Consider the following 57671-nt stretch of genomic DNA (forward strand, 5'->3'; position numbering starts at 1 on the left):
CCTCGTAGGAACCGGCGGGGAAGAATTTCTTGATCGTCTCGTCGGACATGCCGACGGCGAGCCCTGCGGCAGCGGCCGATACTGGCGCCGGTGCGGCAGCAGGCGCTGCGGCGGGAGCGGGTGCTGCCTTCGCCTGAGGGCCAGCGGCGATCGCCGCCTTCACATCGCGCTCGATGATGCGGCCATGTGGACCCGTGCCCTTGATGGCGGTGAGATCGAGACCGCCCTCCTTGGCGAGACGGCGGGCGAGCGGCGAAGAAAAGACTCGTGCTCCGCCTGTCGCCACCACGGGGGCCGGTGCCGGAGCGGATGCGACCGGTATGGCGGCAGGCGCGCTCGCGGGGGCAGTTGCCGCGGCAGGAGTCGGAGCCGCCGCCGGAGCTGCGGTGCCAGCGGAAGCGATGGCGCTGACGTCCTCGCCATCTTCGGCGATGATGGCGATCGGCGTATTGACCGCCACCTGCTCCGTGCCATCGGGAATGATGATCTTGGCGAGAACGCCTTCATCGACTGCTTCGACTTCCATCGTCGCCTTGTCGGTTTCGATCTCGGCGATCACATCGCCGGATTTGATCTTATCGCCTTCCTTTTTCAGCCATTTGGCGAGCTTGCCCTGCTCCATGGTCGGCGAAAGCGCGGGCATGAGAACATTGATGGACATGGGATCCCCTTTGCACCGCTGACTTACCGATAGCAGACGGCTTTGGCCGCCTGGATCACTTCGCCGACATTCGGCAAGGCGAGTTTTTCGAGATTGGCCGCATAGGGCATCGGCACATCCTTGCCGGTGACGCGAATGACCGGCGCATCGAGATAGTCGAAGGCATGGGTCATGATCTGGGCCATGATTTCGGCGGTGACACCGGATTGCGGCCAGCCCTCCTCGACGGCGACGCAGCGACCCGTCTTCTGAACCGAGGCGACGAGGGTCGCCGTATCCATCGGCCGGATGGTGCGCAAATCGATCACCTCGGCGTCGAGCCCTTCCTTGGCGAGTTCCTCGGCGGCCTTCAGCGCATAGGTCATGCCGATGCCAAAGGAGACGATGGTCACGTCCTTGCCCGGCCGCGCAACGCGCGCCTTGCCGATCGGGATCGTGAAATCATCGAGTTTCGGCACTTCGAAATGGTGGCCGTAGAGGATTTCATTCTCGAGGAAGATCACCGGGTTGGGATCACGGATAGCGCTTTTCAGAAGGCCTTTCGCATCCGCGGCCGAATAGGGCATGACCACCTTGAGACCGGGGATCTGCGAGTACCAGGCGGCATAATCCTGGCTGTGCTGGGCGGCAACGCGCGCCGCCGCGCCATTGGGTCCGCGGAAGACGATGGGACAGCCCATCTGACCACCAGACATGTAAAGGGTTTTCGCCGCCGAATTGATGATCTGGTCGATCGCCTGCATGGCGAAATTGAAGGTCATGAATTCGACGATCGGCTTCAGTCCGGCAAGCGCCGCGCCGACCGCGAGGCCAGTGAAACCATGTTCAGTGATTGGCGCGTCGACGACGCGCTTGGGGCCAAATTCCTGAAGCAGGTTCTGGGTGATCTTGTAGGCGCCCTGATATTCCGCGACTTCCTCGCCGATGATGAAGACATCCGCGTCGCGCCGCATTTCCTCCGCCATCGCCGCATTCAGCGCCTCGCGGACGGTGATCGTCTCCATCACGGTCCCGGCGGGAATTTCCGGTGCCGCCGGAGCCGCAACGGCTGCCGGCGTCGTTGCTGGAGCGGTCGGGCTAGATTCGGTGATCGTCTGGGCAGCCGGAGCCGCTTCTGCTGCAGGGGCTGCAGCTGGGGCCGGAGCCGCGGCAGCCGCCGAAACATCCTCGCCGTCGCTGGCGATTACCGCGATCGGCGTGTTGACCGCGACATGTTCGGTACCATCGGGAATGATGATCTTGGCGAGAATGCCTTCATCGACGGCCTCGACCTCCATCGTCGCCTTGTCGGTCTCGATCTCGGCCAGGACATCCCCGGATTTCACCGGATCACCTTCCTTTTTCAGCCATTTCGCAAGCTTGCCTTCCTCCATGGTCGGCGAAAGCGCGGGCATGAGGATATTCGTCGCCATTGCAGATCCCTGAAACCACGATCCTGCGCGGCGAGGAGAAGAGCCAGCTATTGGCATTCTTCTCCCGCGACGCCGTAGACATGCCCAATCATTCGATTTTCAGATGGAAAAGATCTGAAAGAACCGGACCCTTTTCGCGGCAGGGCACTCATCCGCGTGGGGGTGAAATGCAGGACGCTTCCGACCGAGAGGAGAACTTAACCCTCGATCACGACATCGGTCCACAAATCCGCGGGATCGGGCTCGGGATCCTGCGTCGCGAAATCCGCGGCTTCGGCGACGATCGCCCGCACTTCCGCGTCGATGGCTTTCAATTCATCCTCGGTGGCGATATTGCCGCCGAGAAGCCTCGCCTTGACCTGTTCGATCGGGTCATGCTCCTCGCGCATTTTCTGCACTTCTTCCTTGCTGCGGTATTTCGCAGGGTCGGACATCGAATGGCCGCGATAACGGTAGGTCTGCATTTCAAGGATCATCGGGCCGTTACCGCCACGGCACCATTCCACCGCATGTTCGGTGGCGGCGCGGACAGCACGCACATCCATGCCGTCGACCTGTTCGCCGGGAATGTTGAAGGACTGGCCACGCTTCGAAAAATCAGTCAGCGCCGAGGAGCGCACAACCGATGTACCCATGGCGTAGCGGTTGTTTTCGATGACATAAACAACCGGGAGCTTCCAAAGCTCTGCCATGTTGAAACTTTCATAAACCTGGCCCTGGTTCGCCGCGCCGTCACCGAAATAGGTGAAGGAGACATTATCGTTGCCGCGATAATGATTGGCGAAGGCGAGACCGGTCCCGAGCGGCACCTGGGCGCCAACGATGCCATGGCCGCCATAAAAATGTTTCTCGCGGGAGAACATATGCATGGAGCCACCTTTGCCTTTTGAAAGGCCGTGGCGGCGTCCTGTCAATTCGGCCATCACCGCTTTCGGGTCGAGGCCGCAGGCCAGCATATGAGCGTGATCGCGATAAGAGGTGATGGTCTGATCGCCTTCCTTGGCAGCCATCATGATACCGGTCACGACGGCTTCCTGACCGATATAAAGGTGACAGAAACCACCGATAAGGCCCATGCCATACATCTGGCCGGCCTTCTCTTCAAAACGGCGCAAGAGCAGCATGGTCCGGTAGGCGGAGCGTTCCTCCTCCGGCGTAAATTCTGGATTGTTGGAGGTCGAGCGCGGTTTACCGGTGGGTTTCACGCTTTTGGTCGGGGGGGCAGCGGCCATGACTGAGCCTCGATGAAGCGGCGGGATCGCCTGTGGAAAGGCGTGCACTGAAGAACTGGAGAAAGAATATCCCAGCCGCCTGACGAAATCGAGTCCGTCAATGGATGTTTTGCATCCGACTAAAGTATTGAACTCAGCCTAACTTTAGGCTGTGAACCACAATCAGGTTATTTTTTGAATCAACTTAATTTAGGTTATTTTTGCTCCGTCGCACGATGTCTCGGCACCCGAATACCAAACGAAATCACTGCTCTGGCACCTATCTTGGAATCCCCCAGAATCACGGCCGTCACGATCACTGCTCCTGTGGTAGGATCACCAACAGATCATTGGCGCCGATACGTCCCAGCCGGGTCCGGCTTTCTTCATCGAGCAGGTCGCGATCGACAGCGCTGTTGTGCATCAGTCCGATCCTGTGTTGCCATTGCTGCCGCTCGGTTTTCAGTTCGGCAAGCTGAGCGTCGAGAAGCGCGATCTGGCGCTCATAATCATCGTGGGCCTTGAGGCCGCGCTCACCATTGAGCGCATGCCATAGGAAATAAGAGCTCAGCGCCGCTGATGCGGCATAGAGGATGAGCGGAAAGAGGATGGCGCGCCTGCGCTTGCGAATGACCATGGGCGCAGCATGCGGCCGGCATAGTTAGAGATGGGTTAAGCAACTGAATGCATTTGATCGCGGCCCTTTGCTCCGATGAAAACTCGCATCGGAGCCCTCCCGACGCGAGGCATACCGAATGGAGACTGGCGAGCCTGTCTCGTCAGCTTCAGGCAAGGGAGATCAGCGACTATACGCAGGTCAGGTCATGACAATGGCTTGGCGAGTGCTAAAGTCACTTGCCGGCAGTCATAATCATCGCAAGCAGCTATTAACCGTTACGGGGCATGATGCGCCGTCCCTGCGGCCGGTATTCGCTTGCCAGGCTTGATCCATAGCGCCCTTGGCGCGGAGCATTGCGGCTGGTTCCGGGTTGCCCCAAAGACAGGCTCCGCCAGAGGAAACCCTCCAGAGAGAAGATTTGATGCCCTTCCGTCTTCCTTGCCTGCCCGTTCTTGTGCTTGCGCTCATTAGTCTCTCTGCGGTCATCGTTTCTGCGCAGGAGGACCAAATTGATCTGGCCGTACCACCAGCGATCCAGGCCGGGGTGGACCCAGAAACGGCACCTCTGGAGGTTCAGCAAGAGCAGGCCCCACTTTTGACTGTCTCGCGGCCGCGTACACAGCCGAAAGCCCAGCCCTCCCCGGAAGATCTGTTTTTGGCAAAAGATCCACAGCCGACATTTTCTCCGGATACTGCTGATCTGACCGCTGACGCCGCGCGCGCCTATCTTGCCATTGTCGAGGCTGGCGGCTGGCCGCAGGTGCCGGCCGACGCCAAGCTCACACCCGGAACCACCGCGCCCGCTGTCCAATTGTTGCGGCATCGGCTCGCGATTTCCGGCGATCTCGATGCAGCCGCGACCGAAAGCACGCTCTATGACGCCGATGTCGAAGCGGCCGTGAAGCATTTTCAGGAAAGGCACGGTTTCGAACAGACAGGTGCCATCGGTCCCCAGACATTGCGCGCACTCAATGTCAGCGCCATCATACGCTACAATCAGCTCGTCGCTTCCGCCGAACGCGCGCGCGCCATGAAATTCCCATTCGGCCGGCGTTATGTCGCAGTCAATATTCCGTCGGCAACGGCGGAAGCAGTCGAAAATGGCGCCGTCGTTCAGCGTTATCTTGCGGTCGTCGGGCAGATCGACAAACCTTCACCTGTTCTTGCGACAAAAATCACCGAGATCAATATCAATCCGACTTGGACGGTCCCGGCCTCGATCGTGAAAAACGAGATCATACCGCATATGCGCAAGGACCCAACCTACCTTGCGAGAAATCGCATTCATATTCTCGATCAGGCAGGGGCAGAAATCGATCCCGCCACGATCGACTGGAACGGTGAATCGGCAGTCGCCTTGACATTGCGGCAGGATTCGGGAGCCGACAATTCTCTCGGCACGCTCAGGATCGATATGCCGAACAAGGATGCCGTTTACATGCATGACACGCCATCAAAACGGGCGTTCGGATCGACATTCCGTTTCCTGTCGCATGGATGTGTGCGGATATCTCGCGTCAACACACTCGCTGCGTGGTTGCTCGAGGATAATATCGGATCGTCAGACCGCCCGGTCTGGACACCGCCCATGATCGAGGCGGCAATTACAATCGGTAAACAGGTGAATATCAAGCTCGAGAAACCGGTCCCCGTCGCCTGGGTCTATCTCACAGGCTATGCAACATCCGATCATGTCATTCATTTTCGGAATGACATCTATAATCGTGATATCGCCGAGGACGCTTCGGTGTCTGTGCCGGACAATCAGCATTTGAGCGTGTCGACCATGAACACACGCAATGAGATGCGCCTTTCCGGTTCCCGCGTGTCAGTACCGACAATGGTGGAATGACCCCTGCTCGCAAGAAGAAGTGGGCGTCCGTACAATCGATGATGGCAGAAAATCCCAGAAGATTGCACATCTATTTGCTGCTTAGCTCGTGGTGACGTTAGCAATCCGATCATAGGGCGAGAACGCATGTTCAAGAATGGCAGCCTGCGAGGAACTCTAGACAGTTTGAGATATTGATCACCGAAAGCAGATCTGTAGCGTGTTTGTCATATATTGTGGCACATAGCCTGTGACAGGGATCGCCCCTTACCCGCCAATACACGTAAATGTTCCTGGTTATCCGTCATTCATGCAATTTCTTTGCATTTCGTTTCAGGTGAAGGATGGACTAATGACCGATAAAACAATTCGGGAAGTCACGTTCCAGCTTTTGCGCGATCTCGATATAACAACCGTATTTGGCAATCCGGGATCTACAGAGGAGACATTCCTTAAGGAATTTCCAAGCGATTTCAGATATATTCAGACACTTCATGAAGCCTCCGCCGTCGGTGCAGCGGATGGCTATGCACAGATCATGCGGCGGCCTGCCCTGATCAACGTGCATACGTCGGCGGGCGTTAGCAACGCCATGAGCAATATTCTGACGGCGGCGCAGAACAAGACGCCGTTGATTCTGACGGCCGGGAATCAGACGCGTGAAATGCTGCTTATGGAGCCCTGGCTTACCAACGTGGAGCCGGCGCTTCTGCCCAGGCCCTGGGTGAAATGGGCTTATGAGCCGGTTCGGGCGGAAGATGTGCCGGCGGCCTTCATGCGCGCCTATGCCATTGCAATCCAGCCTCCGGCAGGCCCTGTTTTTCTCTCGATCCCGCTTGACGATTGGGACAAGCCGGCCCTTGGACCGGCTGTTGCACGCTCGCTCGCCTCCCGCATCGGCCCTGATCCGGTCCGCATCGCGGAATTCGCTGATGTGCTCTCCAATGCGCGGAAACCAGCGCTTGTGTTCGGTTCTTCGATTGCCCGCTCCGGTGGCTGGCACCAAGCCATCGCATTGGCGGAAAAACTTCAGGCCGATGTGTGGGCGGCACCGGCTACGGAGCGACCTTCATTCCCTGAAACGCATCCGCTCTATGTCGGCAGCCTTCCTTTCGCCAAGGGACCGCTCTCCGCGAAGCTTGAAGGATATGACGTCGCCATTGTGATTGGAGCGCCGGTCTTCCGCTATTATCCTTATGTGCCGGGTGATTACCTGCCGCGTGGTCTTCGTCTGCTGCATGTCACTGACGATCCGTCTGAATCGGGCCGCGCGCCGGTCGGGGACAGCCTGCTGTCAGATGCCGTTTACGCTATCGAGGCATTGACGCATCTCGTAGCCCCTCGATCCAGAGCATCGTCTACACCTGTGAAGCAAGAGCATCCTATCGACTCCAACTCCAGTGCCAGTCCCGCTAAGCCAGATGAGAAGGTAACGGTACAGCGGCTGTTCCACACGCTACGTGCGGCGACACCTGCAAACACTATTCTTGTCGAGGAATCTCCCTCCAACCTCGGTGCGTTACAAGCCGCATGGCCGGTGGATCAGGAAGATTCGTTTTTCACTTTTGCGAGTGGCAGCCTCGGCTGGAATCTCCCGGCAGCGGTCGGCATCGCTTTGGCAGAACGGGATCTCGGGCGTAATCGCCCGGTGCTCGCTGTTATTGGCGACGGATCCTTTCAATATTCGATTCAGGGTCTCTGGACGGCCGCGCAACACAAGCTACCCATCCTTTACGTCGTACCGCGGAACGGAGAATACGCGATCCTGAAATCCTTTGCCGAGATGGAGAAGACGCCCGGTGTGCCGGGACTCGATATTCCCGGTCTTGATATCGTTTCGCTGGCCAAGGGCTACGGCTGCGCCGCGTCGCGCGCGGAAACTCTCGACGAGGTGCGGCAAGTCTGTGCTGAAGCCTTCGACCGCTCCGGACCTACTGTGCTCGAAGTGCCAATCGTCGCGACCATTCCGCCGCTTTTGTAGGGCTGGATGGATAGCGCCCTCGTTCCAGAGGAATAATGGCCCAGGAGTTATCACGCCAACCCCGCCTGCATCTCTCAGACTTTAGGAATCTGCGGTCCAGCGCTCAATTTCATCCAGGACCGAGTTTATGACTTGGCGTTATGACTTGGCGGATAGGCGTGTGTAGCTGAAGAGAGCGGCGGCCATGTTCCCATGGCCGCCGGATGTCATCGATCAGACCAATAACCTTCAACCGAGAGCTTTCAAGGCAGCGCGGCCGGCATAGAGCGCCTGGCTGCCGAGTTCTTCCTCGATACGGATCAACTGGTTATATTTCGCCAACCGGTCTGAGCGGGCGAGCGAGCCGGTCTTGATCTGTCCGCAATTGGTCGCGACGGCGAGATCCGCGATGGTCGAATCCTCGGTTTCGCCGGAACGGTGCGACATCACGGCCGTATAGCCCGCGCGCTGTGCCATATCGACGGCAGCGAGGGTTTCGGTCAGCGATCCGATCTGGTTCACCTTGACGAGGATCGAATTGGCGACCCCCTTGGCAATGCCCTGCGACAAGCGCCCGACGTTGGTGACGAAAAGATCATCGCCGACGAGCTGGGTTTTCTTGCCGATCAGATCGGTCACGATCTTCCAGCCTTCCCAATCATCTTCCGACATGCCGTCCTCGATCGTGACGATCGGGAAGCTTTCGACCAGCTTAGCGAGATAGGCCGCCTGCTCCTCGGGGGTGCGAGTCTTGCCCTCGCCCTCGCCCTCATAAATATATTTGCCGTCCTTGAAGAATTCCGTCGAGGCGCAGTCGAGGCCGAGATAAATATCCTCACCCGGCTTGAAACCGGCTTCGCTGATCGCCTTCACAACAAATTCGAGCGCCGATTCTGCCGTGGGAAGATTCGGCGCGAAACCGCCTTCATCGCCGACATTGGTATTATGTCCGGCCTTTTTCAGCGCGCTCTTTAGGCCGTGGAAAACCTCGGCACCCCAGCGCACGGCTTCCTTGAGGCTCGGCGCACCGACCGGCAGGATCATGAATTCCTGAAAATCAATCGGATTATCGGCATGGGCGCCGCCGTTGATGATGTTCATCATCGGAACCGGCAGGACACGAGCCTGGACACCGCCAACATAGCGGTAAAGCGGCAGGCTAGAGGCCTCGGCGGCTGCCTTGGCCACGGCAAGCGAGACGCCGAGAATGGCGTTGGCGCCAAGACGGCTCTTATTCGGCGTGCCGTCGAGTTCCAGCATGACCTGATCGATATGAACCTGATCCTCGGCATCAAGACCGCTGAGCGCATCGAAAATGTCACGATCGACATTTTCGACGGCCTTCAGCACGCCTTTGCCATTGTACCGGCTCTTGTCGCCATCGCGCAATTCGACGGCCTCATGCGCGCCCGTGGAGGCTCCGGAGGGAACGGCTGCGCGGCCAAGAGAACCGTCCTCGAGGGTGACGTCAACCTCGATGGTCGGATTGCCGCGGCTGTCCAAGATTTCACGAGCAGCGATGTCGACGATAGCGGTCATTGAAACTCCTTGTACCTATGAACGAATGTTGACCAGCCACCGCGATTGGCATCGGGCGGCATATAATTTCAAGGGATAGCCCCGAGTGGATAGTTCTAAGCGGAATAGTTACAAGCGGAGCATCCGAAGTGGAAAGTCCAAAGTCATGCTTGAGCAGATGACGCTAAAAGGTCAAGTCTCCCCGCTTCCTAATAAGTGTGGCGTGGCTGATCCTTTGTGGCCCTACCGCGAGAATGTGGCTTAACGATATTTCTTCAAGCCTGCATGACGGCCGGATCAAGGTCCTGATCGTGATCCCCATCGTGGCAAGGAAGGTGGATCACGGCTCTACCATCCTTCGAGGCAGCTGATCGCCGAAATCCGAAACCTCTCGCTTCGCGTCCCCAGAGATCCCTTCTTGATCATGGCGGCTGGATCGTTACGGCACCGTCCACGGCCAGTTCACACAGGATTACCTTAACTTTTAACGATTAGAACGGCTTGTGTTCTGGAAGCCGTTGGATATGTGCCGCTTTCTGCTCCCGCTCGCCGTATTCCTGAAGTGTGGGCCCCATCGCTTGACCCTCGAAAATGCTGTCGTGCCGAGCATTGGGAGACCATTCCTGTCCGGTTCGCGCAAGCTACTTGCGGCGAAACTCGCGTGTCTCGTCGAGATCACTGTCATTATGCCGACTCTTGCCGCGACGCTGCCGCCGCAAGGCCCACGTCCGGCACCGAAACCAGATTCTGTTTCCGCAACGACCAAACCGCCGCAAACCGCCGCTCTTGAGCGTCCCTATCAAGCACTCATTGCCATGGAAGCGCGAAAGAACGGCCTGCCCCCCGAAATTGCCGATGCCGTCGTCGCCATCGAAAGCCATTATGATCCGAGTATCATCGGCGGCGTTGGCGAAATCGGTTTGATGCAGGTACGGCCGGAGACGGCGGCCATGCTCGGTTTTCGCGGCACGACATTCGAGCTGGCGCGGCCGGAGGTGAATATTCGCTACGGCACGCTCTATCTCGGGCGTGCCTGGCGACTCGCCAATGGCGATCTCTGCCGTGCCTTGATGAAATATCGCGCCGGCCATGGCGAAGAGGTGATGACTGCGCTTTCGCAGACTTATTGTCTGAGAGCCAAGGCCCATCTTGCAGCACGCGGCTCACCTTATGGATCCGGCACCGTTCCCGCCCTGATTTCCTCCGAAACATCGGCCCACGCAAAAATTGCAATGACTCGCTGGCGTCCGGGCAGCATTCGCACGCCGGCTGACAGCCGCTCCTTCTGGGCGGCTCACAATGCGCGCGTGCGCGCGATCAGTGCCCGAATCGAGGCGCGCTGGAAGCGCCTTGCGGCACGCTGAGGAGAAAGAGTCATGCTCATTTCTTCAAGGCCTTTGGCGTGCGGTCTCCAGACCGTGCATTGCGAGCGACCACACGGCTTCGAAGGCTTTATCGATAGCGGGCTGTTCCCAATCCGCCGCATGCGCCGGATGATGAAAACGGATCGTGGCATCGAGCAAGGCGGAAGCAGTATTATGAGGGTCGGCGCATTGAAATGCGCCTTGGCGGACACCGTCATCGAGGATTCTCGCGAGGTGGGCCCGCATCCGATCGTTGTGGCCCTGAAAGGCCAATCCGTCTTCCGCCGCGAGCGCGGTGTAAGTCGCGAAGAGATCGGCATCTTCCCGCGCCTTGCGCCGCAAGACCATCAGCAGAATGTCGAACCAGCGACGCAACCGTTCCGATGCGGGCCCGGGCTCGGCAGCGATGACGGCGAGCGGTCCCGAAAGACGCGAGAGCCAGCGCTCAAGCACAGCCTCAAGCAGAGCATTCTTGTGCGGGAAATGCCGGTAGACGCTGCCATGGCTGATCCTCAGCGAGCGGGCAACATCAATGACTGTCGCTTTGAGCGGGCCGAAGCGGCGCAGTACCTCCTCCGCCGCGTCGAGAATACGCTCGGAGGTCAAGGGGCCGTCATTCAGGAGAGATTTGCGAGGCGCCATGGAGGGGTCCGTAGAGGAAAAGGCCACCAAGTTTACACGGCCGCGATGGGCTTAACCGAGAGGACAGGCAGCATGGGAATGCCGTGCCGAGTCCGAGCTGAAGCCGATTGGTCTCCTTAGCGTATCACGAGTGGTCGGAAAGACGCAGAACAATCTCCAGTCATCGTAGTACCGATATCCAATGTTCGATATCAGAAATCATAATTGCAATATCAAATGACAAAATAAGAAAAATGATATTGCAATACTGATATTTGATGAATGATATCATGATAATAAATTAAAATTTCTCGTATGTGATTGATTTCCTGATATTAAAATCGGAATGTCGAACCGTGCCGCTTGCTGAACTGAAGGAATTTGCGCAGAAACCGGCTTTAGAACCGACTCGGATCTCTGCCCGGCCGGCTGATTGGCATAGCGCCCTTTGGGAGGCTTCCTTGTGGTCCATTTAAACCAAAGGACGACCAGCCAAGCTCATTGCCTTTGGCTTCCGCAATCACTAGGCAGCGGTATTCCGCTGAACCCTACGGATCACGACGGCTGGTGATCCATGAATCTTTGTATGGGATGATCGATCTTGGCTTCAGAGGCTCCCCTTCTCGGACGCGCCGTCGCATTGCCTGCTTCGCCCGAGGAGGCGCGGCTGGAGCGCGTGCCGAATCCGCATCCAGGCACGGCTTACGTCGCCCGTTTCACGGCACCGGAGTTTACCTCGCTGTGTCCCGTGACCGGCCAGCCGGATTTCGCCCATCTCGTGATCGATTATGTGCCGGGCGATTGGCTCGTCGAATCCAAATCGCTGAAGCTCTATCTGGGCGCCTTCCGTAACCATGGCGCTTTTCATGAGGATTGCACGATTCGTATCGGCAAGGATCTCGTAGCCCTGCTCTCCCCGCTCTGGTTCCGGATTGGCGGTTATTGGTATCCGCGCGGGGGCATTCCCATCGACGTTTTCTGGCAGACGGGTGACCTCCCCCAAGGCACCTGGGTGCCCGATCAGGGAGTCGCGCCCTATCGCGGGCGGGGATGAGGCTGAGATAGAGAAGAAAAGCCAGAGAAAAAGGCGGCTATCGGTCTGAAATTAGCGCCGTGAAGACGCGTGGGACCCCGCGATCACGTTCGCAGCCCAGCTCGGCGCTGAACCCTTCGCCAAGGCTATTGGGGATTCCCTAATAGCCCCGGCGGTTCTCGCCAAGGCCAAGACTCACACGAGGCGGCTCTGTTCCATGGCTGCGGCGATGAAGCTCGAAAAGAGCGGATGTGGCGCAAAGGGCCGCGATTTCAGCTCGGGGTGATATTGGACGCCAATGAACCACGGGTGATCGACGAGTTCGATGACTTCAGGCAGCAGCCCATCCGGCGACATTCCCGAGAAGATCAGGCCCTTTTCCGCCAATTGTTCGCGATAGGCCGTATTGACCTCGTAGCGGTGACGGTGCCGTTCGGAAATCAGCGTCGATTCATAAATGGCCGCGATCTTGGAGCCTTCCTGAAGCTGGGCCGGATAGGCGCCAAGCCGCATCGTGCCGCCGAGATCGCCCTCCGCCGCACGCATCTGCAATTCATTATGCCGCATCCATTCAGTCATCAGGCCGACGACCGGTTCCTTGGTCGATCCGAATTCCGTCGAATTGGCTCCCGGAATATGGGCGAGCGAGCGGACCGCCTCGATCACCGCCATCTGCATCCCGAAACAAATGCCGAAATACGGCACTTTACGCTCGCGGGCAAAACGCGCCGCCAGCATCTTGCCTTCGGCTCCACGCTGGCCGAAGCCGCCCGGCACGAGAATGCCGTGCACATGTTCGAGATGGGGAGCAGGATCGGTGCTCTCGAAAATCTCCGATTCGATCCAGTCGAGATTGACCCGCACGCGATTGGCGATACCGCCATGCGCCAAAGCTTCGATCAGCGATTTATAAGCGTCTTTCAGGCCGGTATATTTACCGACGATAGCGATCGTCACTTCGCCTTCGGGATTGTTGATCCGCTCCATGACCGCCTGCCAGCGGCTCATGTCCGGCTTTGGCGCCGGTTCGATGCCAAAGGCCGCCAGCACTTCAAGATCGAGCCCCGCCGCGTGATAGGCGCGCGGAACGTCGTAGATCGAGTCCACGTCGCGCGCCTCGATCACTGCATTCTCGCGGACATTACAGAAAAGCCCAAGCTTGCGCCGTTCCTCGAAGGGAATAGGCCGATCGGTGCGGCACAAAAGAATATGCGGCTGGATGCCGATCGACCGCAATTCCTTGACGGAATGCTGTGTCGGCTTGGTCTTGAGTTCACCGGCGCTCGGGATGAACGGCAGCAGTGTCAGATGAATGTAGATCGCATGGCCACGTGGCAGATCATTGCCGAGCTGACGGATTGCCTCGAAGAATGGCAGACCCTCGATATCGCCGACCGTTCCGCCGATCTCGACGAGAACGAAATCGATGCCCTCATTGCCCTCGAGAATGAATTCCTTGATGGCATTGGTGACATGCGGAACGACCTGCACGGTAGCGCCGAGATAATCGCCGCGCCGCTCCTTGGCGATGATATCGCGATAGATACGGCCTGTCGTGATGTTATCGTCCCGGACCGCCGGACGGCCGGTGAAGCGCTCGTAATGGCCGAGGTCGAGGTCGGTCTCCGCACCATCATCGGTGACAAAGACTTCGCCGTGCTGATAGGGACTCATCGTCCCGGGATCGACATTAAGGTAAGGATCGAGCTTGCGAAGGCGGACCGTATAGCCGCGTGCCTGCAAGAGGGCGCCGAGCGCCGCCGAGGCGAGACCTTTGCCAAGGGACGAAACCACGCCGCCGGTTATGAAAATGTACCGCGCCATGGTTCGACAGCCTTATCCTTTTTCGCGCGAAAAATGGAGTCTTTTCGCAAGCCGTCACACGCCTTTTTTCAAGCCGCGTTTCAATCTTGCGCAAGATCACCATTTCCAGAACGTCTTGAGAACTTCACCCGTTGCCGCAGGACCATGAGTCTTCATGCCCCGGCGGGAGCAGACGGATGCGGTGAAATGCCACTTTACGGAAAATGCCTGATCCCGGGATGGGAAGGTGCTTTCGGTCAGGGTTCCGATGTGGGTGCCGGAGGAGTGATCGGAGCCGGAGCCACCGGCGCGGGCGCTTGTACCCCGCGCTGCTGCTCCATCTGCCGCAATTGATCGAGAAGATTACCCTGCCCGGTTTCCTTCTGGCTTTGCGGTGCGCTTTGTGTAGCAGCCGGAACCGCACCATCGAAAATCGACTTGGGAGCGCGATGCAGATTGGCCAGAATGGTGAGCGCGAGGCTCGTCGCAAAGAACAGGCCGCCGAGAATCGATGTTGCGCGGGTGAGCACATTGGCCTGACCGCGGCCGGTCATGAACCCACCACCGCCGCCGACGCCAAGCGCGCCGCCCTCGGATCGCTGCAGGAGAACCGTAATGACCAAAGCGATCACGACGATCAAATGGATGACGATCAATACTGACTGCATCGATCAAGCGGCTCCACGCGCATTATCCTGATTGGCAAAAACCAATCAGGTGGCTTTGGTGAACGGTTAAAGGGATCTCGCCCTGGTTCGGTAATCAGGCTATCAGCGCAAGAATTTGCGGGGGCTCGGACCAACGACGTGTCTTTGCGAGAATGGCGACGTCATATACCTCTCCCGCGCTTCTGACTAGGGGAGGTTCACAAAAAAGCGCGCTGCCCGGCACAGCTTTCAAGAGCAGTCTCCTGGGAATGCCCGTGCGTGGCGCCGCGCTATTTTTTCGGGTGTAGCAGATGGGAAACAGTAGAAGCGCCGACACCTTATGCTTGGCAGGCACCGTTTGTCCGGCGCGGCTCAACCGGTGGGACAGGCATTCGCGATCGCAAGAAAATCAGCGGCGATCAGACTCGCCCCGCCGACCAATGCGCCATCGACATTGGCGATGGCGAGCAGCTTGCCGGCATTGCCGGGCTTGACCGATCCGCCATAGAGCAGGCGCACGCCCGCGGCCTTGTCTGGCCATCGTTCAGAAAGGTGCGTGCGGATGAACCCGTGCATTTCAGCGACATCCTCTGCGGTCGGCGTCAGGCCAGTGCCGATGGCCCAGACCGGCTCATAGGCGATGACGAGGGAATCGATCTGAGCATCCTGCGGGATCGATCCCTGCAATTGCTGACCGACGACTGCCAGCGCCTGGCCTTGCTTGCGCTGATCCTCCGTTTCTCCCACGCAGAGAATGGGAATGAGCCCGCCCGCCTGCGCCGCTTTCACCTTGTCATGGATCAGTGCGTTCGATTCCCCATGGAAAAGGCGGCGTTCGGAATGGCCGAGAATGACATAGGCTGCACCGGCATCCTTGAGCATGGGCGGCGCAATATCGCCGGTAAAAGCGCCTTTTGATTCCGTGTGACAGTCCTGGCCGCCAAGCCCGACACCGGACCCTTCGCAGAGCACCGCGGCGGCGGCCAGCAAGGTGAAGGGCGGGCAGACGACGACTTCAATCGGGCCAGCGGCCTTGACTGCATCGCGGATCGTTGCAATCTCCTCGAGATCCTTGCGCAAGCCGTTCATTTTCCAATTGCCAGCAACGAGCGGGCGGTGGGTTGTCGTCATGATCGGCCTTTCCTCAAAGTTTCTATGTGTTTGGTACCACGGCAACCGCCGGGTGCAACTGGCCCGTTGCGGGACCTGCCGGCTCTTTCTATAGTGCCGCCGCGCGGTGGAGAACCGGGGACTGGCGCGGGACCGGATGGTCCGGATCCGCTCCATCCAGGAAATCCGCTCATGCAATCCGGCAATAACTCCATGGATTGACGCTGCACGCCAGAACCTCTCCTCGATTGCGGCGGCGTTTTCCTTCCGGAATTCCCATTTCCGTAATGCCTGTGACATCCGATAGGCTGGGCTTGTGCCGTCCTGCCTGCAACAGCGAGACCTTTTAAATGTTGGAAGCGATGCGTGTCGCCACGCGCGGTTGGATCGGCCGTTCTCTCATGACTCTGGTGATGGGCCTCATCATCCTGAGCTTCATGATCTGGGGCATCGGCGATATATTCCGCAATCTCGGCGCCAATACGCTGGCGAAGGTCGGGGATGAGGAAATTTCCACACAAGCCTATCGGGAAGCCTATCTCACCATTCTCCAGCGCCTGCAGAGGCAGGCGCGGCGCACCATCACCAATGATGAGGCGCGCATGTTGGGGCTCGACCGGCAGGTCCTGGCCCGTCTCATCGGTGAAGCGGCGCTGAATCAGGAGGCGGTCCGCCTCGGGCTCGCGGTTTCCGATCAGGAAGTGGCGCGTGTCATCGCCAGCGACGAGATGTTCAAGGGGGCGAACGGAGGCTTCGACCGCCAGCGTTTCGAGCAGCTTCTGCGCGACAACGGCATGACCGAAAAAACCTTCGTGCATGAACAGCATGACCTTTTGTTGCGCCACATGCTCACCGATGCCGTCGTCTCGGGATTGACCGTGCCGAAAATCCTGCTGGAAGCAATCCACATGTTCCAGACCGAGGCGCGCGACGTCGATACGTTCTTTCTCCCAGTCGCCGCCGTCGGAGAAATTCCTGCGCCGACGGATGATGAAATCGGCAAATATTTCGCGGACCGGGCGCAGGCTTATGCCACGCCGGAACACCGTAAGCTGCTCATTCTGGCACTGGATCCTGCAAGCCTCGCAGGCTTGCAGACGATCGCCCCCGAGGACGTCCGCGCACTCTATGAGGCGCAGAAGGAAACGCGCTTCACCGTGCCCGAAACACGGCAGGTTCAGCAGATTTCTTTCCCCGATACTGCCAGCGCTGCGGAGGCGCGAAAGAAACTCGATGCAGGGGCGACATTCGAATCGCTTCTCGCCGACCAGAAGCTGACAGACAAGGATGCCGATCTCGGCATGCTGGCCAGGAAGGATATGGTTGATCAAAAAGTCGCCGATGCCGCTTTTGCTCTTCCGGACGGAGGGATCAGCCAGCCGATCGAAGGGGCTTTCGGGACCAAAATCGTTCGCGTCACCAAAATCGTCCCCGCTTCGGTTCAGCCCTTCGAGACAGTCGAGGCTGATTTGAAGAAGCAACTCGCCACTGATAAGGCCCGCAAGGAAATTGCCAGTCTGCACGACAAGATCGAGGATCTGCATTCCTCGGGCAAGACCTTGGCCGAGGTGGCGGAGGCGACAGGTCTCAAGACGCGTCTGATCGAATCCATCACGGCAACGGGTCAGGACGCGAAAGGCGCGCCCGTCGAGGATCTGCCCGACGCCCCTACCCTGCTGAAGGCCGCCTTCGCCTCGGATGTCGGCGTGGACAATGACACTTTGAGCCTGCCGCAGGGCGGCTACCTGTGGTTCGAGGTTCAGGGTGTCGATAAGGCCAGGCGCCGGACCCTCGAAGAAGCACGGCCGGAAGTGGAATCAGCGTGGCGGAAAGATGAGACGAGTCGCAAGCTCGCCCTTCTCGCTGCCCAGCTCGTCGAGCAGATCAGCGACGGCAAAAGTCTCGCCGATGTGGCGCGCGAGCACGGGGATCTGGAAATCCGCGAGATCAAGGACGTGACCCGCGCCGATGCTCAGGAAACCGCTGCCGCTGCGGGCAAAGGTCTTGCGCCGAATGTTGTCGCACAGATTTTCAATGTGGGCGTGCATGGCGTTGGTTCTGCCGCCGATGGCGACGGCCGTATCGTGTTCCAGGTGAGCGACGCCAAAGTGCCTCCTTTCGATCCGAAGGCGCCGGATCTCGTCGCGATCAGTCGTGAGACCGATCGGGGTCTCCAGGAAGACGTGCTGGCACAATATGTCGCCAGTCTGCAGAAAGACCTCGGCACCAAGGTCAATATGCAGGCCTTGGGCACCGCCACCAATTCATTCTAGTTGCACCGCTGATGTTTGATCCTCCTTTTGAGGCGGCGCGCGCCGCCTATGACGCCGAACGCCCGATTCTGATCTCGACGAGATGCGTCGGCGATCTGGAAACACCCGTTTCAGCATTTCTGAAACTCGCGCAAGGCCGAGCCGGTGGCATATTCCTTCTCGAATCGGTCGAAGGGGGTGCCACCCGCGGGCGCTATTCGATGATCGGGCTCGATCCCGACATCATCTGGCGCGCCTTTGCCGATAGAGCGGAGATCAATCGCGACGCGCTTCGGGACCGGATGGCTTTCGTGCCCTGCCCCGAGCCACCGCTCGACGCCTTGCGCGCCCTGATCGCCGAATCGGCCATTCCCAAAACCGCCGATCTGCCGCCCATGGCGGCGGGCGTGTTCGGCTATCTCGGCTATGACATGGTGCGTCAGATGGAAGAGCTCGATCCGGCAAAACCGGATCCCATCGGCGTGCCGGACGCCATTCTGATTCGCCCGACAATCATGGTCGTTTTCGATTCCGTGCGGGATGAAATCAGCATCGTTACGCCACTCAGGCCACGCGTGGGGATTTCAGCACAGATCGCCTATGAACAGGCGAGCGACCGTATCGAAAGCGTGCTCGCGCGGCTCGAGAACCCGCTGGTTCATCCGACCGAAGCCGACCCCTTGTTGGCTACGCAGCCCCCGGTTTCAAACACGCTTCCGGACCAATATGCGGCCATGGTCGAGCGCGCCAAAGATTACATACGCGCGGGCGATATTTTCCAGGTCGTGCTTTCGCAAAGATTTTCGGCGCCTTTCGTCCTGCCTGCCTTCTCGCTTTATCGCGCCCTGCGGCGGGTCAATCCCGCGCCGTTTCTCTGCTACCTCGATTTCGGCGCCTTCCAGGTCGTCTGTTCCAGCCCGGAAATTCTCGTGCGTCTGCGCGATGGCAAGGTCACGATCCGCCCCATCGCCGGGACGCGTCCGCGTGGCGCGACGCAGGAAGCCGACGAGGCTCTCGCGGCGGAATTGCTCGCTGATGAAAAGGAACGTGCAGAACATCTGATGCTGCTCGACCTCGGCCGTAACGATGTCGGGCGTGTCGCGGAGATCGGTTCGGTGAATGTCACCGAATGTTATGCCATCGAGCGCTATAGCCATGTCATGCACATTGTCTCCAATGTGGAGGGCCGTTTCGCGGCCGGGCACGATGCCATCGACGCACTTTGCGCCGGCTTCCCCGCCGGGACGGTCTCCGGCGCGCCGAAAGTGCGTGCCATGGAAATCATCGACGAGCTCGAAGTCGACAAACGCGGCATCTACGGCGGCTGCATCGGCTATTTCGGCGCCTCGGGCGAAATGGATACATGCATCGTTCTGCGCACATCCATCGTCAAGGATGGCATGATGCATGTGCAGTCGGGGGCCGGCATTGTCTATGATTCCGATCCGGTGTCCGAACAGCGTGAATGCGTCAACAAGGCGGCTGCTTTGTTCAAGGCGGCTGAGGAAGCGGTCCGTTTCGCAACGCGTCCCCGCCGGGGCCAGTGAACGGGCGCGCCACGCGGGAAGCAAGGCGCGGGATCAGCTGGAGAATCAGCCGGGGCCTTGGCCGAAGGGTTAGCCAAAGGGTCAGCAATGAGCAAATCTGCGGCCCCTGCCATTCTTTGGTTCCGTGACGATCTCCGGCTGGCGGATCATGCGGCGCTGACCGCTGCGTTTCGCAGCGGCGCGCCCCTTCTCTGCATCTATATTTCAGATCCGTCACGCGACCGGCCGTCGGCTTCCGATTGGTGGCATGCGAAAAGCGTCGATGCCTTTGCGCAATCGTTGCGGGAAGCAGGTGGAAAGCTCCACCTCTTTCAGGGCGATGCCGCGGAAATCCTGCCGGCGATCATTAGCCGTTCCGGCAGCAGGACCGTCTATTGGCACCGGCGTTACGATCCTGACGGCAAGGATTGCGATATCCTCCTGAAAAAGCGGCTCAAGGGCGAAGGCATCGAGGTTTGCAGCTTTGCCGGAAACCTCCTGCACGAGCCATGGACCATTCGCGGCCGAAACGGCCAGCCGTTTCAAATTTGGAGCGCCTATTGGCGTGCCGCGACACACGACTTCGTTCCACTTCCACCCTTGCCGGTACCAGACGGATTGCGGTTTTCATCTCATGAGACCGAGGGCTGGCCGGGCGCGATTCCGCCATCAGCCCTCGTGGCAGAGATGGGAAAATTGGTCTGGACCGCGAAACTCGAAACCCATCACGCCTGGGGTGAGGCGGCCGCGCACCACATGCTCGACGCATTCCTCGAAAATCATCTTTGCCGCTATGCGGAGGAACGGGATTTCCCGAGCCTCGATGCGACGTCGAAACTCTCACCTTTTCTGCGCGTTGGCGCGATCACGCCCAACCAGATCTGGCACGCCGTCACCTCCGCTTCCCTCCCCGGCGAAAGTCCGGCGAAATTCCTTGCGGAACTGGGCTGGCGCGAGTTTTCTTGGTCGCTTTTGTGGGAGCATCCGGATCTCGGCACGCGCAATCTGCACCCGGAATTTGACGCGATGGCGTGGCAACACGATCATGCCGCGCTGCGGGCCTGGCAACGCGGGCAGACCGGTTATCCTCTCGTCGACGCAGGGATGCGGCAACTCTGGGCGACGGGGCTCATGCATAACCGTATTCGCATGGTCACAGCCTCCTTCCTCGTCAAACATCTGCTGATCGACTGGCGTGAAGGCGAAGGCTGGTTTGCGCATACATTGGCCGATTACGATCCGGCCGCCAATGCCACGAACTGGCAATGGGTTGCGGGTACGGGTGTCGATGCCGCTCCATTTTTCAGGATCATGAATCCCGTACTTCAATCACGGAAATTCGACCCTTCCGGAGACTATATCCGAAAGTGGGTGCCTGAGCTTGCGGATCTCTCCAACAAGCAGATCCATGCCCCTTGGGATGTCTCAAGCGCAAACTCTGGCAAGGCCGCCGTGACCTATCCGCAACCCCTTGTCGATCACGCTTTCGCGCGGCAGCGGGCACTTGCCGCCTGGGATGAGATCAGGCGGAGCAAGGCGGCTGGTGCTGAAAGTTGAGTGACCTCAAAATACGGGGTCGTGCTGGACGATCCGTCTCTGAAACCAGTCGTTGAGAATCGCCTTTTCGTATTGAAAAGGTCCAGCGAGGAACTGGCCTGTCTGATCCAGAAGATTATTCATCGAAAAAAGCGTTTCCTGAGCGTCGATGAAGGGTTGGCCATGGACGGTCAGCGTATAGCGCAAGGTTATGCGTGGCGGCGGCGCCAGGAGGCTCGGCGTCCGCGCCCGATTGCCCGTAAAGGCCCAGGATTCCTGAAACCGCGCCAGTTGAATGTTCAAAATTTCGACGGTCAGATCCTGATCAGCAGGAAGATAGAGGTTGCCCAAGGACTGAATGTATTGATTGAGCTCGCTCATGACGAGGCTTGGCGTGCTGCCCTGGCCGGGATTGTGGAAGGCGCTGTCCGAGTAACGGTCCGGATGATAGAAAATGACCCGCGTTGTGGCATTGGCACCGGAAAACCCAGCCACGAGGCCGCATAAAGCCAATGCGAATGTCAGGAGGCATAAGCGGGACGACCCTTTTGGCAGCACGCCTTGAAACGGAGCATGGAAGGCGAATTTTACCGGATACATGAATCAATACTCCGTCGAGACGGCAAGGCGGGATGAAGTGAGAAAGAAGCGGAAGCGCCGGCATCACGAAACCATAGGGTCGCCGAAGAAAATCGGAGGATGGGCGCAAGAACAGACCGATTTCCTTTGTTCGGTCGATATGACCAGCGAGCGTCCTCTCTCATGCGGTTCTGACCGGATCGTCAAGATCAGGCACTCTATCAAGGTAGTCGACACGGGAACTCTTTGAAAAAGCGCATCCAGACCGATCGATCACCCGGATCCGCATCACGCTAGCGCGAAAAAAGCCTGATTCCGGTTGATCGTATCATGGACTAATGCTCTAAGAATTTCATGGTCAGCGTCCTTCTCATCGATAATTACGACAGTTTTACGTGGAACCTCGTGCACGGCATAGGTGCTCTCGGCGCGCGGGTCGATGTTCATCGCAACGACAAGATCACGCCATCGGAGGTTCTTGCGGCGCGGCCGGACGCGATCGTGCTCTCGCCCGGACCCTGCACACCGCGCGAAGCCGGAATTTGCCTCGATCTGATCAAAACCGCCGGGAGCCAGATCCCGATTTTCGGCGTCTGCCTTGGCCATCAGGCAATCGGTGAGGTTTTTGGTGGCAATGTCGTTCGCGCACCGGAACCCGTCCACGGCAAGCTTGCCGTCATCGATCATCAGGGCCAATCGCTGTTTCGCGGTATCAATGGGCCTTTCAAGGCCGCCCGTTATCATTCCCTCATCGTCGATCGGGAAAGCCTGCCGCAGGATCTTTCCATCACCGCCGAGACCCAGGGCCTGATCATGGGGCTTTCCCATAAAAGCCTGCCTATCCATGGCGTGCAATTTCATCCCGAAAGCATCGCTTCCGAACAAGGAGCGAGGATTTTCGCCAATTTTCTCGATCTCGCCACGGAATGGAACGCCGGCAGGCGGGCCGCCTGACGCAGATTGTTTCTCACATGGATCCCTTCAAACCCTTTCTGGCCAAGCTCGCGACCGGCTCCAGCCTGACACGCGCCGAGGCCGAGGCCGCCTTCGAGCAAATTCTGGCCGGTGAAGTCACGCCGGCGCAATTGGGCGGCTTTCTCATGGCCATGCGCGTGCGCGGAGAGAGCGTCGACGAAATCATCGGCGCCGTCACCGCGATGCGGGCGCGGATGGTGCGCGTCGATGCACCGGCTGATGCAATCGATATTGTCGGCACCGGTGGCGATGGCCACGGGACCTATAATGTCTCGACTTTGGCGAGCCTCATCGTCGCCGCCTGCGGCGTGCCCGTCGCGAAACATGGCAATCGCGCCGCTTCCTCCCGCTCGGGGGCCAGTGATGTCCTCACCGCTCTCGGCGTCAGGACGGGGCTTGATCCGGCGGGAGTCGAAGCCTGCATAAAGCAGGCAGGCATCGGCTTCATGACCGCTCAGGCGCATCACACGGCGATGCGCCATGTTGCAGCGGCCCGCGTGGAACTTGGTACGCGCACAATTTTCAATCTGCTCGGCCCGCTGAGTAATCCGGCCGGTGTCACCCGCCAGCTTCTCGGCGTTTTCTCGCAGAGCTGGCTCGAACCGCTCACGCAGGTGCTGCAGGCGCTGGGAAGCCAGAGGCTCTGGATCGTTCACGGGTCGGATGGGCTCGATGAACTCACCACAACAGGCCCCTCCTTCGTCACTGCATTGGAAGATGGCGTGATCCGTTCCTTCACCATAACGCCGGAGATGGCGGGCCTGCCACAGACGACGCTCTCGGAGCTCAAGGGCGGCGATCCCGAAACCAATGCCGCAGCCTTGCGCGCCGTCCTGCAGGGCAAAAAATGTCCCTATCGCGACATTGCCCTCCTGAATGCAGGCGCCGCGCTGATCATCGCTGGCAAGGCAGCGGATTTGAAGGATGCCGTGCTTCAGGGCACAAAGGCGCTGGAGAGCGGAGCGGCCGCTGCCGTGCTCGAAAATCTCGTTGCTGTTTCGAACAGACAGAGCCACGCTGCCTGATCTTGATTCGGAATTGATTCGATTCTGCCGTCTCTCCCACTTGGCCAATTCCAAGTCATGGGAAAACCGTTGCAGAGTTGTCTTTATCACGTTTTAGTAATCGAACCGCTGCATCGGCATAATGACGCAGCGGAAAGGCAGCAAAACCGGCTCGTTTTCATCGAGACGCCGGTTTTGATGTCCGATCGGTAATCGGCTGCATGGATTTCCAGGCTCATGACCCGTTTTTCAGCTCCCGACCGACGACGTATTCTTTGCGTCTTTCCCCGCTACGTTCCGTCGTTCGGGACGTTCGAATATGCCTATGAATTGACGGACGGGGTCAAAGCCTTCATGCCCCCGCAGGGCCTGCTCGTTGTTGCAGCGGTTCTGCCGGAGAACTGGGAAGTCCGTTTCATCGACGAAAATATGAGCGCTGCGACCGCCGAGGATTTTCGCTGGGCGGATGTGGTCTTCGTCAGTGGCATGCATATTCAAAGGCGCCAGATTGAGGATATCGGCCGCAGAGCCCATGTCTTCAACAAGGTCACGGCGCTTGGCGGCCCTTCAGTCTCGGCTTGCCCGCATTATTATCCGGACTTCGATTATCTACATGTCGGGGAACTCGGCGACGCCACGCAGGAACTCGTCGACATTCTGGCGAAAGATGTGACGCGGCCGCCTGAACAGGTGGTTTTGCGCACTGGAGTGCGGCGCGACCTCGCCGATTTCCCGGTGCCCGCATACGAACTCGCGCCGATCGACAAATATTTTCTCGGCAGCATACAATTTTCAAGCGGCTGTCCGTATACATGTGAATTTTGCGATATTCCAGGTCTCTACGGGCGGGTCGCGCGGCTCAAGTCGAAGGATCAGATCGTCATTGAACTCGATCGATTGCTCGAGGAAGGCGTCGTCGGTTCGGTCTATTTCGTCGATGACAATCTCGTCGCCAACCGCAATGCGCTCAAGGATCTCCTACCGCATTTGATCGACTGGCAGAAGCGCAACGGCTATGCGCTCTCTCTGGCCTGCGAGGCGACGCTTAATATCGCCCGTTCACCCGATATTCTCGCCATGATGCGGGAGGCCGGCTTCGACACGATCTTCTGCGGCATCGAGACACCCGAACCGCAGGCTCTGAAGGCCATTTCAAAGCAACATAATATGGCGGTGCCGATCCTGGAGGCGATCAATACGATCAACAGCTACGGCATGGAGGTCGTGTCCGGCATCATTCTGGGGCTCGATACCGATACTTTGGAGACTGGCGGCAATCTTATCCGCTTTGTGCAGGAATCCCATATTCCACTGCTGACGATCAATCTGCTGCAAGCCCTGCCCGGCACGCCTTTGTGGGAACGGCTCGAAAAGGAAGGCCGTCTCTGCGATAATGCCGAACTTGAATCGAATGTCATTTTCAAGCTGCCTTATGAGTCCGTGCTCACCATGTGGCGGGAATGCATGGACAAGGCCTATCAGCCGAAAGCACTCTTCGACCGCTATCGCTATCAACTCGACCACACTTTTCCCAATAAGATAAGGCGGCCCGCGAGCCGACAGCGTCTGTCGCCGCGCAACATCCGCAAGGGGTTGTATTATCTGACGAAAATCATCTGGAAAGTCGGCCTGCGCAGCGATTACAAAGCCGAATTCTGGCGTTTCGTCCTGTTCTCGCTTTCGCGTGGCCGGGTCGAGCCGATCATCCGCTGCGGTATCGTCGCCCATCATCTCATCGCCTTTGCGAGAGATGCCTGTGCCGGCAAGAACAATGCCTCGCATTATTCGGCAAAGGCGCGGGCGTTGGAACTCGAACAGCAGGTGAGTTCGTAACGGGACGCGCCATAAGGACGAGACTTGCCAATGCATACGGCGGATGGGATTGCTCCCATCCGCCGTGCGGCTCTCATACCGATGAGATTTGAGATCGGGTCTGTTATTGCGGCAGACGGCCGGCGGCAGGAGCGTTATCGAGGGCCTGATGCAAAGTTACAATGAGCATGACTCATTGTAACTTGTCCCCGCGACTGCGGCGCAGCGGCGCTCAAGCCGAACCTCACTGATCGCGATAGATTGGGATCAGTGAGGCTGCGCATGAGCCGCCGAGGTCAAAGCCGCGCGGCAGCCGCTGCTCACCTTGTCCCCCTGGCTCTTGAGACATTCCATGATGCGGCCGCCGCCGGGCGACACATTCGGGCAGAGCGCCTTCACGTCAGCCTGGCAGGCGGAGCGCGCTTGCATCATGGCGGCATTCTGCGCAAAAGCAGGGGCAGACGAAAAAGCAAGGGCCGAGGCAAAAGCCAGGGAAGAGAAGGCAAGTATATGTTTGTTCATCATTTTTCTCCACAATGACAAAGGATGGGTGGACAGGGTGTCGAGCGCCGGCTCTCAAGTGACGGCGGCCCGAACAGCACTCTCACGGCACCGATAAAATCTGGCGCGGAGAGTATGCGGCGCGTCAACGAAACCCATTCCCGCAGGATGATCCAAACCGGATTGACGCTGCGCCGCGCGCCACACACGCCATAGACCAGGGTTTCACCGGCGGGCGCTTCAGCAAAGGTGCCGAACAACCGGTCGAACACGATCAGCACGCCACCGTAATTGCGATCGAGACAGGCGGCATTGGATGCGTGATGTATGCGATGGTGCATCGGTGTGTTGAAGATCCACTCCAATGGACCGAGCCTCACCGGCACATCGGCATGGATGAAAAATTGATATAAAATTCCCACGCCGAACATCATCAAGACTGCGGCTGGCGGAAAACCAATCCAGACGAGAGGCAGCAGGAAAAGGAAGGAGCCGGACAGATTGGCGGCCCAGCCTAGACGCACGGCGGCACTCAGATTGAGCTTCGTCGCCGAATGGTGGACGGCATGATTGGCCCACATGAAGGCGATGCGATGACCCGCCCTATGCTGCCAGTAATAAGCAAATTCACTCAGGAAAAAGAGAAAGACCCAACTCGCGGCATTCATTTCGATGGTGAACAGCCGGAGATGGTGGACAAAGAGAAAGGGCAAGGCGACAAGCCCCACCTCCGCGGTGCGGATCAGAATATGCGTCCATGAGATGGCGAGAGAGGCCAAAGTTTCGGACAGATCATAGACCTGCCGTTTCATCGCACGGGAGACGACATATTCGACGCCCATCAAGAAAATCGCGAGGAGCGCGAACCGTATCGACATGCCGGCCTGGACGAGGAAGATTGCCATAAAGCCTCCAGCTCCAGCGAAACACGCGTCAATATCACTCAGGCCACGGAAGCCTGGGTATCATGAGCACAAGCGAGCGTAGGGGAAATGGGCAGGCGATCGCCTGCCCTTTGATTGAAGCCTGCAATGGGTGCATGTCCGTAGTTACCGGACGCATACATAAAAAATATTCGTATTCTCAAATATTTGTTATTCTAAGCTAATTTTCGTTCAATCGAAAATGCTCTGGATTCTTTAGTGGGATGTTTCCGGATCTGTCCGAAAACACCAGGATCAGCGGGAAACTGAATAGCCGTGCTGAACGGTTCCGCCTCTGGGTCCGGTGTAGGTGCCCGAGCCTGAGCATGTGCCGTTGGCGCAACTCGAAGAGCCTTGGCGGTTCCAGCTGCGTCCGGCCGGTCCTGTTCCACCAGCGCTATGCGAGCAAGAGCCACCCGAGCAGGAGCCGGAACCACCCCAGCTTGTTGTGCCGCGTGCGCCGGTGAAGGAGCCATTGCGGCTGAAGGCATTGGCGGGGTGAAGGGTGGCGAATATGACCGCACCGGCCACAAGGCCAGACAGGAGCGTCTTATACATGCGATTCTCCAATAATATATGCCCGGCAGGACTGCGCTGCCGACAGTCAGGAACATCGCAGTCTTTTGTCTCGCCCGTTTCATGCGGATGTCGCGATTTGTGCGCGATTTGTCATCTTTTGTAACAGGCCCGCCGCCCCTCTTGCTCAAAGACCGCTGTTCGGAAACAATGTTTCCATGAACGCCGATGAAAAACGATTGCTGCTTGTCGAGGATGATCCGGAGATCCGGCGTCTGCTTGCCGATTTCTTTCATCGCGAAAATTTTGCTTTTGATGCCGTCAGCAACGGCAACGAAATGGACGAGGCACTGCGCCGCGCGATGCCGGACCTGATCCTGCTCGATCTCATGCTGCCTGGCGAGGACGGGCTGGCGCTCTGCCGGCGCCTTCGTGCGCTCGGGAACACGCCGGTCATCATCATCACCGCCAAAAGCGACTCGGTGGACCGCATCGTTGGTCTCGAACTCGGTGCCGATGATTATGTCTGCAAGCCATTCGATCCGCGCGAACTGCTTGCGCGCATTCGTGCAGTCCTGCGCCGTGTGGGAACGCCCCTCTCACCGCCGTCGCGGCGTTTTGTATTCGGCGAGTATCAGATCGATATCGATGCCCGCAGCCTGACGGGTCCGGAGGGTGCCGTCGCCTTGACCAGCGCGGAATTCGAATTGCTTGCCTGTTTCGTCCAGCGCCCACGCCGGGTTCTGACGCGTGAGCAATTGCTTGATCTGGTTCACGGCCGCTCCCGAGATCCCTTCGACCGGGCGATCGACATGCTGGTTTCACGGTTGCGCAAGAAACTCGATTCAGTCGAATTGATCGCCACGGTCCGCAACGGCGGATATTTGTTTACCGCTGTTGTAACGTCTGCGCCATGAATGCGTCACGAATGCGTCGTGAGTGCGCCATGATGATTGCGTCATGAAAGCATCACATGGGCGCCGCGAGGAGTTGCGATGAGCCGGCCGCCTCTGTTTCTGCGCCGCCTTTCATTGTCTGCCCGGCTGGGCCTGATCGGCTTCATCGGCATCATCAATCTTTGGCTCATCAGCCTGGCCCTGTTTTACGTCCGGGATGGCCAGAATACGACACTTGCTGTTCTGCCCCCGGAGCGCGTGGCCGTCATTGCCACGCTGATCGACAATGCAGTCACCGAGCAGGAACGCAGCGTTTTGCTGAGTGCCGTGAACGGACCAGCGCTTCATTCATCGATCGAGAGCGAAGCCCGGCTTGACGATGGCAGGCCTCTGGAACCTCAGCTTGCTCAAGCCTATCGGGCGGTTTTGGGCGAAAGAATGCTCGCCGTGGCCAGGCCCCCTCGCCCTTCGCCTTTTGAGCCTTTGAAGCGGCTGAGACAGCGTTTGCTGAATGAATTCGATCTCGTCATCGCCTTGCACGACGGACAAAGATTGGTCCTTGCCGCGCGGGTTCCACCCTCCATTTCGCCTTTCGGCCTGCCCATCGGTCTTCTGAGCGGTCTCATCGCCGCGATCATCGCCTTGATCGTGCTTCTCGGCGTCACGCACGAAACGCGGCCGCTGCGCCAGCTCGCCCGTGCGCTCGACCATATCGATCTTGATGGTACGGCGACCCCAGTCGTCGTGCCGTCCGGCGGCGCGCCGGAAATCCGCTCACTCGCGGACGCCTTTACACGGCTTCAGAAACGGATCTCCGGGCTCTTGCGCGCGCGCATGGCTCTGATCGGCGGCATTTCCCATGATCTGCGCACCTGTGCCACGCGCCTGCGTCTGCGCGTAGAAGCCATTCCTGATCCTCATGAAAAATTGGCCGCCATCGGCGATATCAAGGATATGATCCGCCTGCTCGATGATTCCCTGCTCGCCACCCAGGCTGGTGCGGGGCAATTGCAGGAGGAATGGCTTGATCTTGAAGCGATCACCCTGACAGAAGCCGAGGCCCGCCGCAGGGCCGGTGCGCCGGTGCGAATTCTTCATAGGGAAAGCGCGCCAATTCTCGGCGATTCCCTGGCATTGCGCCGCATCGTCGCCAATCTGGTCGATAATGCGCTGAAATATGGCGCCTGCGCGGATCTTTCGCTGAAAGCCTACAATGGCCTTGTTCGCCTCGTCGTCGAGGATCGCGGTCCGGGTATCGCGCCGGAAGCGCGCGAAGCGGTGATGGAGCCCTTCACCCGGCTCGAGCCATCGCGCTCGCGGCAAGGCGGCGGTGCGGGCCTCGGCCTTGCCATCGCCCGCAATCTCGCCCGCGCCCAGGGTGGCGACATCGAAATCGCCGACCGGCCCGGCGGCGGCGCAAGGGTGTCTCTGATCCTTCCAGTCTTCAACCCGTCGGCCGGATTATGAGGGCCATGAAACCGGAACTTTGATTGTGTCCTGGATTATGCAGGGCAGCACTCACATACACGGAATATATACCACGCATCATTCCGGATGTTCATGCCAATGATCGACGACATTCTTCGCCTTGTTGTGCGTCATGCGCATAAAGGCCTCCGCCATCTCTTCCGGCTTCAGGAACGGCTTCATCGTTTCCTTGAAACGATAGAAGGCGACAGCGAGCAAAACACCCGTCAGCGCATGATTGATGAAATTCTGGAGATCGGCGTCCTCAGGCTTGGCGACGAGCTGGCGGGAAATGAATTCGAACGTATCTTCTTCCTCGGCGACGCAACCCCAGATGCGATTGATCAGCTCAACCTCGAGTCCCGCGAGCTGTTTGACGATCTCGTCCCTGTCCATGACCCAGTCCATCATTTCCGCTATTGATGCTCACCTTAAGCGGAATGCGAGAAAGGAGCCAGCGGGGTCCGGTTGAGCACCTGTGATTGGTCCATGCGTCCAGCCAAAGTGCCCGATCCTGAGTCAGTAACGCCGGATCAGACTCACGAGCTTGCCCTGGATACGTACGCGGTCTGGACCGAAAATCCGCGTCTCATAGGCGGCATTGGCAGGCTCCAGCGCAATCGACGCGCCGCGACGGCGCAGACGTTTGAGCGTCGCTTCCTCATCGTCGATCAGAGCCACGACGATATCACCATTTTCCGCTGTGTCCTGCCGCCGGATGATCACCGTATCGGCATCGAGAATGCCGGCATCGATCATCGAATCGCCGCGCACTTCAAGGGCGTAATGTTCCCCGAGAGGCAGCATATCGGGCGGCAGGCCGATCGTATGGCTGCGATGCTGCAAGGCGCTGATTGGTGTACCGGCCGCGATACGGCCCATGACCGGAATGGAGACGATGGCCGCCTCCTGCCCATCCTCATCGAAATGCGGGGTCATCGGCTTGACCCGGCCGAGATCTCCCTCGATGACGCTGGGAGAGAATTTCTTGGGCTTCACGGGCGCGGAAGGAGCCGAAGCTCCCAAGGGTATTGAGCCATCCGGCAGTTTGAGAACCTCAAGCGCCCGTGCGCGATTGGGAAGGCGCCGGATGAAACCGCGTTCTTCAAGTGCCATGACCAGGCGGTGAATGCCCGATTTGGAGCGAAGATCGAGCGCTTCCTTCATTTCGTCGAAAGAGGGCGGGACCCCGGTTGCCTGGAGGCGCTCATGAATGAAGCGCAGCAATTCACTTTGCTTCTTGGTGAGCATTGTTTGCCCCTTTCATCCCTCGAAAGATCGTGTGGTTCGCAGGTGGAGGCGGCAAACCGCCCTAATGACCGGAATCGCCGTGCGGCTTGCTCCAAACAAACAGTGAACAAACTATATATGTTCGCCCTGTGTTCCGCAAGCTGCATTCCAATCTGGGGGCGTTCTTTCTTGAACGTCAGCGCATCGAGGTGAAGAATTCCTTATGGCGGCAGGAGGAAACGAGATCGATTCTTACCGATCGATACGGATGATCCGGCAGGGCTCGCCAACCTGCGCGGGAACCGCATGAGGCGGACGGATCAGCAGGCAATTGGCATGGGACAGGACGCTCAGCAGGGCGGAATCCTGCGCCGCGAATGGTGTGACCAAGGGCAATCCCGCGCCGTCATAGCGGTAGACGGCGCGCAGGAAATCTTCACGCCCGTCATTTTCTGCGACTGCGGAGGCAAGCACCGCAGGTTCGCTGACCTCTTCCTCGAAAACCACCTGTTCTCCGCCAAGGGCGCGGACCAGCGGCTTCAAAAACAACAGGCCGCAAACCATGGCCGCGACCGGATTACCCGGCAGGCCGAGAATCGCCATATCGCCGGATTGATCATGGAGCCGTCCATGGATCAGCGGCCGTCCGGGCCGCATGGCAATGCGCCAGAAATTCAGCTCCATGCCTTCATCGCTGAGCGCCTTGCGCACGAGATCATGATCGCCGACGGAAACGCCGCCCGATGTCACCAGAGCATGGGCCTTTGCCTGCCGCGCGGCCTCAATGGCGCGCGCCAAATCCTCGAGCTTGTCGCCAGCTATGCCGAGATCGATCGGCAGGCCGCCCGCCTCGCGCACCAGCGCGGCAATGGCATAGGGATTGGACGAGACGATCTGGGATGGCCCAAGCGCCTCCCCTGGCCTCACCAGTTCATCGCCAGTCGCGAGAATCGCGATACGCGGGCGCTCGAACACCGGAACCGTCGCATAATTAGCCGCTGCCGCGAGACCGATATCGGCTGGCGTGAGACGGCGCCCGGCGTTGATGAGGATGTCTCCCGCCGCAAAATCCTGGCCTGCCGGGCGGATATAACGTCCGCGCGGCGGGACTTTTTGCGGGATGATCCAGGCGTCCTCCCGCGTCGCCAATTCCTGGATCAGGATCGTGTCGGCACCTTCCGGGACGGGCGCGCCAGTGAAGATACGCACCGTCTCCATGGGGCCGAGGCGTCCATCGAAGCCGTGACCGGCGGCGCTTTCTCCAATCAGCCTGAGCCTGACCACCGCGCCTTCGCCGCCAGCCAAATCTCCAGTCACATCCTCGGCACGGATCGCATAGCCGTCCATCGCCGAGACATCGAAAGGCGGTTGCGTGCGTCCCGCGACCAGTGGCTGCGCGAGGGTGCGGCCACAGGCCTCCTCAATCGGCACATGTTCCTCGCCATGCGGCCGTGCGACCTGGGCCAGAATGCGCCGCTTCGCTTCGGCGACGGAAAGACCGGTTTTGGGCGCATCACCGGCCGTGCCGGCAGCACCCGATGAGGGGAAAGCCACGTTCATTCCGCGTTTCTTTTCCAGGAGCCGGATTTTCCGCCCTGCTTTTCCAGAAGACCAATGCCTTCGATACGCATGAAACGGTCCACCGCCTTCAACATGTCGTAAAGTGTGAGACAGGCGATGGAAACCGCCGTCAAAGCTTCCATTTCAACGCCGGTCTGTCCCTTGACTTTGGCGAGCGCCGTGACGCGAAAACCCGGAAGGGTGGCGTCCGGTTCGATATCCACGCTCACCTTGGTGAGAAGCAGCGGATGGCAGAGCGGGATCAGTTCATGGGTTTTCTTCGCCGCCATAATGCCGGCGATGCGGGCAGCCGCCATAACATCGCCCTTCTTGGCATTGCCGGAGAGAGCGAGCTCCAGCGTCTCCGGAAGCATGACGACATGGCCTTCGGCAATCGCCGTGCGGTCGGTCTCGGCCTTGGCGGAGACATCGACCATGGCCGCCTCGCCCTGGCTCGAAAGATGGGTCAGGCTGGTCATGAGACGACAGAGGCCCGATCGTTTGCCTCCACGCCCGCCGGTTGGGCGAGCAGCCGGCGTGTCGCCGCCGTCACATCGGCCTCGCGCATCAGGCTTTCGCCGACGAGCACACAGAAGATGCCATGCGCTCTGAGCCGCCAGCAATCCTGCGCGGTGAAAATACCGCTCTCACCGACGATCATGCGATCAGCGGGAATTTTCGCCGCCAGCCTCTCACTGGTTTCGAGCGAGACGGTGAAAGTCCTCAAATCGCGGTTATTGATACCGACCAGCCGGGTTTCTAGCCGCAAAGCGCGCTCTAGTTCAGCCTCGTCATGGACTTCGACAAGACAATCCATGCCGGTCTCGTGCGCCGCATCGCGCAAAGAGCGCGCCAGCGCGTCATCGACGCAAGCCATGATGATCAGGATGCAATCGGCGCCCCAGGCGCGCGCCTCGTAAACCTGATAGGGATCGAACAGGAAATCCTTGCGCAGCACCGGCAGGCGGACCACATTCCGCGCGGCGGTGAGATAGGCTGGCAGTCCCTGGAAGGATGGCGTATCGGTTAAAATCGAAAGGCAGGCCGCACCGCCCGCCTCATAGGCCCGCGCCAGCGCAGGCGGATCGAAATCGGCGCGGATCAGTCCTTTCGAGGGACTGGCTTTTTTGATTTCAGCGATGAGCGCCGTCTCGCCGTTTTGTCGCTTCGCCGCCAGGGCATCGATGAATCCGCGCGGTTTTTCAACCTCTTCGCAGCGGCGGCGCAGAATGTCGAGGCTGACATTTTCTTTCGCTTGCGCGATTTCCTGCCTCTTATAAGCTTCGATCCGCTTTAAAATATCCGCCATATCCATCCGGTCCTTTGTTCCCCGCATTTTAAGGGGAAATCGCCGCCGAAACCAAGTCGGAATGCGGCTGTGGCTTCGTTGCCGAAGCATTTCGGCGCAATTCCTTGGAATGTCCTTCTGTAAGCGAGGAATCGATGTCCAAAAGCGCGATTGCCATTCGTCATCTGGCCTTCGAGGATCTTGGTGCTTTCGAATCGGTGCTGCGTGAAGCAGGCTTTACGCTCGATTACAGGGAAGCGGGTTGTGATCCGCTCGACGGGCCTGAGTTTACCGAGGCCGATCTCCTCTTCGTGCTCGGCGGGCCGATCGGCGCCTATGAGGAGGATATCTATCCTTTTCTGAGCGACGAAATCAGGCTCATCGAAAAACGGCTTGCCGCAGGCCACCCGCTGATGGGAATCTGTCTTGGCGCGCAACTCATGGCGCGGGCGCTAGGGGCGAAGGTGTTTCCCGGACCCGCCAAAGAAATCGGTTTCAAGCCGATCATTCTGACGGAAGCCGGACAGGCATCGCCCTTCACAGCCTTCGCGGGAGAAGAGGTTCTCCACTGGCATGGCGATACATTCGATCTGCCCGAAGGCGCGACGCTGCTTGCCAGTACCGACATTTGCGCCCATCAGGCCTTTGCCTTCGGACCGCAGGCTCTCGGAATCCAGTTTCATCCGGAAGCTGGCGGCGATGGATTCGAACGCTGGCTGATTGGTCATGCCTTTGAACTTGCCAAGGCGGGCGTTGATATCACGGCGCTCCGCGCTCGCAACGAGCAGCTGCGCGATGGCTTGAAGGATCGTGCCCAACGCTTTCTGAAACATTGGCTGGCATCGCCAGAGGTTGGGACCCTCATTCAATCGGGTGGCGTGGCGTCATCGGCCGCCTGATCGGGCATTCCATCCTCTGTCTCCTCACTGTCCTGTTGTTGGTCCGCCGTAGCCTCCGGCCGCGGCCTCGCGGGCTGCCACCATTCTCGTCCACTGCTTTTCAGCGGATTTGCGCGCCAATGCTGCGGCGGCGCTGGAGACCAGGGTCGGTTCTCGTCCGGTGCCCGCGCCGTTCGCAGCACGGGCACGGCGCGATCAAGACGTAGGGTAATCGCGCCGCTCTCTTGCAGGAACGGTCGGTCGATCAGGATTTCCGCGGCGCAGCCTTCAGGAGCCTTAAGCGGCGTGACGAGGATCGCGGCGCGGCGGCAATCTTCCACGAAGGCTTCCCGGTCGAGGACGAGGGCCACGGCGCGCCCGTCGGCAAGCCAGCCGACGCATCCCGATCGATCGCAGGCATCGTTCAGCCGAGCGCCGCGTGCCATGCGGCCATCCGCGTCGGCGCGCAACCATTGTTCCGCGCCGAAATCGCTCGGCCTTGGCCCGAGAATGCCGAGACGGCCATCGGCGCCGCGCAGAGCGAGATAGTCGCCGGTCGGAGGGACAGTGAGATCGAAGCGCGGGCCGGTGAAAGCCCCCGCGAGACCGATGAGAATGAGCGGAATTGCCGTTATCCGCAGCGGCAGGCTGCGCCACAGGACGGCAGAAAGGACACCGAGACTCAGAAAAATGAGCGACCAGGGTGCAAAGGCCGGAAGATGCAGAGTCGCGCCCGGCCAGCTGCCGATGATCTTCGCCAGCCAGAGGATGAAATTGATGCCTGCGCCCACATAATGCCAGACGAAGCCATCGAGCCCCAGTGGATAAAGCAGAGTGCCGAGAAGCGCACCGGGCACGGCGAAAATCTCGATGATCGACAGGGTCAAGGGATTGCCGATCAGGACATAGGGGCTGAGCTCGTGGAATTGATAGGCCATGAAAGAGGCCGTCGCCGAGGTTGCGCAGAAGGTCGCGAAGAGCAAGGCGCCCGGCCCTTGCCGCACAAAGCCCCACGCTGTTTCGTGCGCGATCCGCAGGAAATGGCGTACGCCTGTTACCGAGACGGCCGTTGCCGGGAGCGGTCGATAAGCCTCCGCATTTTCCCTAAGACGTTCCGCCACGCGCGATTCGTAAACGGCGACCAGAGCCGCCACAGCGGCGAAGGAGAGCTGGAAACTCGCCCCGAGAATGGCTTCGGGCTCCACAAAAAGCACGAAGAAACTGGCAAAAGCGAGATTGCGCATGGTCAGCGCCTGCCTGTCGCAGAGAACCGCCGTGAGCATGATGGTGGTCATGACCAGAGCGCGTTCGGTGCCGACGCGCGAACCAGTCGCTATATCGTAGAGGATGGCGGCGAGGATCGCCGCGCCTGCCGCCCATTTCTTGATCGGATAGGTCAAGACCAGTGTGGGGCTCAACGCCAGCAATTGCCGCAAGCCGACGAAGAAAATGCCGGCGACGAGCGTCATCTGCACACCGGAAATCGTGATGATGTGGAATATGCCCGCTTCCCGGATGATCTCCTTGGCGTCCTCGGAGAGGAGATCGCGTTTACCTGTCACCATGGCGGCGGCGATCGCACCGGCATCACCGCCAACGATCGTATTGATCCGCAGGGCAAGTGCATTACGCCCACGATCGAGCGCCATCATCATCCGCTGCTTGAAGTCGGGAGGATCCGGCGCCGCGACGGTCTCAATCCGTCCGAGTACTGAACCGACCGCCCCGATGCGGGCAAAAAAAGCGTCTCGCGCGAAATCATAACCACCCGGAAGGCTCGCGCGCGCGGGTGGCAACAGCCGCGCCTTCATGCGCACATAGGTCCCCGCGCCAAAGGGCGGGGCGCGGCGCGTGGATAGCCGCACCCGAAAGGGCGTTTTGGCCGGATCCATTCCTTCGACCGCGCCGACACGCAAGACGAAACGGGCGCCCCTCTGCCGGTAGTCCATCTGCTCGATCATGCCTTCAACGGTCACGATCGTGGTCCTGGCGATCATTGGCGCCACGACACGGGCGCTGCGCAGGCCGGCGGAAAGCTCGCCGGCGAAGACCGCGCAAAGACCGAGGAAGAGGACGAAGATCAATCGTCTTTCACGGCACACAAAAGCGAGGAGGCCGAAAAGCACGCCCAATGCGGCATTGAGCCAGAGCAATGGCTCACGCGCCGCGCAAAAATAGAGAATAACGCCCGCCCCCATCGCCACCGGCAGCCACAGGAAAAGGCGCCTATCGGCGATCTCAATTTCGAAGGCCCGCGCATAGATCCGCCACACCCCACCGAAGAGGCTGCGGCCTGGCAGCGCGGCAGCTTCCTCTCCCATCCGATCCCCGATGGGCGCCTCGGCGGCTCCGACTGATGTGATCGGGACAGGCGTCGTGGAAACTCGTGCCATTCACGCTCTTCGACAGGCGTTGTCCGGGTTGCGCACGGGGTGTGATATGGATGCCCCCGGCTATTTCTCCGCGGTGGAGCGCCAAGGCGCTTTTCTTTCGACTATTCCATGCTACACGACGCGGCGCGTCCGCGTCAGCCGAAAATGCCCGCGTTATGCATTATATTTTCCGTTCGATACTGCCGTCCACCGTTCGGCCGCTCGCCTGTTTTCCTGGATTTCGCCATGTCCGATGAAGTTGTTACCCGTTTTGCTCCCTCGCCGACCGGCTTTCTGCATATTGGCGGCGCGCGCACGGCTCTCTTCAACTGGTTGTTCGCCCGGCACGCGGGCGGCAGGATGCTGTTGCGGATCGAGGATACGGATCGCGAACGCTCCACCGACGCGGCCATAGCGGCCATTCTCGACGGGCTCTCCTGGCTCGGGCTGCAGTGGGACGGCGATGTCATCTACCAATTCCAGCGCGCCGAAAGGCATCGCGAAGTGGTCTATTCGCTGCTCGAAAAGGGCCATGCCTATCATTGCTACGCGACGCCGCAGGAGCTTGAGGAAATGCGCGAATTGGCGCGCAAGGAGGGCCGGCCACCGCGTTACGACGGGCGTTGGCGCGACCGGCCGGCGAGCGAAGCACCTTCCGACGTCAAACCGGTGGTCCGCCTCAAGGCGCCACGCGATGGGGAAACCGTTCTCGACGACAAGGTGCAAGGCCGTGTGACCTGGGCCAACAAGGACCTCGACGATCTCGTGTTGCTGCGCTCGGACGGGACGCCAACCTACATGCTCGCCGTGGTCGTCGACGATCACGACATGGGGGTGACGCAAATCATCCGTGGAGACGATCATCTGACCAATGCCGCGCGGCAGATGCAGATCTATCAGGCTCTTGGCTGGCAGGTGCCCTCCATGGCCCATATCCCGCTCATTCACGGCGCGGATGGCGCCAAATTGTCGAAGCGGCATGGCGCTCTCGGCGTCGATGCCTATCGCGGCATGGGCTATCTGCCGGAAGCCCTGCGCAATTATCTGGTGCGGCTCGGCTGGAGCCAGGGCGACAAAGAATTCTTTTCGACCGAGGAGATGATCGCCGCTTTCGATCTCGCGAATGTCGGCCGTTCGCCGGCCCGGTTCGATTTCGCCAAGCTCGAAAACATGAACGGACATTATCTGCGCCACGCTGATGATGCCTATCTCGTTGAGACGCTCACAGCCACCCTGCCCCATCTGCCGAACAAACCGGTGCTCCCACTGGAATTTACGCCCGAGCGGAAAGCGCAATTGCTGGCGGCAATGCCCGGGCTTAAGGAACGGGCGAAGACTTTGGTCGAATTGCTGGATGGCGCGCAATTCCTGTTCGCCAAACGCCCTTTGATGCTCGACGCCAAGGCGCAGGCACTGCTCGACGATAAAGCGAGGGAGCATATTGGCGCGCTGCTACCGCTGTTCACCGCCTGCGCCGAATGGAAGGCGGAGCCGCTTGAAGCCATCGTGCGCGGCTATGTTGCCGAGACAGGCGTCAAGCTCGGCCAGGTGGCACAGCCGCTGCGCGCGGCATTGACTGGCCGCGCGACCTCGCCGGGCATTTTCGACGTGCTGGAGGTCCTCGGCCGCGAGGAAGGGCTCGGACGCTTGCTCGATCAGGCGAGCGGGGCTTGATACCGACTGCAGCGCGGCAGTGCCCAGACCGAACCTCATCCATCACAACAGCTTGTAATGGAGACACGGCCATCATGAGCCTTGCCCATGAAATTGCGGCGAGAATCCGTTTGGAAATATTTTCTGAAAAAGCGAATGCCTGCCTAAAGGCGCAATCCTGCGCGCCTTGACAGAGACGGATGAATGGCTAGTGAATTGCGCGCTGCACAAGCCGTGTGGCTCTGGATTCCGGCAATGAATTTGGAATCCGGCCCCGATACATCGAACCAAGAAGGCGGTCTTGATGAGCGCGACGATCGGCTCCTTTAGTCTCGACGACAAGTCCTATAATTTTCCGGTCAAGGCCGGGACCATTGGCCCATCGGTCGTCGATATCGGCAAATTCTATGCGCAAACCGGCGCATTCACTTACGATCCCGGATTCACCTCCACGGCGAGCTGCGAATCCCAGATCACCTACATCGATGGCGATGCGGGCATCCTTCTTTACCGCGGTTATCCGATCGACCAGCTCGCCGAACAGGGCGACTTCCTGGAAACCGCCTATCTGCTGCTCTACGGGGAACTGCCCACCAAGGCGCAGAAGGAAGATTTCGATAAACGCATTACCATGCACACGATGGTGCATGAGCAATTGACCCGCTTCTACAACGGGTTCCGGCGCGATGCGCATCCGATGGCCATTCTCGTTGCCGTCGTTGGCGCGCTGTCCGCCTTCTATCACGACTCGACCGATATTCACGATCCCAAACAGCGCATGATCGCTTCGATGCGCCTGATCGCGAAGATCCCGACGCTGGCGGCGATGGCGTACAAATACACTGTTGGTCAGCCCTTCGTGTATCCGAAAAACGATCTCGGCTATGCCGCGAACTTCCTGCATATGTGCTTCGCGGTGCCTGCGGAAGAATACAAGGTCAATCCCGTCCTCGCCGACGCGCTTGAAAAGATCTTCATTCTCCACGCCGACCACGAACAGAACGCTTCGACCTCGACCGTGCGTCTCGCCGGCTCCTCGGGCGCCAATCCCTTCGCCTGCATCGCCGCCGGCGTTGCCTGCCTCTGGGGTCCCGCTCATGGTGGCGCCAACGAAGCCGCATTGAAGATGCTGGAGGAAATCGGCACCGTCGAGAATATTCCGAAATATATTGCCAAGGCCAAGGACAAGGATGATCCCTTCCGTCTCATGGGCTTTGGTCACCGCGTGTATAAGAATTACGATCCGCGCGCGAAGATCATGCAGAAGACCTGTCACGAAGTGCTGACCAATCTCGGCATCAAGGACGATCCGCTGCTCGACGTCGCGGTCGAACTCGAGAAGATCGCCCTTCACGATGAATATTTCATCGAGAAGAAGCTCTATCCGAACATCGACTTCTATTCCGGTATCACCCTGAAGGCGATGGGCTTCCCGACCTCACTCTTCACGGTTCTGTTCGCACTCGCCCGCACCTCGGGCTGGATCGCGCAATGGAAGGAAATGATCGAGGATCCGGCGCAGAAGATCGGCCGTCCGCGCCAGCTCTACACCGGCTATACGCAGCGCGATTACGTCACGATCGAAAAGCGCTGATTGCGGCAGACACCCTCGTATCTGTCAATCTGTTCATGGGGCTGGCGAACCGGGTTCGCCAGCCTTTTTGTTATGGAATGGGCTTATGGATCGGCATGAATGCCGATCGGTTCGCATTCGCATATTCATTCGAGCGGAAACAAATCGTGCAAAGGCCGTTTCCTTCACCTGTTGGGAGAAGGCGGACATTGGAGCACAAGCGGCTCCCTCTCCTTGGTTTTAGAAGAAGCTGGCCGGTTCATAAGCCACAAGGCGAGGCCAATCAGGATGCCACCGAGGGTTTGAGTGAATGTGAGCGTCGTTCCGAGCGTCAAAAAAGAAAGAATCACGGCAAAGAACGGAGCGAGAAACAGAAAGCCGCTCGCTCGTGTCGCGCCGCCGCGCGCAAGCGCAACGAACCAGAGCCCGAACGAGCCAGTCGAAGCCGGAATCGCCAACCAGAGGAAATAGACCCATTGCGCCGCACTCACATGAGCAGGCCAATGACCGCCACGCGCATAACCAACAGCGAGCACGACGAGTCCGCCAATCCCCATCTGCCAAAAGCTCAAGGTCCACACGCGTACAGGGAGGCGCGCGCGCTTGTTGACGATTGTCGCGCAAGCCCAGCAGAAAGCCGATGAAAGTCCGATGATTTCCCCATGCGAGGCATTCGGGGAAAAAATGGTCATGGGATTGACGCCCAAAGCGAGACCCGCGCCTGTGATGCCGAAAAGGAGGCCGGCGACCCGCGTGGGGTTCAGCGTTTCGCCTAGAAAGACCCTTCCGAGAAGGGCGACCCAGATCGGATTGGTGAACAGGAGAATGGCGGCGGTCGAGGCCGAAATGGATTGCATGGCCAGGAACAACAGGCTCATGACGCCAGCGGTCTGGAGCAGACCGATGAGGATGATGGTGCCCCAAACGCGCGGGTTCGTCTGTGCGGGGAGAATACCGGTGAGGAACCGGCCGTTTTCAAGGAAGGCGAGTGGCAAGGTCGCGGTGGCGGCTACGATAAAACGCCAGCCGACGAGTACCATGGGGTCGAATCCATCCTGCAGCAACAGCTTACCAGCGACGAAGCTCGATCCCATGAGGAAGGTGGCCGTGACAAGGGCAAGAACGAATCCCGCCGAACCATTGGTGCCTTCACCCCCAGCGTCCATTGTGACCTCCCTCTTTTAAACGAATTATTCATAATTTATTGATTTTTATAAATAATATGCATTCTAACCCAGCGCCCGGCTCTATCAGGCGCCCTGTTTCTCTCCACCGTGTCCATGGCCGCCCAATTCTTCTCCGGAAGGTTCCGGCCTATGGCGGGAGCGGAATGCCGCGCCCTTGGCCCGGCTGCCGCAACGGTCCATCGAGCACCAGCGCCGTCTCGAACTTTGCGAAGTATCGAGGAACAACATGCGGCAATCGGGTTGTTCGCAGGCCTTGATCTGTCCGCGCTGAGGGCCGCCGATCAGTTCAATGGCGTCTCTCGCAATTGAAGCGAGCGCTGTGCGGAACGGATTGTCGGCAATGAAACGGATTGCGCCTGTTACTGCGTCAAGTTGCGGTACAGCCAAAGGATAACAGGCATTTGTGTTCAGGAGCATCACGGCATCGCGCGGCAGGGAATCCCCGTGCAAGGCCGTGTCGGCAACAATCCAGATGGCCTCCCGCAGGGCAATTATTTCCACTTCCTGCTGTGGCGAAAGCGTCAAGAGATCCGAAACGAGTCCCGCATCGCGCAGCCAGCGCGCGGATGCGCCTTCTGGCGCGAGCACATCAATCCGCTCCGATGGCCGGCGGCGCAAAGTCGCCGCCAGATCAAGAGACAGACGGCCGGCAGTGAAACGAAACTCGCTTCTGCTTTTCATAAAAACCATATTAACCGGTTTTAATAGTTTGTAAACTGACCCGGATAAGCAGAAGAGTGTCTGGCGGGGTAAGGCTGCGGAACCAAACAGGAGAATTGGTTCGCGAGCCCTTCAAGCACGGCGAAAAACAAGGCATGATTCGCTATAACTTTTTGTAAAAGCGTCAAATTCTTCTCGCTACGACCAGCACCTGATAAATTGAGCCACACTGACACATCCGGATGGAACCGACCCAAGCGCAGGGCTGACAACGAAATGGGGGCCGAAATCGAGAGAAGATGTCGGAAGGTAAGCGTGATCAGTGTGACGCTGTCGCGTTTGATGCGGAGTGGTGCGCCGTGTTAGAGCCCTCCTGGTTCCGTTTCTCTTCACCCTGACAGCATGGGCCGAGGCGGCGTGCCGTTCGTCAAGGTTTTTAGCCAAGGTTGAGCCAAGGGTTTAGCAATGAGGGGGTCACGATCACCATGAGGTCTTCATCTGACGAGCCCGCTCCGTCCTCGCTTAGCTGCGACATTCTCGTCGCCGGTGCCGGCGCCGCTGGCCTTTCCGTTGCACTGGGCCTCGCTAAATCCGGTTTCTCGGTCATCTGTGCTGGCCTGACGCAAACGCGTCCCAATGGCCGGACGGTCGCTTTGTTCGAAGGGTCCTTGCGTTTCTACAGGGCATTGGATCTGTGGGGAGCTTTGCAGGTCCATAGCGCACCTTTGAAGGAAATCCGGATCATTGATGCGACCGGCGCGCGTCTCCCCATCAATTCCATCGCTTTCGCTTCCAGCGAAATTGGACTGCCGGCTTTCGGCGAGAATATCGAAAATGGCGTTTTGGTCGAAAGGCTTGCCGCCATCGCTGCGGATACGCCGAATCTTGCGCTTCACGAAAGCCTGTTGCGCGATGTGACTTTCCATTCCGATCATGTCGCGGCAGAGACCGGGCGGGGTCTGCGGATCAAAGCGAAACTCATTGTCGCGGCCGATGGGCGCGGCTCTCCCGCACGGCATAAGGCGGGCATTGGCGCGCGGAGCTGGCCCTATCCGCAGACGGCCTTCACCGCCTTTCTGGCGCATGAAAGACCGCACCGCTCCGTCTCGACCGAATACCACACGCGTTTCGGGCCCTGTACGCTTGTGCCTCTGCCGCCGCAAAATGATCATCCGCATCGTTCCAGCCTCGTCTGGCTCATGAATGCCGAACAGGCCAAGCGCCGCGCCACACTCGCCGATGAGGCGCTTGCGTGCGAGATCAAGGAACAGATAGCGCATAGTCTCGGCCAGTTGACTCTGGAGCAGCCGCGCGGTTTCTTCCCCATGTCGGGCATGCGTGTGTCCCGGCTGACGGGCCATCGCATCGCCCTCATTGGCGAGGCGGCCCATGTTTTTCCGCCTCTCGCCGCGCAAGGGCTCAACCTCAGCCTGCGCGATAGCGCCAGCCTCATCGAATGTCTCGAAGATGCGCGAGCGGATGGCCGTGATATCGGCGTGTCTGAGGTTCTTGCGGGCTATGCGCGGGCGCGACGCAGCGATATCGCCTTGCGGACCGATGGCGTCGACGTGCTCAATCGCTCGCTGCTTTCGGATTTGCTGCCAGTCGATTTCCTGCGCGGCGTCGGGCTCGCGGCATTCTCCGCCATCGGACCCTTGCGGCGGGCTATCATGCGGGAAGGTGTGCTGCCACACGGCCCCCTGCCCCGCCTCATGCGCCTGCCATCGGATCGCCCTACGCTGTTACGCGCAGCCAGCTAAACCGTCCGACGATTTCCGGATTCCGCGCGAAACGAAATGCCATCCTTTCATCAAGCGCATCGATTCAATAAGGACAGCCCGCGTGCAGATCGCGACATGGAACGTCAATTCGATCCGTCAGAGAACCGATCATCTCCTGCGCTATCTCGATGAGGTCGCACCAGACATTCTCTGCCTGCAGGAACTGAAATGCACGGATGACGCCTTTCCGCGCGAGGCTATCGAGGCCAAGGGTTATCATGCGGCTGTGCACGGACAAAAGGGTTTCAATGGTGTCGCCATTCTCTCCAAAACCCCGATCGAGACAAAATGCGGCTTGCCGGGAGACCCGGGTGATGAACATGCGCGCTTCATCGAAGGGGTGATGGACAGTGACATCGGCCGCTTGCGCGTCGTCTCTCTCTATCTGCCCAACGGCAACCCGCCGGATACCGAGAAATATCCCTATAAACTCGCCTGGATGGACCGCTTGATCGCCCATGCGCAAGAGCTGTTGCGCTGCGAGGAAAAGCTCGTCCTTGCGGGTGACTACAATGTGATTCCAACGCCCGGGGATTGTTTTGATCCCGCAGTCTGGGCAGGTGACGCGCTCTTCCTACCGCAGACCCGCACGAAATTCCAGACATTGCTTAATCTCGGCTTCACCAATGCGCTGCGTGCCGTCACGGACCAGATAGGGCTCTATACTTTTTGGGATTATCAGGCCGGTGCATGGCAGCGTAATAAAGGCATCTGCATCGATCACCTCCTGTTGTCACCGCAGGCGGCGGACCATCTGCAGGAAGTGGTGATCGACAAGGAACGCCGCGCCGAGGAAAAACCTTCCGATCATGTTCCCGTGCGGATTAGGCTGACGTGACATTGAACCGAAATAGTTCCGAGCATCGTTGCTTCGATTGTTTGCAGTCCAATCCAGAATTACAGGGGCTGGGTGTCGGCGAGCCCTATCGGCATCTGCATGATGACGGTATCGAGCCAGCGTCCGTTCTTCCAGCCGACTGATTTGAGCGTCCCCGCATGGACGAAACCAACCTTTTCATGCACGCGGATCGAAGCCTTGTTTTCGGAATCGCCGATGACGGCGACCACCTGACGGAAACCTTGCCCCGCAGTTTCAGCAATCAGACGCGATAGCAAACGCTGGCCGATCCCCTGTCCTTCAAGACCTTCACGAACATAGATGGAATCTTCGACGGTCTTTCGATAGGCCAGCCGATCGCGATAGGTATTGACATAGGCGAAGCCGAGAACCTTCCGCTTGTATTCGGCGACAATATACGGAAATCGCTTCGTTGCCATGACCCGCCAGCGGATCTTCATCTCGGCTTCACCAGGCGGTGTAATCTCGAATGTGCCGTATCCATTGAGCACATGATGCTTGTAAATAGCGGTAATGGATGGGATGTCATCCTCTTCAAAATCGCGCAAAATGAGACCGTCGATAAGCGCACTGGTAGGCAACCGAATATCCTTTCCCGCATATTGGCTTGGCACCACAGCAAGATTCTTGCCGCGTGGTCTCAAGCCGGACACCACCCGCACCTGCGGGGAGCCAAGCCTCAATAAGGCGTGATCATTGAGACTTGGTATAAGTCCCGAATTTGCGAAATTGTCTATGCGGAACTCTTCAATGTCCCGGTGTTTCCGTCGCGGAATTTATACGGGAAATGATAATACAGAAAATAGGGACAGATGAGGAGGAGATAGAGTATGAGATCGCGCGTAATCACGATGAACGTCCCAAGCTCATTTTCGACCTGAAAGTAATGGAAGATAAAATTATAAATACAGAATAGGCGCAAAGCGCGTGAGCCGAAGAGAGAATAAAGGAAAGCTGCGAAGCGAAGGCATAAAAAGCTCCCCAGTGTATAGATGGCAAACCCGAAATAGCCGAAGTCGGCGTAGCCGTCGAGAACGAAGGAATTTGCATAATCACTCAATGGAACGCCTAGCCGAAGGTTCCAAAGTGCCTCATGAACGGGATGATCTTCGAGATAGGCCATTTTGCTGGGAAACAGAACACTGGGCACGAGGCTGACAAGTTCGTTGAGCACCCCTTCCCCATATTGAAACCCTGAGGATGTTCGCAAAAACGTGCCTATCGAGGAAATGATATAGGGCCTTGCCGCCTTGTTACGATCGAGTTCGGCCTCGATCTGCTCTGCGGGAAGATTATTCGCGGTCTCGATGAGCGTCAGGAAGGATACATTCTGGGCCTGCTCATGGCCCAAAACGTCATAAGCCATACGAAGCGAATAGAACGCCTTGCCGGCTTGGATCAGGCCGAGACCCATTACCAGGCCGATCATACCGAACCGGATGATTTGCCTCGGCGCAATTTTCCCCTTGGTCATCGCCTTGATGAGAACGATGGCGGAAAAAGCCGTAATGACCATAAGGTTGCGCCGGGAATCGATGAACCAGAAGCCGCATTGAAGCGCCATCACTCCCAGAAAAAGAGAGTTTTGGAACAAGGTTCTTTTTCCGGTCGGTAGCAGACCATAATACAGAGCGGCGACCGGCGCGATGCCACCAGCGACACTGCGCAAAAGCAAGGTGATGGGATTATGGCTTTCTTCATTGGAGGTGACGCCGAATTCAACGTGATTGGCGGCATAACTCCAATGCCCGGTCGCAATCATCGCCACCTGCAACAGGCAAATTGGCAGAATGATCGCCAATATTTCGGAATTGCCCAGCGGCTTTTCATCCTTGTGGCTGAACTCGATTTTCATGTCGATGAAAATCGATATAATCCAGCCGATCGACAATGCTCCGGTGATAACGATCAGAGAGTCGACCATGTCATCACGGGACACATCGAGCAAGCCGCCCTTGTCGATAAGATCGAAATAGGTCAGAGGAAAACAATACCAGATAATGTTCTGGTAGATGACGAAGCGCATGACGTCCACATTCGTGCCCATCAATTGCTGCAACGTCAGGAAGATTGCGTAAGCCGTACCGATGCCACTCGCTATCGCGATCATCATGAAGGATTGCGTATCGTAATAGACGAGCGCACCCAGCGCCAACAGGATCAGGACGCCGAAGAAGCCGTATTCGGTGGGTTTCATCCACATTTCCCTTGATCAGTCGAACGCATCGTAAAGCTTGAGTTCCTGGGCGGCGCGCCACATCGGCGCCTTTGAAAATTCGGAGCTTGATCAAAGACTTCTAATTGCGGCGTATTTCAAGCCGAAAGTGTCCGATCGCCTTGCGCGCTAGGCCTTCAACGCACAGAGGTTGCAGATTACAAACGTATTTTCAATAGGTTGAAGATTGGTTCCAGGAACCGAAGCGACTCACTTTTTCTGCACCAAGACAATTCGCGGCAGTCTTGGCATTTCCCGCCTGCATGACCGTCCCGACGACGGATTGGCGCGATTTTCCCCCCAGTAGCCAATAAGCGGAATGGCAGCGTTTCATGGGGTTCGCGCGCAAATTTCAAGCAACCATTCCAAGCCGCAGATCGAGAACCAGCCAGCCGGCGGATCACTCGGGTGTAGGGCACTCGGATTAAACCCTCTCAAGAACCCAACCTCTAATCTTTTCCGTAAGGTGGAATAGCCAGTTTACAAGGCGATCTGGCCATTGCTATATACTAATAAATATAGTTCATCGCCCCATTCGGCCCGCGCCGATGGCCAACGATGCCGATGCTCCACCCCTTGGTTTTCCCTCAACCAGAACTGGACTGTCCTTCATGCCGCAGAACGCTCAATCGGTGCTTGATCATTTCGATTTGTTCAAACAGCCCGAATATCGGGAAATGTTCGCCAATAAGAAAAAATATTTCGAAAACGCGGTGGCAGAGGTCGAGGTCGACAGAATCCGTGAATGGATGAAGACGCCGGAATACCAGGAAAAGAATTTCGCGCGTGAGGCGCTGACCGTGAACCCGGCGAAAGCCTGCCAGCCTTTGGGCGCTGTCTTTTGTTCCAGCGGCTTTTCCGGGTGTCTTTCTTTCGTTCATGGCTCGCAGGGCTGTGTGGCCTATTACCGCAGCCACCTTTCTCGGCATTTCAAGGAGCCCTGCTCCTGTGTGTCATCATCGATGACTGAAGACGCCGCCGTTTTCGGCGGCCTGACCAATATGATCGATGGGCTTGCCAATACTTACAATCTTTATCGCCCGGCCATGATCTCCGTATCAACCACCTGCATGGCGGAGGTCATCGGTGACGATCTCAATGCCTTCATCAAGACGGCGCGCGAGAAGGGGTCGATCCCGATGGATTTCGACGTCCCCTTCGCACATACACCCGCCTTTGTCGGTAGCCATGTCACTGGTTATGACAATATGCTGAAGGGAATTCTCGATTATTTCTGGGAAGGCAAGGCCGGCATGGCCGAAAAGCCGGTGCGCGAACCCAATGAAAGGATCAATTTCATCGGTGGCTTTGACCCTTACACGGTCGGCAATCTTCGCGAATTAAAGCGTATTCTCGACCTTTGGGACCTCGATTACACGATCCTTTCCGACAATAGCGAGGTCTGGGATACGCCGACCGATGGCACGTTCCGTATGTTCGATGGCGGGACCAGCGCCGACGAGACGGTGGCCGCGCTCAATTCAAAGGCGACAATTTCCCTGCAGGAATATTCGACACAAAAAACGCTTCCTTTCATTGCCGCGCATGGTCAGGAAACGGTTGCGCTGAACTGCCCGCTTGGTGTTCAGGCAACCGATCGCCTCGTGATGGAAATCGCACGGATCAGCGGCAAGCCGGTTCCCAATGAATTGCGCAAGGAACGCGGCCGCCTCGTCGATGCGATCGCCGATTCCTTTGCGCATATCCACGGCAAAAGATTTGCCATTTACGGTGATCCAGACCTGTGTCTCGGCATGACAGCGTTTCTGCTGGAGCTCGGCGCGGAGCCTGCCCATGTCCTCTCGACCAATGGCGGGCAGGAATGGGCGGAAAAAGTGAAGGCTCTCTTCGCCTCCTCACCCTATGGCGCGAATTGCCAAGTCTATCCCAATCGGGATCTCTGGCACATGCGCTCCCTGTTGTTTACAGCGCCCGTCGATTTCCTGATCGGCAATACCTATGGCAAATATCTGGAGCGGGACACCGGAACGCCTTTGATTCGCATCGGTTTCCCGATTTTCGACCGGCATCACCACCATCGTTTCCCGATTTACGGATATCAGGGTGGATTGCATCTCCTGCGCACATTGCTCGATTCGATCTTCAATGTGATCGATCAGACCACCAATATCCCGGCCCATAGCGATTATAGTTTCGATATCATTCGCTAGGATTGCTGCGGCGCCTCTAGGCTCTTCCCCGTAACCCCGTAGAGGGCTATGCGACATTTTGCGCGCGCTCTCTCAGCAAGCGCTCAGCCGATGACCCCGGACCAAAATGCTTTGGTCTGGTCTTCATTTTCGAACGCTCGCCTTAGCATTTTTAGGCCTCAAGCCTCGCGCTCCCTAGCGCGGGGCTTTTTTCATGGCTGGCCCGCTGAAAATTATTTCTCCCTATGTTAGGAAAATTTGAAATCGAAAACATTACATTCTATATAAGTGTTAATTGAGATCATCTCTACAGATTGATCACGAGATCGATCTTCCTTTCGGCAGCCCATGGCAGAACCGAATCGAAGAATTTTGATTCATGAAATAAACCTGCGGAACCATTCTGCTTGGCGCTTCGAGGAACCAAAATGTCTAAGGATCATGATTGGCCGCCCCTTTCTCCAATTTCCACCGGTATCCGCGGCCGTTGCCCAAGGTGCGGCAAGGGGCATCTCTTCAATGGATTTTTGACATTGCGCAAGCAATGCGAGGTTTGCGGTCTGGATTATTCATTCGCCGATCCAGCGGATGGACCAGCCTTCTTCGTGATCTGCTTCGCTTGTGTCCCCAGCGTCATTCTTGCCGTCTGGATCGAGGTGCAGTTCGAAGCCCCCTATTGGATCCATCTTTTCACGACCATTCCCTTTTTGCTCCTCACCTGTATCCCACCGCTAAGGCCCCTAAAGGGATGGCTCGTCGCAAGCCAATATTATTACAAAGCCGAAGAAGGACATCTCGCGCGGCCGGATGAATAATAACACCCAAGGGCTTGGATGGCGGTACGGATTGCCGGTTTTCATGATCCATACCGTTTTGCCTTGAGGGATGCTGCCTTGCGTTTGTGGAAGCACGAAGCCGAGAGCGCTATTCATCCGGTCAGGTAAACGGCGAAGAAAAGGCGCGTCTCCAGCATGAGACGCGCCTTTCATTTTTCAGAAGAGCCTCGAGTTCAAATTGCGAGATCGATCTTAGAATTCGAGCGCGTTCGTCAAGTCGCCGATTCTCACATGGCTCGCACGCAGCATTTCGCGATCACGCTGCTTGAGACCTTCGAGAACCGGAAGATTGAAACGCTTCGTGAGGAAACGGATGACCGATGTCGTGTCATACAATGTATGATCGACGAAATGCTTCTTCACGAAAGGCGAAACGATCAAGGCCGGGATACGCGAACCAGGGCCAAGGCGGTCGCCCTTCGGCGGAGCGATATGATCCCACCAGCCGCCGTTCTCGTCATAGGTGATGACAACAAGCATGTGCTTCCATTGCGGTGATTTCTCAAGATGCGCGATGACATCCGCAATATGCTGGTCGCCCGAGGTAACGTCGGTATAGCCGGCATGCTCGTTCAGATTGCCCTGGGGCTTATAGAAGGCAACTTGCGGCAGCTTGCCGGAGTCGATTGCCTTGATAAATTCCACGCCCGCGAGACCGCCATCAAGAAGATGGGCAGCGCGTTCGTTGGTGCCCGGCGCGTAATTGGAGAAATAGTTGAAGGGCTGATGGTGCGTCTGGAAGTTCGGAACCGGCGTCGAGCTGCCGGCGCCGTCGAGAGCCGCCTGCCAGGCGCCGCTATACCAGGCCCAGCTGATGCTGCGCTCGCTGAGAAGATCGCCGATCGTCTTTTGCGTCTGAGGCGGCAAGGTCGATCCGTTGCTCGGATTGGCGTAACGCGAGTCGCCACCTGAAGCCGGAGCAACACCGCTCGGCTGGTAAGGCGGCTGCATCGTATTCACCGCGTAGAAGTCAGGCGTGATCGCGCCGTCATTCACGAATTTCGGAACGCCATCGAGAGCGGAGGCGGGAGAATTGGCGGCGAGCGTCAGCGAGACACCATCAGCGTCGACGACAGCGATTTTGCTCGCGGCCGGGCTCTTGTCGGCATTCGGATAATAGGGAAAGCAGGAGCAGATCAGCGCGAAATGGTTAAGGAAGGAACCGCCGAAAGCACCCATGAAGAAATGGTCAGCGAGCGTATAACGCTGTGCGACCGACCACAAAGGCAGTTTCGACGTATCATAATAGCCCATCACGAGCCCGCCGGCATCGGCGTAAGCGACAAAACGGTCATTCTTGCCGCCGTTGATCTGCATCTGGTTCTGATAGAAGCGATGCCACAGGTCGCGCGTGACGACAGACATCGGCGTGTTGAAGCTGCTTGCCGAATCGATGCTGAAGATCGAATTGGGCAGATGCGCCGTCTGCGCTTCAGTCACTGCGGGAGTGACACCCGATGCGGTGAGGCCACCCCAAACGACCGGCAATTCCGACAGGACGGAACCATCACGATCGCGCTGAATGATATCTTCGCGCTTGACGTTCTGCAGGCCGTGGGCGCCGGGGAAGCTACCGTAAATGTTATCGAAGCTACGGTTTTCGGCGTAGATCACGACGACGTTCTGGATCTCCTTGAGCTTGGGAGAAGCAGGAAAATGGAAAGCGAGATCTTCCGCCGCATTTTCCACAATGTCAGCGGCTTTCTCACCAATCGCTGACAGTGCCTGGGCCGGCCCTTGCTCGAAGGCATGGACGGCGGATGCCTGAACCAGCATCGTCGTCGCCAAAAGATAGGCGGGAATACGAATCTTCATGCGCTATTGTCTTTCCTGCAAAGAAAAGTCACCGGCATATTGGAAGAACAAAGAATTAGATTTCTTCTCGATATGCTTGAACTTGCGCATCTCATAGAAGAGAAGCTTTGCAGTTTCTTGACAATCTGGCTCATCCAGTCGCAACAATTTGGTGGCTAGTAGTGTTTTTGCTGGATTTTTGCCGCTTGGTGGAGGTGCCTTGAATGCCGCGTTGAACGTTGGAAGGGCAAGTACCGTATACGATAGTTTATAATAAATAACGCTGTGTTTTTCATAAGTTGCGTGCGATAGAGACCTCAAGGCATGGATAAACAAAACAAAAATTACAGTTAATTGTCAAAGATTCAAGCTCGCCACCACGCTTCGGGACCCTGATGAAGGAATAGGCTCTCTGTCATAAAAATGTGACGCCAACTGCACATTAGTCTTTTCAATTCATCTGGTTTCTGGATCCATGCGCTCTTTCACAAGTCTTTCCACATTCTTCATCTCTATTCTCTGCCTTCAGCCCTGTGGTGCGGAAGAACCAAGAGAGACAGGATTAAGCCGCGCGATTGTCTTCGAACAGGCAAAGCAACTCTCGGAGATCGGGAGAAAGATGTTCTCCGACCCGAGACTTTCGGGGTCTGGAAAACTCTCATGTGCTTCTTGCCACGATCCCCAGAACGCTTTTTCACCAGCCAATGATCTCGCCGTCCAAATGGGGGGCGTTAATCTGGATGTATCCGCCTTTCGGGCTGCACCGACACTCACCTACAAGCAGGCGACGCCACAATTCACCGAGCATTACTATGAATCCGACGATGAAGGCGACGAAAGCGTCGATAATGGCCCAAGCGGCGGATTGACCTGGGACGGACGTGAGGATCGCCGATCCGGACAAGCGCTCATTCCGCTTCTTTCTCCTCTTGAAATGGCCAACAAGGATCACGCAACGCTTTCCGCCACCATCGAACAATTTTATGGACCGGAACTGCGTTCCGTCGCGGGAAACCCGCTTGCACAGGCAAAGAATGATTATCTCGCGGTGGCGACGCAAGCACTCGACGCATATCAGCAGGAAAGCACATTATTTTATCCGTTTTCCAGCAAATATGACACATTTCTCCAGGGTAAAGTCGAACTGAACGCGATCGAAAAACGCGGCCTCGAATTATTCGAGGCCGCGGACAAGGGGAATTGTGCGAGCTGCCATGTCAGCCGGCCCAGCAAGACCAACACGCCGCCTTTCTTCACTGATTATGGCATGATCGGGATCGGTCTTCCGCGCAATCGCGCGCTTACTCAAAACGCCGATCCAACCTTTTACGATCTCGGCCTCTGCGGTCCGTTACGCAAGGATTTCATGGATCATCCGGCCTATTGCGGTCTCTTCAAGACACCAACCTTGCGCAATGTCGCACGTCGCAAAAGTTTCTTCCACAATGGTTCCGTAAAGGATCTTCGCCAAGCCGTCGCATTCTATTTCGAACGGGATACGAAACCGGAAAAATGGTATCCGCAAGATCCGAATGGAATGGTGCAAAAATATGATGATCTGCCGCCCGCATACCGGGAAAATATGAATAATGAGCCACCATTCGGCAAGCAGCCGGGGGACCAGCCTCAGGTGAGCGACGATGATATTGATGCAATCGTCACTTTTCTCAAGACACTCAATGATGGTTATGACATCTCCCAGCAACCTGCATCAATGACCAGATAGATCTGAGTTCGGGCCGCTCACAATTCTACGCCGCCGAAAAGTCGATAATGGCGGACGATGGCTTTCTCCGCTTCGAGAATGATCACCAGCAAGAGACCTGTTCCGATGATGAGGAGCCCATCACTAATGCCGATGGATGTCGTCGCAAATAGTGCATGCATGAACGGCGCATAAGTAAAAGCCAATTGCGCCGCGATGACCACCATCAGCGCAATGGTTATGCTCCTGGTTCCAAACAATCCCTGCAGAGTTATCGAGCTCCTGCGCAGATAACGGATATTGAACAGATAGAAAATCTCGAAGACGACAATGGCATTGACGACCATGGTCCGAGCCAATTCCAGACTCTGGCCACGATCAAGCGCATGGAAAAAAATCCCGAGCGTGCCCACGGCAAACAGTAAGGAAACGAAACAGATTCGCCACACGAGAAATCGGGAAAGCAGCGGAGCATTCCGGCGCTTTGGTTGACGCTTCATGACATCCGGTTCGGAAGGTTCGAAGGCGAGGACAAGACCGAGCGTGACCGTCGTGATCAGATTGATCCAAAGAATCTGGGCCGGCGTCATTGGCATAACGAAACCGAAGAGAATGGCGGCGATGACCGCCAACGATTCCCCGGCATTGGTCGGTAATGTCCAGGCAATCACTTTTCGGATGTTGTCATAGACAGTCCGGCCTTCATGCACCGCTGCGACGATCGAGACGAAATTTTCATCCATCAACACCATTTCGGCGGCTTGTTTCGCGGCTTCTGTTCCCTTCTGCCCCATGGCTATACCAACATCCGCCTGTTTCAAGGCGGGAGCATCGTTCACACCGTCACCCGTCATTGCGATCACCGCGCCGGACGATTGAAGCGCGCGGACAATTCGCAATTTATGTCCCGGGCTGGTGCGCGCAAACACATTGACCCGTTCGACCAAATCAACAAGCTGGTCATCCGGAACATTATCCAATTCGGCGCCTGTAACTACTTCCGGTCCATCGTCCAGACCCAGCTGGCGCGCAATCGCACTGGCCGTTGCGGGGAGATCGCCGGTAATCATCTTCACTTTGATACCGGCCGAGCGGCACTCGGAGATCGCGTTTACGACCTCATCGCGGGGAGGATCGATAAAGCTGACGAGACCGAGAAAAGCGAGACCAGCATCGAGATCCGCAAAGGACAGGCGAGCCTCCGATAAGGGACAGGATTTTACCGCAAAAGCAAGGACACGCTCACCTTCGGAAGCCGCACGCGCGATGTGTTCGTTCCAATAGGCATGATCCAAAGGCCGTTCTATATTGTCTGCCACTTGTATCGCGCACATCGAGAGAAGGCGCTCCGGCGCCCCCTTCACGAAAATCGAACATTTCCCTCCGTGGATTTTGTTGCGTGTCGCCATGAAGCGATGCTGCGCATCGAAGGGAATTTCGTCCGAACGCAGATATTCGGCCCGCTCATGGTCAGCATCGATCCCCAATTTCATGGCGAGTGCGACGAGCGCGCCCTCCATCGGATCGCCATCGACAATCCAATGTCCATCATCGGCCCGGCGTAAATGGGCATCATTGCAAAGTACGGCAGCACGGACCAGCGGAGCTACGGCTTCTTGCGCCGCAATATCATCCTCCCCCCTGTCCACGCTTATTCGCCCTTCCGGAACATAGCCGGATCCACTGACGAAAACAGTTCGTCCTGGGACGATCATACGCCGCACCGTCATTTCATTGCGTGTCAGCGTTCCTGTCTTGTCTGAGCAGATGACCGACGTTGCACCGAGCGTTTCCACTGCCGGTAGGCGTCGAATGACCGCCTTGCGAGCCGCCATGCGCTGAACGCCAATCGCGAGGGTGATGGTAATAACTGCTGGCAGCCCTTCCGGGATTACGCCTACGGCAAGCGCGACGACAGCGATCAGCGCGTCTGGCCATGCATAACCACGAAAAAGCGTTGCAAAGGCAAAAATAGCAACCGATGCGGCGATCGAGATCCAGGTGAAAATACGGGCAAATTGGTTAATCTGTTGCAAAAGTGGTGTCGTAATCGGTTCGACACTCTCCATCATGCCACTGATACGGCCAAGTTCAGTGCGGGTTCCGGTTTCGACAACGACACCAATCCCCTGCCCCGCAGCCACGAGTGTTCCAGAGTACGCCATGCAGCTCCGGTCACCAAGCGGTGCGTCACGTTTCACCGCGCTTTCCTGTTTTTCCGCCGCAACGGACTCGCCCGTGAGCATGGCCTCGTCAATCAGTAAACCACGTGCATGTATCAACCGCAGATCAGCGGGGACACGATCTCCCGCCTCGATAAAAACGATATCCCCGCGAACGAGGTCCTCCACAGGAATGTTTACGTGACGATCATCCCGCAATGCGTGGGCATGCGGAGCAATCATCTCGCGGATAGCATTCAGTGCCTTCTCCGCTTTGTCTTCCTCGATATAGCCGATGATAGCGTTGATCGTGACGACAAATAAAATGACCGAAGCATCAATGACATGGTCGAGGCTCCACGCTGCGACCGCCGCGATCAGAAGAAAATAGATTAGAACATTGTTGAATTGCGCCAGAAACCGCAAAATAGGATGTGTGCGTGGCGCAGAGGGGATTGAATTCGCGCCATATTTTGCCCACCTTGCCGCGGCTTCATTGCCGTCAAGGCCCGTCTTTGTCGTTTCAAGGGCACGGAGAATCCTTTCGACCGATTCTGCATGCCATGCCGGATCCTGCCCCTCGCCCGCAATGGTCATCGCCTCCAAGGCTTTCACCTCGTCACCCATGCGCCGCTCCCCTCCCGCACCGCAAAGCCGTTGGCTCTCCGTCATAGGTTCCGTCAATGCTTAACGATCGAAGCGCCGGAAAGATACTGCCAGCAAAAGATACGCAATGGCAGCCTTCGTCGGGTCACATCGATAATGACCACGCGTCATCAATGAGGATTTGGCTGATAGTTTCGCGTATTTAGCCCACCAAATGAGGCCCAAATTCCGAGAGAAACTCTTCCCGAGAGAATCACTGCCAATATGTCACGAATAACGAGATTTTGTCATAAACCCCCTGAATATGCTGACCAAAGCACTATTCACTGTTTCGTGGACACATGCTTGGAAACTGGAGCGAATTGTTTTAACCGCAAGAGGTTCTGATGTTGTCTCCATCAGCAATGCGGCACCGAAAGGATAAGCAGTTCCGAGCGGCAATGCATTTCCTGCCTGAGACTGAGGAAAATGGTTTTAAGATTATTTCCAATATAACGGAAAATTAATCATATGGCGTTTGGGAATATGTATTTCCGCTTGAAGAATTGGGTCGTTGCCATGGTATCGTGAAATCTTCCGGCCTTTCAAACCATGCGGACAGCCGAATCTGGAGAATGAAATTATGTCAGCGGAGATTGCAAAGGATGCACCAGTCGTAAAGCGCGCGGTGGCTCTCGCCCTGCAAGGTGGGGGTTCCCATGGCGCTTTCACCTGGGGTGTCCTTGACCGATTGCTCGAAGAGCCATGGTTTGACATTGAGGGTATTTCCGGCACGTCCGCAGGGGCGATGAATGCGGCCGTGGTTACCGACGGCTGGACGGATGGTGGTCATGCGGGAGCGCGCAAAGCGCTCGACAATTATTGGGGACGCGTTGCCGATGTGGCGCGATTCAGCCCGATCCAGAGAACGCCATTCGACAAACTAACCGGGAACTGGTCTCTCGACACCTCCCCAACATTTCTCTTTTTCGATTTCATGACGCGCGTCGTCTCTCCTTATGACATCAATCCAGGCGGATACAATCCGCTGAGTTCAATCCTCGCCGAATGCATCAATTTTGAAAGACTTTGTCAGTCCCCGGTCAAATTGTTCATCACCGCGACCAATGTGTGGACGGGGAGAGGGCGTGTATTTCGCAACGCTGAACTCACACCGGATGTGCTCCTGGCCTCTGCCTGTCTACCGACTATGTTCCAGGCCGTGGAGATCGACGGCATCCCTTATTGGGACGGAGGTTTTGCCGGTAATCCGACACTCACGCCCCTTGTGCGCGATCTTCAGACCGATGACATCATTCTGGTGCAGATCAATCCACGCGAACGCAATGAAACACCTCGCACTCCGGCGGAGATCCTCAATCGTCTGAATGAAATTTCCTTCAACT

The 57671-nt window shown here is 57.8% G+C and carries 46 protein-coding genes (2 of these 46 cut by a window edge); 21 read left to right on the top strand and 25 right to left on the bottom strand.

From position 1 onward, the window contains the following. The 4 genes from DL88_RS09125 to DL88_RS09140 all read right to left on the bottom strand — a co-directional run. Positions 1-661: the 5' portion of a pyruvate dehydrogenase complex dihydrolipoamide acetyltransferase gene (locus DL88_RS09125; protein WP_034994967.1), read on the bottom strand. It extends 692 nt beyond the left edge of the window; the window shows 661 of its 1353 coding nt (coding positions 1-661); it begins with the start codon at positions 659-661; its stop codon lies off the left edge, out of view. A 23-nt stretch (positions 662-684) separates the two neighbouring features. After that, complete coding sequence (locus tag DL88_RS09130; protein ID WP_034994970.1) at positions 685-2073, bottom strand: pyruvate dehydrogenase complex E1 component subunit beta; 1389 nt, start codon at positions 2071-2073, stop codon at positions 685-687. A 197-nt stretch (positions 2074-2270) separates the two neighbouring features. After that, positions 2271-3305, bottom strand: a complete 1035-nt coding sequence (gene pdhA, locus DL88_RS09135) for a pyruvate dehydrogenase (acetyl-transferring) E1 component subunit alpha (RefSeq protein ID WP_034994973.1) — start codon at positions 3303-3305, stop codon at positions 2271-2273. A gap of 295 nt (positions 3306-3600) precedes the next feature. After that, positions 3601-3921: an FtsB family cell division protein gene (locus DL88_RS09140; RefSeq protein WP_034994975.1), complete on the bottom strand. Its 321-nt coding sequence runs from the start codon at positions 3919-3921 to the stop codon at positions 3601-3603. A 403-nt stretch (positions 3922-4324) separates the two neighbouring features. On the opposite strand from DL88_RS09140, the gene DL88_RS09145 reads away from it, so the two are divergent. Both DL88_RS09145 and mdlC read left to right on the top strand, forming a co-directional pair. After that, positions 4325-5755, top strand: coding sequence for a L,D-transpeptidase family protein (locus DL88_RS09145; protein ID WP_051955784.1), 1431 nt, complete (start codon positions 4325-4327; stop codon positions 5753-5755). Positions 5756-6086: 331 nt separating this feature from the next. After that, entirely contained in the window at positions 6087-7715 is a 1629-nt protein-coding gene (gene mdlC / locus DL88_RS09150) for a benzoylformate decarboxylase (protein WP_034994978.1), read from the top strand. A gap of 228 nt (positions 7716-7943) precedes the next feature. Here the strand turns inward: mdlC and eno are convergent, their stop codons facing one another. Further along, complete coding sequence (gene eno / locus DL88_RS09155) at positions 7944-9233, bottom strand: phosphopyruvate hydratase (RefSeq protein WP_034994979.1); 1290 nt, start codon at positions 9231-9233, stop codon at positions 7944-7946. A 557-nt stretch (positions 9234-9790) separates the two neighbouring features. Here eno and DL88_RS09160 point away from each other — a divergent pair. After that, positions 9791-10576, top strand: coding sequence for a lytic transglycosylase domain-containing protein (locus DL88_RS09160; RefSeq protein WP_245270733.1), 786 nt, complete (start codon positions 9791-9793; stop codon positions 10574-10576). Positions 10577-10600: 24 nt separating this feature from the next. Here the strand turns inward: DL88_RS09160 and DL88_RS09165 are convergent, their stop codons facing one another. Beyond that, positions 10601-11218 (bottom strand): TetR/AcrR family transcriptional regulator, encoded by a 618-nt coding sequence (locus tag DL88_RS09165; RefSeq protein ID WP_034994981.1) that lies wholly within the window; start codon positions 11216-11218, stop codon positions 10601-10603. A gap of 577 nt (positions 11219-11795) precedes the next feature. Between DL88_RS09165 and queF the strand changes: the two genes are divergently transcribed. Beyond that, positions 11796-12251 carry a preQ(1) synthase gene (queF, locus tag DL88_RS09170; RefSeq protein WP_034994983.1) on the top strand — a complete coding sequence of 152 codons (456 nt, stop codon included), beginning with the start codon at positions 11796-11798 and terminating at the stop codon, positions 12249-12251. A gap of 174 nt (positions 12252-12425) precedes the next feature. Here the strand turns inward: queF and pyrG are convergent, their stop codons facing one another. From pyrG to tpiA, 3 genes are all read right to left on the bottom strand, one after another. Then, the gene (gene pyrG / locus DL88_RS09175; protein ID WP_034994984.1) at positions 12426-14054 is read right to left on the bottom strand and encodes a CTP synthase; all 1629 of its coding nucleotides are present in this window, start codon (positions 14052-14054) and stop codon (positions 12426-12428) included. Positions 14055-14290: 236 nt separating this feature from the next. Beyond that, positions 14291-14701, bottom strand: a complete 411-nt coding sequence (secG, locus tag DL88_RS09180) for a preprotein translocase subunit SecG (protein WP_034994986.1) — start codon at positions 14699-14701, stop codon at positions 14291-14293. Positions 14702-15052: 351 nt separating this feature from the next. Continuing rightward, on the bottom strand, positions 15053-15811 hold the full coding sequence (gene tpiA / locus DL88_RS09185) for a triose-phosphate isomerase (RefSeq protein ID WP_034994989.1): 759 nt from the start codon (positions 15809-15811) through the stop codon (positions 15053-15055). A 329-nt stretch (positions 15812-16140) separates the two neighbouring features. On the opposite strand from tpiA, the gene DL88_RS09190 reads away from it, so the two are divergent. The 3 genes from DL88_RS09190 to DL88_RS09200 all read left to right on the top strand — a co-directional run bounded on the left by DL88_RS09190 (position 16141) and on the right by DL88_RS09200 (position 21125). Then, the gene (locus DL88_RS09190; RefSeq protein ID WP_034994992.1) at positions 16141-18063 is read left to right on the top strand and encodes a peptidylprolyl isomerase; all 1923 of its coding nucleotides are present in this window, start codon (positions 16141-16143) and stop codon (positions 18061-18063) included. 11 nt (positions 18064-18074) lie between these two features. Next, complete coding sequence (trpE, locus tag DL88_RS09195) at positions 18075-19589, top strand: anthranilate synthase component I (protein ID WP_084705077.1); 1515 nt, start codon at positions 18075-18077, stop codon at positions 19587-19589. Between the two features lie 87 nt (positions 19590-19676). Beyond that, positions 19677-21125, top strand: coding sequence for a cryptochrome/photolyase family protein (locus DL88_RS09200; protein ID WP_034994998.1), 1449 nt, complete (start codon positions 19677-19679; stop codon positions 21123-21125). A gap of 6 nt (positions 21126-21131) precedes the next feature. On the opposite strand, the gene DL88_RS19340 is transcribed toward DL88_RS09200, so the two are convergent. After that, positions 21132-21704, bottom strand: a complete 573-nt coding sequence (locus tag DL88_RS19340; RefSeq protein WP_051955785.1) for a DUF3016 domain-containing protein — start codon at positions 21702-21704, stop codon at positions 21132-21134. Positions 21705-22037: 333 nt separating this feature from the next. On the opposite strand from DL88_RS19340, the gene DL88_RS09215 reads away from it, so the two are divergent. The 3 genes from DL88_RS09215 to DL88_RS09225 all read left to right on the top strand — a co-directional run bounded on the left by DL88_RS09215 (position 22038) and on the right by DL88_RS09225 (position 25495). Further along, a complete protein-coding gene (locus DL88_RS09215) occupies positions 22038-22637 on the top strand; it encodes an anthranilate synthase component II (RefSeq protein WP_034995003.1) in 600 nt (199 codons plus the stop codon). 17 nt (positions 22638-22654) lie between these two features. Next, entirely contained in the window at positions 22655-23683 is a 1029-nt protein-coding gene (gene trpD / locus DL88_RS09220; protein WP_034995133.1) for an anthranilate phosphoribosyltransferase, read from the top strand. Between the two features lie 216 nt (positions 23684-23899). Beyond that, positions 23900-25495: a B12-binding domain-containing radical SAM protein gene (locus tag DL88_RS09225; protein ID WP_034995005.1), complete on the top strand. Its 1596-nt coding sequence runs from the start codon at positions 23900-23902 to the stop codon at positions 25493-25495. 246 nt (positions 25496-25741) lie between these two features. On the opposite strand, the gene DL88_RS20805 is transcribed toward DL88_RS09225, so the two are convergent. From DL88_RS20805 to DL88_RS19860, 3 genes are all read right to left on the bottom strand, one after another. Beyond that, positions 25742-25999: a cysteine rich repeat-containing protein gene (locus DL88_RS20805; RefSeq protein WP_245270735.1), complete on the bottom strand. Its 258-nt coding sequence runs from the start codon at positions 25997-25999 to the stop codon at positions 25742-25744. Next, positions 25996-26880 carry a sterol desaturase family protein gene (locus DL88_RS09235; protein WP_084705078.1) on the bottom strand — a complete coding sequence of 295 codons (885 nt, stop codon included), beginning with the start codon at positions 26878-26880 and terminating at the stop codon, positions 25996-25998. Before DL88_RS09235 ends, DL88_RS20805 begins: the two co-directional genes overlap by 4 nt. 273 nt (positions 26881-27153) lie before the next feature. Further along, positions 27154-27456, bottom strand: a complete 303-nt coding sequence (locus DL88_RS19860; RefSeq protein WP_245270737.1) for a hypothetical protein — start codon at positions 27454-27456, stop codon at positions 27154-27156. 176 nt (positions 27457-27632) lie between these two features. Here DL88_RS19860 and DL88_RS09240 point away from each other — a divergent pair, with 176 nt between their 5' ends. Continuing rightward, positions 27633-28331 (top strand): response regulator, encoded by a 699-nt coding sequence (locus tag DL88_RS09240; protein WP_034995009.1) that lies wholly within the window; start codon positions 27633-27635, stop codon positions 28329-28331. 78 nt (positions 28332-28409) lie between these two features. Further along, positions 28410-29777 (top strand): sensor histidine kinase, encoded by a 1368-nt coding sequence (locus tag DL88_RS09245; protein WP_051955786.1) that lies wholly within the window; start codon positions 28410-28412, stop codon positions 29775-29777. Positions 29778-29855: 78 nt separating this feature from the next. Here the strand turns inward: DL88_RS09245 and DL88_RS09250 are convergent, their stop codons facing one another. The 5 genes from DL88_RS09250 to trpC all read right to left on the bottom strand — a co-directional run bounded on the left by DL88_RS09250 (position 29856) and on the right by trpC (position 33876). Beyond that, positions 29856-30173 carry a hypothetical protein gene (locus DL88_RS09250; RefSeq protein WP_245270738.1) on the bottom strand — a complete coding sequence of 106 codons (318 nt, stop codon included), beginning with the start codon at positions 30171-30173 and terminating at the stop codon, positions 29856-29858. Positions 30174-30296: 123 nt separating this feature from the next. Next, positions 30297-31028: a transcriptional repressor LexA gene (gene lexA, locus DL88_RS09255; RefSeq protein ID WP_034995014.1), complete on the bottom strand. Its 732-nt coding sequence runs from the start codon at positions 31026-31028 to the stop codon at positions 30297-30299. 231 nt (positions 31029-31259) lie between these two features. Next, entirely contained in the window at positions 31260-32567 is a 1308-nt protein-coding gene (locus DL88_RS09260; RefSeq protein WP_051955787.1) for a molybdopterin molybdotransferase MoeA, read from the bottom strand. Beyond that, complete coding sequence (gene moaC / locus DL88_RS09265; RefSeq protein WP_034995018.1) at positions 32564-33046, bottom strand: cyclic pyranopterin monophosphate synthase MoaC; 483 nt, start codon at positions 33044-33046, stop codon at positions 32564-32566. Before moaC ends, DL88_RS09260 begins: the two co-directional genes overlap by 4 nt. Beyond that, positions 33043-33876, bottom strand: a complete 834-nt coding sequence (gene trpC / locus DL88_RS09270) for an indole-3-glycerol phosphate synthase TrpC (RefSeq protein ID WP_034995142.1) — start codon at positions 33874-33876, stop codon at positions 33043-33045. The genes moaC and trpC overlap by 4 nt, the downstream gene beginning before the upstream one ends. A 134-nt stretch (positions 33877-34010) precedes the next feature. On the opposite strand from trpC, the gene DL88_RS09275 reads away from it, so the two are divergent. Further along, a complete protein-coding gene (locus tag DL88_RS09275) occupies positions 34011-34754 on the top strand; it encodes a glutamine amidotransferase (RefSeq protein ID WP_034995022.1) in 744 nt (247 codons plus the stop codon). Here the strand turns inward: DL88_RS09275 and DL88_RS09280 are convergent. Further along, a complete protein-coding gene (locus DL88_RS09280) occupies positions 34721-37126 on the bottom strand; it encodes a ComEC/Rec2 family competence protein (RefSeq protein WP_245270739.1) in 2406 nt (801 codons plus the stop codon). The genes DL88_RS09275 and DL88_RS09280 overlap by 34 nt on opposite strands. Positions 37127-37351: 225 nt before the next feature. Here DL88_RS09280 and gltX point away from each other — a divergent pair, with 225 nt between their 5' ends. Further along, the gene (gltX, locus tag DL88_RS09285; RefSeq protein WP_034995025.1) at positions 37352-38779 is read left to right on the top strand and encodes a glutamate--tRNA ligase; all 1428 of its coding nucleotides are present in this window, start codon (positions 37352-37354) and stop codon (positions 38777-38779) included. A gap of 283 nt (positions 38780-39062) precedes the next feature. After that, the gene (gltA, locus tag DL88_RS09290) at positions 39063-40352 is read left to right on the top strand and encodes a citrate synthase (RefSeq protein WP_034995028.1); all 1290 of its coding nucleotides are present in this window, start codon (positions 39063-39065) and stop codon (positions 40350-40352) included. Positions 40353-40516: 164 nt separating this feature from the next. On the opposite strand, the gene DL88_RS09295 is transcribed toward gltA, so the two are convergent. Together DL88_RS09295 and DL88_RS09300 are read right to left on the bottom strand one after the other, a co-directional pair. Then, positions 40517-41497: a DMT family transporter gene (locus tag DL88_RS09295; RefSeq protein ID WP_051955788.1), complete on the bottom strand. Its 981-nt coding sequence runs from the start codon at positions 41495-41497 to the stop codon at positions 40517-40519. A gap of 84 nt (positions 41498-41581) precedes the next feature. Then, positions 41582-42199: a CGNR zinc finger domain-containing protein gene (locus DL88_RS09300; RefSeq protein ID WP_210165292.1), complete on the bottom strand. Its 618-nt coding sequence runs from the start codon at positions 42197-42199 to the stop codon at positions 41582-41584. Positions 42200-42663: 464 nt separating this feature from the next. On the opposite strand from DL88_RS09300, the gene DL88_RS09305 reads away from it, so the two are divergent. After that, positions 42664-43938, top strand: coding sequence for an FAD-dependent monooxygenase (locus tag DL88_RS09305; protein ID WP_051955790.1), 1275 nt, complete (start codon positions 42664-42666; stop codon positions 43936-43938). 82 nt (positions 43939-44020) lie between these two features. Continuing rightward, complete coding sequence (gene xth, locus DL88_RS09310; protein ID WP_034995031.1) at positions 44021-44797, top strand: exodeoxyribonuclease III; 777 nt, start codon at positions 44021-44023, stop codon at positions 44795-44797. 59 nt (positions 44798-44856) lie between these two features. Here the strand turns inward: xth and DL88_RS09315 are convergent, their stop codons facing one another. Next, positions 44857-45399: a GNAT family N-acetyltransferase gene (locus DL88_RS09315; RefSeq protein WP_084705079.1), complete on the bottom strand. Its 543-nt coding sequence runs from the start codon at positions 45397-45399 to the stop codon at positions 44857-44859. A gap of 152 nt (positions 45400-45551) precedes the next feature. After that, entirely contained in the window at positions 45552-47015 is a 1464-nt protein-coding gene (locus DL88_RS09320; RefSeq protein ID WP_034995033.1) for a hypothetical protein, read from the bottom strand. A 629-nt stretch (positions 47016-47644) separates the two neighbouring features. Here DL88_RS09320 and nifK point away from each other — a divergent pair. Then, positions 47645-49204, top strand: a complete 1560-nt coding sequence (gene nifK / locus DL88_RS09325; protein ID WP_034995159.1) for a nitrogenase molybdenum-iron protein subunit beta — start codon at positions 47645-47647, stop codon at positions 49202-49204. A gap of 407 nt (positions 49205-49611) precedes the next feature. Then, the gene (locus DL88_RS09330; protein ID WP_034995038.1) at positions 49612-49998 is read left to right on the top strand and encodes a DUF983 domain-containing protein; all 387 of its coding nucleotides are present in this window, start codon (positions 49612-49614) and stop codon (positions 49996-49998) included. Positions 49999-50211: 213 nt separating this feature from the next. Here the strand turns inward: DL88_RS09330 and DL88_RS09335 are convergent, their stop codons facing one another. Next, positions 50212-51834 carry an acid phosphatase gene (locus DL88_RS09335; protein WP_034995040.1) on the bottom strand — a complete coding sequence of 541 codons (1623 nt, stop codon included), beginning with the start codon at positions 51832-51834 and terminating at the stop codon, positions 50212-50214. Positions 51835-52288: 454 nt separating this feature from the next. Between DL88_RS09335 and DL88_RS09340 the strand changes: the two genes are divergently transcribed. Further along, a complete protein-coding gene (locus DL88_RS09340; RefSeq protein WP_051955791.1) occupies positions 52289-53539 on the top strand; it encodes a cytochrome-c peroxidase in 1251 nt (416 codons plus the stop codon). 17 nt (positions 53540-53556) lie between these two features. Here DL88_RS09340 and DL88_RS09345 read toward each other — a convergent pair whose 3' ends face one another. Further along, positions 53557-56307 (bottom strand): cation-transporting P-type ATPase, encoded by a 2751-nt coding sequence (locus DL88_RS09345; protein ID WP_370736389.1) that lies wholly within the window; start codon positions 56305-56307, stop codon positions 53557-53559. A gap of 601 nt (positions 56308-56908) precedes the next feature. On the opposite strand from DL88_RS09345, the gene DL88_RS09350 reads away from it, so the two are divergent. Further along, positions 56909-57671: the 5' portion of a patatin-like phospholipase family protein gene (locus tag DL88_RS09350; RefSeq protein WP_034995042.1), read on the top strand. The gene runs 281 nt beyond the window's last position; only the first 763 of its 1044 coding nucleotides appear in the window; it begins with the start codon at positions 56909-56911; its stop codon lies beyond the right edge, outside the window.

This window comes from Beijerinckia mobilis, assembly GCF_000745425.1.
GTDB classification, from domain to species: domain Bacteria; phylum Pseudomonadota; class Alphaproteobacteria; order Rhizobiales; family Beijerinckiaceae; genus Beijerinckia; species Beijerinckia mobilis.

Excerpts from the sequence above, each read along its gene's own strand:
- DL88_RS09130 (WP_034994970.1), bottom strand. The coding sequence starts at position 2,073 with ATGGCGACGAATATCCTCATGCCCGCGCTTTCGCCGACCATGGAGGAA.
- pdhA (WP_034994973.1), bottom strand. The coding sequence starts at position 3,305 with ATGGCCGCTGCCCCCCCGACCAAAAGCGTGAAACCCACCGGTAAACCG.
- DL88_RS09140 (WP_034994975.1), bottom strand. The coding sequence starts at position 3,921 with ATGGTCATTCGCAAGCGCAGGCGCGCCATCCTCTTTCCGCTCATCCTC.
- DL88_RS09145 (WP_051955784.1), top strand. The coding sequence starts at position 4,325 with ATGCCCTTCCGTCTTCCTTGCCTGCCCGTTCTTGTGCTTGCGCTCATT.
- mdlC (WP_034994978.1), top strand. The coding sequence starts at position 6,087 with ATGACCGATAAAACAATTCGGGAAGTCACGTTCCAGCTTTTGCGCGAT.
- eno (WP_034994979.1), bottom strand. The coding sequence starts at position 9,233 with ATGACCGCTATCGTCGACATCGCTGCTCGTGAAATCTTGGACAGCCGC.
- DL88_RS09165 (WP_034994981.1), bottom strand. The coding sequence starts at position 11,218 with ATGGCGCCTCGCAAATCTCTCCTGAATGACGGCCCCTTGACCTCCGAG.
- pyrG (WP_034994984.1), bottom strand. The coding sequence starts at position 14,054 with ATGGCGCGGTACATTTTCATAACCGGCGGCGTGGTTTCGTCCCTTGGC.
- secG (WP_034994986.1), bottom strand. The coding sequence starts at position 14,701 with ATGCAGTCAGTATTGATCGTCATCCATTTGATCGTCGTGATCGCTTTG.
- tpiA (WP_034994989.1), bottom strand. The coding sequence starts at position 15,811 with ATGACGACAACCCACCGCCCGCTCGTTGCTGGCAATTGGAAAATGAAC.
- DL88_RS09190 (WP_034994992.1), top strand. The coding sequence starts at position 16,141 with ATGTTGGAAGCGATGCGTGTCGCCACGCGCGGTTGGATCGGCCGTTCT.
- trpE (WP_084705077.1), top strand. The coding sequence starts at position 18,075 with ATGTTTGATCCTCCTTTTGAGGCGGCGCGCGCCGCCTATGACGCCGAA.
- DL88_RS09200 (WP_034994998.1), top strand. The coding sequence starts at position 19,677 with ATGAGCAAATCTGCGGCCCCTGCCATTCTTTGGTTCCGTGACGATCTC.
- DL88_RS19340 (WP_051955785.1), bottom strand. The coding sequence starts at position 21,704 with ATGTATCCGGTAAAATTCGCCTTCCATGCTCCGTTTCAAGGCGTGCTG.
- DL88_RS09215 (WP_034995003.1), top strand. The coding sequence starts at position 22,038 with ATGGTCAGCGTCCTTCTCATCGATAATTACGACAGTTTTACGTGGAAC.
- trpD (WP_034995133.1), top strand. The coding sequence starts at position 22,655 with ATGGATCCCTTCAAACCCTTTCTGGCCAAGCTCGCGACCGGCTCCAGC.
- DL88_RS09225 (WP_034995005.1), top strand. The coding sequence starts at position 23,900 with ATGACCCGTTTTTCAGCTCCCGACCGACGACGTATTCTTTGCGTCTTT.
- DL88_RS20805 (WP_245270735.1), bottom strand. The coding sequence starts at position 25,999 with ATGATGAACAAACATATACTTGCCTTCTCTTCCCTGGCTTTTGCCTCG.
- DL88_RS09235 (WP_084705078.1), bottom strand. The coding sequence starts at position 26,880 with ATGGCAATCTTCCTCGTCCAGGCCGGCATGTCGATACGGTTCGCGCTC.
- DL88_RS19860 (WP_245270737.1), bottom strand. The coding sequence starts at position 27,456 with ATGTATAAGACGCTCCTGTCTGGCCTTGTGGCCGGTGCGGTCATATTC.
- DL88_RS09240 (WP_034995009.1), top strand. The coding sequence starts at position 27,633 with ATGAACGCCGATGAAAAACGATTGCTGCTTGTCGAGGATGATCCGGAG.
- DL88_RS09245 (WP_051955786.1), top strand. The coding sequence starts at position 28,410 with ATGAGCCGGCCGCCTCTGTTTCTGCGCCGCCTTTCATTGTCTGCCCGG.
- DL88_RS09250 (WP_245270738.1), bottom strand. The coding sequence starts at position 30,173 with ATGGACAGGGACGAGATCGTCAAACAGCTCGCGGGACTCGAGGTTGAG.
- lexA (WP_034995014.1), bottom strand. The coding sequence starts at position 31,028 with ATGCTCACCAAGAAGCAAAGTGAATTGCTGCGCTTCATTCATGAGCGC.
- DL88_RS09260 (WP_051955787.1), bottom strand. The coding sequence starts at position 32,567 with ATGAACGTGGCTTTCCCCTCATCGGGTGCTGCCGGCACGGCCGGTGAT.
- moaC (WP_034995018.1), bottom strand. The coding sequence starts at position 33,046 with ATGACCAGCCTGACCCATCTTTCGAGCCAGGGCGAGGCGGCCATGGTC.
- trpC (WP_034995142.1), bottom strand. The coding sequence starts at position 33,876 with ATGGCGGATATTTTAAAGCGGATCGAAGCTTATAAGAGGCAGGAAATC.
- DL88_RS09275 (WP_034995022.1), top strand. The coding sequence starts at position 34,011 with ATGTCCAAAAGCGCGATTGCCATTCGTCATCTGGCCTTCGAGGATCTT.
- DL88_RS09280 (WP_245270739.1), bottom strand. The coding sequence starts at position 37,126 with ATGGCACGAGTTTCCACGACGCCTGTCCCGATCACATCAGTCGGAGCC.
- gltX (WP_034995025.1), top strand. The coding sequence starts at position 37,352 with ATGTCCGATGAAGTTGTTACCCGTTTTGCTCCCTCGCCGACCGGCTTT.
- gltA (WP_034995028.1), top strand. The coding sequence starts at position 39,063 with ATGAGCGCGACGATCGGCTCCTTTAGTCTCGACGACAAGTCCTATAAT.
- DL88_RS09295 (WP_051955788.1), bottom strand. The coding sequence starts at position 41,497 with ATGGACGCTGGGGGTGAAGGCACCAATGGTTCGGCGGGATTCGTTCTT.
- DL88_RS09300 (WP_210165292.1), bottom strand. The coding sequence starts at position 42,199 with ATGAAAAGCAGAAGCGAGTTTCGTTTCACTGCCGGCCGTCTGTCTCTT.
- DL88_RS09305 (WP_051955790.1), top strand. The coding sequence starts at position 42,664 with ATGAGGTCTTCATCTGACGAGCCCGCTCCGTCCTCGCTTAGCTGCGAC.
- DL88_RS09320 (WP_034995033.1), bottom strand. The coding sequence starts at position 47,015 with ATGAAACCCACCGAATACGGCTTCTTCGGCGTCCTGATCCTGTTGGCG.
- nifK (WP_034995159.1), top strand. The coding sequence starts at position 47,645 with ATGCCGCAGAACGCTCAATCGGTGCTTGATCATTTCGATTTGTTCAAA.
- DL88_RS09330 (WP_034995038.1), top strand. The coding sequence starts at position 49,612 with ATGTCTAAGGATCATGATTGGCCGCCCCTTTCTCCAATTTCCACCGGT.
- DL88_RS09335 (WP_034995040.1), bottom strand. The coding sequence starts at position 51,834 with ATGAAGATTCGTATTCCCGCCTATCTTTTGGCGACGACGATGCTGGTT.
- DL88_RS09340 (WP_051955791.1), top strand. The coding sequence starts at position 52,289 with ATGCGCTCTTTCACAAGTCTTTCCACATTCTTCATCTCTATTCTCTGC.
- DL88_RS09345 (WP_370736389.1), bottom strand. The coding sequence starts at position 56,307 with ATGGGTGACGAGGTGAAAGCCTTGGAGGCGATGACCATTGCGGGCGAG.